Annotated in this window: 58 protein-coding genes, 1 tRNA gene and 1 pseudogene (1 of these 60 cut by a window edge); 28 read left to right on the top strand and 32 right to left on the bottom strand. The window is 49.9% G+C overall.

Annotation, left to right across the window (positions count from 1 at the left end; translation table 11 throughout):
- Positions 1-1,185, bottom strand: partial view of a bifunctional phosphopantothenoylcysteine decarboxylase/phosphopantothenate--cysteine ligase CoaBC gene (gene coaBC / locus B5D58_RS01970; RefSeq protein ID WP_011112031.1) — the 5' portion only. Its footprint begins 45 nt before the window's first position; only the first 1,185 of its 1,230 coding nucleotides appear in the window; its start codon is at positions 1,183-1,185; the stop codon falls past the left edge of the window.
- Between the two features lie 146 nt (positions 1,186-1,331).
- Between coaBC and radC the strand changes: the two genes are divergently transcribed.
- The 3 genes from radC (at position 1,332) to rpmG (ending at position 2,504) form a co-directional block, all read left to right on the top strand.
- A complete protein-coding gene (radC, locus tag B5D58_RS01965) occupies positions 1,332-2,006 on the top strand; it encodes a RadC family protein (protein ID WP_011112032.1) in 675 nt (224 codons plus the stop codon).
- A gap of 68 nt (positions 2,007-2,074) precedes the next feature.
- Positions 2,075-2,311, top strand: coding sequence for a 50S ribosomal protein L28 (rpmB, locus tag B5D58_RS01960; protein WP_011112033.1), 237 nt, complete (start codon positions 2,075-2,077; stop codon positions 2,309-2,311).
- 37 nt (positions 2,312-2,348) lie between these two features.
- Complete coding sequence (rpmG, locus tag B5D58_RS01955) at positions 2,349-2,504, top strand: 50S ribosomal protein L33 (protein WP_011112034.1); 156 nt, start codon at positions 2,349-2,351, stop codon at positions 2,502-2,504.
- A gap of 74 nt (positions 2,505-2,578) precedes the next feature.
- Here the strand turns inward: rpmG and B5D58_RS01950 are convergent, their stop codons facing one another.
- Both B5D58_RS01950 and polA read right to left on the bottom strand, forming a co-directional pair.
- Positions 2,579-3,775, bottom strand: coding sequence for a DesA family fatty acid desaturase (locus tag B5D58_RS01950; protein WP_011112035.1), 1,197 nt, complete (start codon positions 3,773-3,775; stop codon positions 2,579-2,581).
- Between the two features lie 143 nt (positions 3,776-3,918).
- The gene (polA, locus tag B5D58_RS01945) at positions 3,919-6,657 is read right to left on the bottom strand and encodes a DNA polymerase I (protein ID WP_011112036.1); all 2,739 of its coding nucleotides are present in this window, start codon (positions 6,655-6,657) and stop codon (positions 3,919-3,921) included.
- A gap of 15 nt (positions 6,658-6,672) precedes the next feature.
- Between polA and B5D58_RS01940 the strand changes: the two genes are divergently transcribed.
- The 4 genes from B5D58_RS01940 (at position 6,673) to B5D58_RS01925 (ending at position 9,782) form a co-directional block, all read left to right on the top strand.
- Positions 6,673-7,392 carry an LOG family protein gene (locus tag B5D58_RS01940; RefSeq protein ID WP_011112037.1) on the top strand — a complete coding sequence of 240 codons (720 nt, stop codon included), beginning with the start codon at positions 6,673-6,675 and terminating at the stop codon, positions 7,390-7,392.
- Between the two features lie 59 nt (positions 7,393-7,451).
- Entirely contained in the window at positions 7,452-7,835 is a 384-nt protein-coding gene (locus B5D58_RS01935) for a DUF2782 domain-containing protein (protein ID WP_011112038.1), read from the top strand.
- 83 nt (positions 7,836-7,918) lie between these two features.
- Positions 7,919-8,869, top strand: a complete 951-nt coding sequence (locus tag B5D58_RS01930) for a homoserine kinase (protein WP_011112039.1) — start codon at positions 7,919-7,921, stop codon at positions 8,867-8,869.
- 121 nt (positions 8,870-8,990) lie between these two features.
- Positions 8,991-9,782 (top strand): BPSS1780 family membrane protein, encoded by a 792-nt coding sequence (locus B5D58_RS01925; RefSeq protein WP_011112040.1) that lies wholly within the window; start codon positions 8,991-8,993, stop codon positions 9,780-9,782.
- An 87-nt stretch (positions 9,783-9,869) separates the two neighbouring features.
- On the opposite strand, the gene B5D58_RS01920 is transcribed toward B5D58_RS01925, so the two are convergent.
- From B5D58_RS01920 to hrcA, 5 genes are all read right to left on the bottom strand, one after another.
- A complete protein-coding gene (locus tag B5D58_RS01920) occupies positions 9,870-12,104 on the bottom strand; it encodes a UvrD-helicase domain-containing protein (RefSeq protein ID WP_011112041.1) in 2,235 nt (744 codons plus the stop codon).
- 60 nt (positions 12,105-12,164) lie between these two features.
- Positions 12,165-13,034, bottom strand: coding sequence for a phosphoribulokinase (locus B5D58_RS01915; RefSeq protein WP_011112042.1), 870 nt, complete (start codon positions 13,032-13,034; stop codon positions 12,165-12,167).
- Between the two features lie 116 nt (positions 13,035-13,150).
- Positions 13,151-13,945, bottom strand: a complete 795-nt coding sequence (locus B5D58_RS01910) for a M48 family metallopeptidase (protein WP_011112043.1) — start codon at positions 13,943-13,945, stop codon at positions 13,151-13,153.
- A 99-nt stretch (positions 13,946-14,044) separates the two neighbouring features.
- Positions 14,045-15,139, bottom strand: a complete 1,095-nt coding sequence (hemH, locus tag B5D58_RS01905; protein WP_011112044.1) for a ferrochelatase — start codon at positions 15,137-15,139, stop codon at positions 14,045-14,047.
- Positions 15,140-15,163: 24 nt separating this feature from the next.
- On the bottom strand, positions 15,164-16,180 hold the full coding sequence (hrcA, locus tag B5D58_RS01900) for a heat-inducible transcriptional repressor HrcA (RefSeq protein ID WP_011112045.1): 1,017 nt from the start codon (positions 16,178-16,180) through the stop codon (positions 15,164-15,166).
- A gap of 217 nt (positions 16,181-16,397) precedes the next feature.
- Here hrcA and B5D58_RS01895 point away from each other — a divergent pair, with 217 nt between their 5' ends.
- Both B5D58_RS01895 and recN read left to right on the top strand, forming a co-directional pair.
- On the top strand, positions 16,398-17,288 hold the full coding sequence (locus B5D58_RS01895) for an NAD kinase (RefSeq protein WP_011112046.1): 891 nt from the start codon (positions 16,398-16,400) through the stop codon (positions 17,286-17,288).
- 5 nt (positions 17,289-17,293) lie between these two features.
- The gene (gene recN / locus B5D58_RS01890; RefSeq protein WP_011112047.1) at positions 17,294-18,979 is read left to right on the top strand and encodes a DNA repair protein RecN; all 1,686 of its coding nucleotides are present in this window, start codon (positions 17,294-17,296) and stop codon (positions 18,977-18,979) included.
- A 29-nt stretch (positions 18,980-19,008) separates the two neighbouring features.
- On the opposite strand, the gene B5D58_RS01885 is transcribed toward recN, so the two are convergent.
- From B5D58_RS01885 to rplM, 5 genes are all read right to left on the bottom strand, one after another.
- On the bottom strand, positions 19,009-19,440 hold the full coding sequence (locus B5D58_RS01885; protein ID WP_011112048.1) for a bactofilin family protein: 432 nt from the start codon (positions 19,438-19,440) through the stop codon (positions 19,009-19,011).
- Positions 19,421-20,194: a DUF6776 family protein gene (locus B5D58_RS01880; protein ID WP_011112049.1), complete on the bottom strand. Its 774-nt coding sequence runs from the start codon at positions 20,192-20,194 to the stop codon at positions 19,421-19,423. Before B5D58_RS01880 ends, B5D58_RS01885 begins: the two co-directional genes overlap by 20 nt.
- 96 nt (positions 20,195-20,290) lie before the next feature.
- Positions 20,291-21,319 (bottom strand): N-acetyl-gamma-glutamyl-phosphate reductase, encoded by a 1,029-nt coding sequence (argC, locus tag B5D58_RS01875; RefSeq protein WP_011112050.1) that lies wholly within the window; start codon positions 21,317-21,319, stop codon positions 20,291-20,293.
- A gap of 141 nt (positions 21,320-21,460) precedes the next feature.
- Positions 21,461-21,853 carry a 30S ribosomal protein S9 gene (gene rpsI, locus B5D58_RS01870; RefSeq protein ID WP_011112051.1) on the bottom strand — a complete coding sequence of 131 codons (393 nt, stop codon included), beginning with the start codon at positions 21,851-21,853 and terminating at the stop codon, positions 21,461-21,463.
- A gap of 11 nt (positions 21,854-21,864) precedes the next feature.
- Positions 21,865-22,299 carry a 50S ribosomal protein L13 gene (rplM, locus tag B5D58_RS01865; protein ID WP_011112052.1) on the bottom strand — a complete coding sequence of 145 codons (435 nt, stop codon included), beginning with the start codon at positions 22,297-22,299 and terminating at the stop codon, positions 21,865-21,867.
- A 224-nt stretch (positions 22,300-22,523) separates the two neighbouring features.
- Here rplM and B5D58_RS01860 point away from each other — a divergent pair, with 224 nt between their 5' ends.
- The 5 genes from B5D58_RS01860 to lipA all read left to right on the top strand — a co-directional run bounded on the left by B5D58_RS01860 (position 22,524) and on the right by lipA (position 26,642).
- Complete coding sequence (locus B5D58_RS01860; protein ID WP_041357184.1) at positions 22,524-23,645, top strand: D-alanyl-D-alanine carboxypeptidase family protein; 1,122 nt, start codon at positions 22,524-22,526, stop codon at positions 23,643-23,645.
- A gap of 23 nt (positions 23,646-23,668) precedes the next feature.
- The gene (locus tag B5D58_RS01855) at positions 23,669-24,529 is read left to right on the top strand and encodes a D-amino acid aminotransferase (RefSeq protein WP_011112054.1); all 861 of its coding nucleotides are present in this window, start codon (positions 23,669-23,671) and stop codon (positions 24,527-24,529) included.
- Positions 24,530-24,538: 9 nt separating this feature from the next.
- Positions 24,539-24,802 carry an HP0495 family protein gene (locus tag B5D58_RS01850; protein WP_011112055.1) on the top strand — a complete coding sequence of 88 codons (264 nt, stop codon included), beginning with the start codon at positions 24,539-24,541 and terminating at the stop codon, positions 24,800-24,802.
- A gap of 261 nt (positions 24,803-25,063) precedes the next feature.
- Complete coding sequence (gene lipB / locus B5D58_RS01845; protein WP_011112056.1) at positions 25,064-25,678, top strand: lipoyl(octanoyl) transferase LipB; 615 nt, start codon at positions 25,064-25,066, stop codon at positions 25,676-25,678.
- A 19-nt stretch (positions 25,679-25,697) separates the two neighbouring features.
- Positions 25,698-26,642: a lipoyl synthase gene (lipA, locus tag B5D58_RS01840; protein WP_011112057.1), complete on the top strand. Its 945-nt coding sequence runs from the start codon at positions 25,698-25,700 to the stop codon at positions 26,640-26,642.
- A 33-nt stretch (positions 26,643-26,675) separates the two neighbouring features.
- Here the strand turns inward: lipA and ttcA are convergent, their stop codons facing one another.
- Complete coding sequence (gene ttcA, locus B5D58_RS01835) at positions 26,676-27,620, bottom strand: tRNA 2-thiocytidine(32) synthetase TtcA (protein WP_011112058.1); 945 nt, start codon at positions 27,618-27,620, stop codon at positions 26,676-26,678.
- Between the two features lie 150 nt (positions 27,621-27,770).
- Between ttcA and B5D58_RS01830 the strand changes: the two genes are divergently transcribed.
- From B5D58_RS01830 to B5D58_RS01805, 6 genes are all read left to right on the top strand, one after another.
- Positions 27,771-28,223, top strand: a complete 453-nt coding sequence (locus tag B5D58_RS01830; RefSeq protein ID WP_041356772.1) for a cupredoxin domain-containing protein — start codon at positions 27,771-27,773, stop codon at positions 28,221-28,223.
- A complete protein-coding gene (locus tag B5D58_RS01825; RefSeq protein WP_011112060.1) occupies positions 28,220-28,747 on the top strand; it encodes a DUF411 domain-containing protein in 528 nt (175 codons plus the stop codon). Before B5D58_RS01830 ends, B5D58_RS01825 begins: the two co-directional genes overlap by 4 nt.
- A 4-nt stretch (positions 28,748-28,751) precedes the next feature.
- Positions 28,752-29,240 (top strand): c-type cytochrome, encoded by a 489-nt coding sequence (locus tag B5D58_RS01820; protein ID WP_143023663.1) that lies wholly within the window; start codon positions 28,752-28,754, stop codon positions 29,238-29,240.
- A 479-nt stretch (positions 29,241-29,719) separates the two neighbouring features.
- Positions 29,720-31,237: a CHAD domain-containing protein gene (locus B5D58_RS01815; RefSeq protein WP_011112062.1), complete on the top strand. Its 1,518-nt coding sequence runs from the start codon at positions 29,720-29,722 to the stop codon at positions 31,235-31,237.
- Positions 31,237-31,986 carry a ParA family protein gene (locus B5D58_RS01810; RefSeq protein WP_011112063.1) on the top strand — a complete coding sequence of 250 codons (750 nt, stop codon included), beginning with the start codon at positions 31,237-31,239 and terminating at the stop codon, positions 31,984-31,986. The genes B5D58_RS01815 and B5D58_RS01810 overlap by 1 nt, the downstream gene beginning before the upstream one ends.
- A complete protein-coding gene (locus B5D58_RS01805; RefSeq protein WP_011112064.1) occupies positions 31,983-32,438 on the top strand; it encodes a CYTH domain-containing protein in 456 nt (151 codons plus the stop codon). The genes B5D58_RS01810 and B5D58_RS01805 overlap by 4 nt, the downstream gene beginning before the upstream one ends.
- Positions 32,439-32,553: 115 nt before the next feature.
- Here B5D58_RS01805 and B5D58_RS01800 read toward each other — a convergent pair.
- Positions 32,554-32,629, bottom strand: a tRNA-Arg gene (locus tag B5D58_RS01800).
- 302 nt (positions 32,630-32,931) lie between these two features.
- Complete coding sequence (locus tag B5D58_RS01795; RefSeq protein ID WP_011112065.1) at positions 32,932-33,147, bottom strand: DUF3460 family protein; 216 nt, start codon at positions 33,145-33,147, stop codon at positions 32,932-32,934.
- Positions 33,148-33,300: 153 nt separating this feature from the next.
- Here B5D58_RS01795 and B5D58_RS01790 point away from each other — a divergent pair, with 153 nt between their 5' ends.
- The gene (locus B5D58_RS01790) at positions 33,301-34,719 is read left to right on the top strand and encodes a homospermidine synthase (protein ID WP_011112066.1); all 1,419 of its coding nucleotides are present in this window, start codon (positions 33,301-33,303) and stop codon (positions 34,717-34,719) included.
- A gap of 97 nt (positions 34,720-34,816) precedes the next feature.
- Here B5D58_RS01790 and B5D58_RS01785 read toward each other — a convergent pair whose 3' ends face one another.
- The 5 genes from B5D58_RS01785 to B5D58_RS01765 form a co-directional block, all read right to left on the bottom strand.
- The gene (locus B5D58_RS01785; protein WP_011112067.1) at positions 34,817-35,200 is read right to left on the bottom strand and encodes a SirB2 family protein; all 384 of its coding nucleotides are present in this window, start codon (positions 35,198-35,200) and stop codon (positions 34,817-34,819) included.
- Between the two features lie 2 nt (positions 35,201-35,202).
- Complete coding sequence (locus tag B5D58_RS01780; protein ID WP_011112068.1) at positions 35,203-35,679, bottom strand: hypothetical protein; 477 nt, start codon at positions 35,677-35,679, stop codon at positions 35,203-35,205.
- Between the two features lie 47 nt (positions 35,680-35,726).
- A complete protein-coding gene (locus tag B5D58_RS01775) occupies positions 35,727-36,071 on the bottom strand; it encodes a SpoIIAA family protein (protein WP_011112069.1) in 345 nt (114 codons plus the stop codon).
- Between the two features lie 90 nt (positions 36,072-36,161).
- Positions 36,162-37,028: a DMT family transporter gene (locus B5D58_RS01770; RefSeq protein WP_041356773.1), complete on the bottom strand. Its 867-nt coding sequence runs from the start codon at positions 37,026-37,028 to the stop codon at positions 36,162-36,164.
- Between the two features lie 20 nt (positions 37,029-37,048).
- Positions 37,049-38,155: an aromatic ring-hydroxylating oxygenase subunit alpha gene (locus tag B5D58_RS01765; RefSeq protein WP_011112071.1), complete on the bottom strand. Its 1,107-nt coding sequence runs from the start codon at positions 38,153-38,155 to the stop codon at positions 37,049-37,051.
- A 386-nt stretch (positions 38,156-38,541) separates the two neighbouring features.
- On the opposite strand from B5D58_RS01765, the gene B5D58_RS01760 reads away from it, so the two are divergent.
- Both B5D58_RS01760 and B5D58_RS01755 read left to right on the top strand, forming a co-directional pair.
- On the top strand, positions 38,542-39,924 hold the full coding sequence (locus B5D58_RS01760; protein WP_011112072.1) for a hypothetical protein: 1,383 nt from the start codon (positions 38,542-38,544) through the stop codon (positions 39,922-39,924).
- 85 nt (positions 39,925-40,009) lie between these two features.
- Positions 40,010-42,202 carry a primosomal protein N' gene (locus B5D58_RS01755; RefSeq protein ID WP_011112073.1) on the top strand — a complete coding sequence of 731 codons (2,193 nt, stop codon included), beginning with the start codon at positions 40,010-40,012 and terminating at the stop codon, positions 42,200-42,202.
- A 32-nt stretch (positions 42,203-42,234) separates the two neighbouring features.
- On the opposite strand, the gene B5D58_RS01750 is transcribed toward B5D58_RS01755, so the two are convergent.
- From B5D58_RS01750 to B5D58_RS01740, 3 genes are read right to left on the bottom strand one after another with little or no spacing between them, the layout of a single operon-like run.
- Positions 42,235-42,681, bottom strand: coding sequence for a universal stress protein (locus tag B5D58_RS01750; protein WP_011112074.1), 447 nt, complete (start codon positions 42,679-42,681; stop codon positions 42,235-42,237).
- Between the two features lie 57 nt (positions 42,682-42,738).
- Entirely contained in the window at positions 42,739-44,391 is a 1,653-nt protein-coding gene (locus tag B5D58_RS01745) for an MFS transporter (RefSeq protein WP_011112075.1), read from the bottom strand.
- Positions 44,392-44,398: 7 nt separating this feature from the next.
- On the bottom strand, positions 44,399-45,532 hold the full coding sequence (locus B5D58_RS01740) for a Do family serine endopeptidase (protein WP_011112076.1): 1,134 nt from the start codon (positions 45,530-45,532) through the stop codon (positions 44,399-44,401).
- Positions 45,533-45,569: 37 nt separating this feature from the next.
- Here B5D58_RS01740 and B5D58_RS01735 point away from each other — a divergent pair, with 37 nt between their 5' ends.
- Positions 45,570-46,316, top strand: a complete 747-nt coding sequence (locus B5D58_RS01735) for a Nif3-like dinuclear metal center hexameric protein (protein ID WP_011112077.1) — start codon at positions 45,570-45,572, stop codon at positions 46,314-46,316.
- Positions 46,317-46,456: 140 nt separating this feature from the next.
- Complete coding sequence (gene mltA, locus B5D58_RS01730) at positions 46,457-47,779, top strand: murein transglycosylase A (protein ID WP_011112078.1); 1,323 nt, start codon at positions 46,457-46,459, stop codon at positions 47,777-47,779.
- A gap of 33 nt (positions 47,780-47,812) precedes the next feature.
- On the opposite strand, the gene B5D58_RS01725 is transcribed toward mltA, so the two are convergent.
- The 3 genes from B5D58_RS01725 to B5D58_RS01715 form a co-directional block, all read right to left on the bottom strand.
- Positions 47,813-48,526, bottom strand: a complete 714-nt coding sequence (locus B5D58_RS01725) for a DsbC family protein (protein ID WP_011112079.1) — start codon at positions 48,524-48,526, stop codon at positions 47,813-47,815.
- Between the two features lie 43 nt (positions 48,527-48,569).
- Positions 48,570-49,736, bottom strand: a complete 1,167-nt coding sequence (locus B5D58_RS01720) for a UbiH/UbiF family hydroxylase (protein ID WP_011112080.1) — start codon at positions 49,734-49,736, stop codon at positions 48,570-48,572.
- A 247-nt stretch (positions 49,737-49,983) separates the two neighbouring features.
- Positions 49,984-50,439: a protein YgfX gene (locus B5D58_RS01715; RefSeq protein WP_011112081.1), complete on the bottom strand. Its 456-nt coding sequence runs from the start codon at positions 50,437-50,439 to the stop codon at positions 49,984-49,986.
- Positions 50,440-50,485: 46 nt separating this feature from the next.
- On the opposite strand from B5D58_RS01715, the gene ygfZ reads away from it, so the two are divergent.
- Positions 50,486-51,532, top strand: a complete 1,047-nt coding sequence (gene ygfZ, locus B5D58_RS01710) for a CAF17-like 4Fe-4S cluster assembly/insertion protein YgfZ (protein ID WP_011112082.1) — start codon at positions 50,486-50,488, stop codon at positions 51,530-51,532.
- Positions 51,533-51,596: 64 nt separating this feature from the next.
- Here the strand turns inward: ygfZ and B5D58_RS01705 are convergent, their stop codons facing one another.
- The 3 genes from B5D58_RS01705 to queD all read right to left on the bottom strand — a co-directional run bounded on the left by B5D58_RS01705 (position 51,597) and on the right by queD (position 53,575).
- Positions 51,597-52,256: an ankyrin repeat domain-containing protein gene (locus B5D58_RS01705; protein ID WP_011112083.1), complete on the bottom strand. Its 660-nt coding sequence runs from the start codon at positions 52,254-52,256 to the stop codon at positions 51,597-51,599.
- A gap of 1 nt (position 52,257) precedes the next feature.
- A complete protein-coding gene (locus tag B5D58_RS01700; protein ID WP_011112084.1) occupies positions 52,258-53,022 on the bottom strand; it encodes a TatD family hydrolase in 765 nt (254 codons plus the stop codon).
- 70 nt (positions 53,023-53,092) lie between these two features.
- The gene (queD, locus tag B5D58_RS01695; protein ID WP_011112085.1) at positions 53,093-53,575 is read right to left on the bottom strand and encodes a 6-carboxytetrahydropterin synthase QueD; all 483 of its coding nucleotides are present in this window, start codon (positions 53,573-53,575) and stop codon (positions 53,093-53,095) included.
- A 16-nt stretch (positions 53,576-53,591) separates the two neighbouring features.
- Here queD and B5D58_RS01690 point away from each other — a divergent pair, with 16 nt between their 5' ends.
- Positions 53,592-54,452 carry a radical SAM protein gene (locus B5D58_RS01690; protein WP_041356775.1) on the top strand — a complete coding sequence of 287 codons (861 nt, stop codon included), beginning with the start codon at positions 53,592-53,594 and terminating at the stop codon, positions 54,450-54,452.
- A gap of 28 nt (positions 54,453-54,480) precedes the next feature.
- Here B5D58_RS01690 and B5D58_RS01685 read toward each other — a convergent pair whose 3' ends face one another.
- Both B5D58_RS01685 and B5D58_RS01675 read right to left on the bottom strand, forming a co-directional pair.
- On the bottom strand, positions 54,481-54,768 hold the full coding sequence (locus B5D58_RS01685; protein WP_011112087.1) for a helix-turn-helix domain-containing protein: 288 nt from the start codon (positions 54,766-54,768) through the stop codon (positions 54,481-54,483).
- Between the two features lie 513 nt (positions 54,769-55,281).
- Positions 55,282-55,797 carry a recombinase family protein gene (locus B5D58_RS01675; protein ID WP_050731260.1) on the bottom strand — a complete coding sequence of 172 codons (516 nt, stop codon included), beginning with the start codon at positions 55,795-55,797 and terminating at the stop codon, positions 55,282-55,284.
- Positions 55,798-55,842: 45 nt separating this feature from the next.
- On the opposite strand from B5D58_RS01675, the pseudogene B5D58_RS01670 reads away from it, so the two are divergent.
- A pseudogene (locus B5D58_RS01670) lies at positions 55,843-56,410 on the top strand (IS5 family transposase); the annotation flags it as partial.

The raw sequence follows: 56,410 nt of genomic DNA, 5'->3' as shown, positions 1-56,410 counted from the left end.
GAGATGGGCGATATGCGCCATGACCAACCGGGCTTGTATATTTTTGTTGGCCTTTGGCAGATAGTGCGTCCCTTCGTCATCCAGCAGAATCAGGGAGCTTTCGTTTGAACCAATAGTTTCAACAGCATTATTGGCAACGATCAGCGGCAATTTCTTCCTTTTCCTTTTTTCTGCTGCATATTGTTCGATCGCCTCCGTTTCCGCCGCAAACCCCACACAAAACGGAGGGTTAGGCAGATTGGCGACATACTGCAGAATGTCCGGGTTGGGTACCAAAGTCAGCGTAATATCTGCTACCGTTTTTTTGAGTTTGGAAGGGTGGCATTCAGCCGGACGATAATCGGCAACAGCTGCAACGCTGATAAAAATATCATGACCCTCCACTTCTGCTTTTACGGCAGAGAACATTTCACTGGCACTGACAATGTGGGTCAGCTTATCGACTGCCGGAAAGGGAGGACAAACCGGACCGCATACCAGGGTCACCTGTGCACCGGCCTCAAGTGCTGCCTGTGCAATTGCTATACCGGTTTTCCCGGAACTCAGGTTGGTAAGCCCCCTGACTGCATCCAATGCTTCGAAAGTCGGGCCCGCTGTAACCAGTACCCGCTTACCTGAAAGATATTTAGGCTGAAAAAAGCAGCGAACCTTATCCAGTAAATCTTCCGGTTCGAGCATGCGCCCCTCTCCGATTTCTCCACAGGCCTGGTAGCCACTGCCAGGTCCGAGCACCGTAACGCCATCCTGCCGTAAAGTAGCGAGATTGCGCCGGGTGGCAGCATTTTCCCACATCTGTACATTCATGGCAGGTGCTATCAGCAATGGACAATCTCGTGCCAGACAAAGCGCAGACAGCAAGTCATCTGCCAGACCATGCGCGATCTTGGCAATAAAGTCGGCACTTGCCGGTGCAATCAGAAGCGCATCCACCTCCCGGGAAAGATTGATATGCGCCATGCCGTTCAACATACCGGTATCCCAAAGTTCAGTAAATACCTGTCTGCCCGTAAGCCCCTGCAACGTAGCCGTACCGACGAACCGGCAGGCAGATTCAGTCATCACAACCTGTACTTCAACCCCTTCCTGCATCAGGAGCCGGACCAGCTCCGCTGCTTTGTAGGCAGCAATACCGCCCGTTATACCCAGCAACAGACGTTTTCCTGCAAGCGCATCAACCAGAATCATATTAAGCAATAGATATATTTATATTCAGATAGTTACATTATTTTTTCAGTAAAAGAATAAAACAGCCATTCATTTTTGGCTGGAATGACCGTTCCACTCACATCACTGGGGTCAAGCGTATTCACTTTTACAGGATTCATTCAAACATGGCAATTTCTGACTGGCCGGAGGCTGAGCGCCCGCGGGAGAAACTGATCGAGAAAGGTGCCGCCGCCCTTTCAGATGCGGAATTACTGGCTATTTTTCTGCGTACTGGCATTACCGGGGTCAGCGCTGTCGAGCTGGCTCGCAAGCTGCTGACTCATTTCGGCAGTCTGACAAAATTATGTGCTGCAAGCCTGCACGAATTCAGCGAGCTGCCTGGAATGGGACCGGCAAAATTTGCACAACTGCAAGCAGTCATGGAAATGGCAAAACGCGCATTAGCGGAAGAGCTCAAGAATGGTGACATCATGGATTCTCCGCAATCCGTACGCAACTATCTTTGTCTGAGCCTGAAAGGAAAACCATACGAAGTTTTTGTCGGTATTTTTCTGGATGCCAGACATCGAACGATCGTTACCGAAGAATTATTCAACGGTACATTGACACAAGCCAGTGTTTATCCGCGTGAAGTTGTCAAACGTGCCCTCTATCACAACGCAGCAGCTATGATTTTTGCACACAATCATCCTTCTGGAATCGCTGAACCCAGTACAGCAGATGAGATATTGACCCAATCCCTCAAACAGGCACTGGCACTGGTGGATGTGAAGGTACTCGATCATTTTGTCATCGGCAGCAGTGAAGTCGTGTCATTTGCGGAACGTGGCCTAATTTAAATTGAAAAACATATCCATACAAGCTATCATGTTGGGCTTCGGTATTTTAATCACAGGAGTTATGTAACATGGCGCGTGTATGTCAAGTCACGGGGAAGCGCCCCATGAGTGGTCATAATGTCTCTCATGCCAACAATAAAACCAAACGCCGCTTTCTGCCAAACCTTCAATCACGCCGCTTCTGGCTGGAAAGCGAAAATCGCTGGATACGTTTGCGCCTTACCAACGCTGCGTTACGTACCGTTGATAAAAACGGTATTGATTCAGTAGTTGCCGACATGCGCGCACGCGGAGAGCGTGTCTGATTAGCGCTCTGCAAAACAAACAGAGAAAGGTATATCTATGCGCGAGAAAATAAAATTGGAATCCTCAGCAGGAACAGGTCATTTTTATACTACGACCAAAAACAAACGTGCCAACCCGGAGAAACTGGAAATCAAAAAATTTGATCCGGTAGCTAGGAAGCATGTAACCTACAAAGAGACAAAACTTAAATAAAGTATTTCGTAAGTTAGTCCTAATAAACAAAAAACCCGCGGACGCGGGTTTTTTTGTTGTGACCTGACTCTAGTCTAGGCCATGGCATAGCATCGTAATCTGCGGGAGAATTTCTCCAGTAATTCAATACCACTTTCTTCCGCACGACGACACCAATCCTCCAGTTGCTTAAGCAACTCATCCTTGGTTGCTGCAGAACGTTCCCATATCAAAGACAGTTCTTCTCTCATGCGATAAAGCTTATCCAGCTTCTGAGCATGGCTTAATACCGTCTCCAGCTTAGTACGTTCCTCCTCTTTCAAGGTCTTGGCGTCAGCCAGCACCCAGTTTCTCAAAGTCAAACCATCCACACCATTTTCAATTGCAGCCTGCTGCAAATGCACCAGCTCATTCTTAAGTGCGATCTTCAATGATTTGGTGTATTTCGCCAGAATCTCATACCGGTGGGAAATAACCGCCTGTAATGTTTCCAGATCACATTCGGTTTTGGCTTTATTCAACTGCAACTTGGGAGCTATTTTCTTCACTCGTGCCAGTCCCATCATTTCCAGTATCCGGATATACATCCAGCCAATATCGAATTCATACCACTTGTTGGATAATCTGGCAGAAGTCGGATAGGCATGATGGTTGTTATGCAACTCTTCCCCACCGATCAGGATTCCCCACGGAACGATATTACGACTGGCATCCTCCGAGCGGAAATTGCGATAGCCCCAGTAGTGTCCGATACCATTTATGACACCCGCAGCCATCACTGGCGTCCACATCATTTGCACAGCCCAGATCGTCAACCCAAGCGGGCCAAATAAAATCACATTGATAATCAGCATAGACGCAATACCAGCCACACTATGTTTGGTATATACATTGCGCTCTATCCAGTCATCAGGAGTACCATGTCCATAACGGTCGAGTGTCTCCTGATTCTTGGTCTCAACTTTGTACAGCTCTGCACCCTCACCCAATACCTTTTTTATACCAAAGACCTGTGGGCTGTGAGGATCATCCACGGTTTCACATTTTGCATGATGTTTCCGGTGAACTGCTGCCCATTCCTTGGTTACCATGCCGGTTGTCAGCCACAGCCAGAAACGAAAGAAATGACTGGGTATAGGGTGTAACTCAAGTGACCGATGTGCCTGATAACGATGCAGAAAAATGGTGATACTGGCAATCGTTATGTGGGTAAATACCAGCGCCACAACAATATAGCCCCACCAGGGCAGATCAATGAGTCCATTCATCAATATTGATGCGATGTCGTCCATATTTGTAACTATCCTCCTCGCTATTTACAATTTTATACCACTTCAATCTAAAGAGATGTCTCTCATAAGTCAAGAAAATTAACAATATTTTCAAGTATAACCGGATAAAAATTTGTATTTCCCAATACGGATCAGAAACACAATCAATGCGCCTGATCCCAGTTTTTTCCGATACCTGTCTGAACTTTCAGCGGCACATCCAGTTTGAGAACATTTTCCATCAGTCGAGGCAGATTTTCCTTGATTACTGGTAATTCATCCACAAGCACCTCCAACACCAGCTCGTCATGAACCTGCATGATCAGTTTACTCTGGAGTTGTGCTTCGGCCAGCCATCGATGTACGGAGATCATGGCCAGTTTGATGATATCTGCGGCAGTCCCCTGCATCGGCGCATTGATTGCCGCCCGTTCAGCTCCCATCTGGCGATTACGCTGATTACTGCGGATATCGGATAATTGCAATCTTCTCCCCAGGACGGTTTCGACATACCCGTGCTGCTTTGCAAGTTCTCTCGTACGCTGCATATAATCCGCCACACCCGGGTAACGCGCAAAATAGCGGTCGATAAAAGTACGGGCAGCCGTACGCTCTATACCCAGTTGAGTGGCAAGCCCGAATTCAGACATGCCATAAATCAGACCAAAGTTGATAACTTTGGCGTAACGGCGCTGCTCTGGATTTACCTGCTCAACAGGAACACCAAACACCTCGGCAGCCGTGGCACGATGGATATCCTGTCCTTCAGAAAAAGCGTGTATCAGCCCTGCATCCCCGGAAATATGCGCCATGATGCGCAGCTCGATCTGCGAATAATCTGCTGACATAATAAGCCAGCCATCCGGCGCGATGAATGCCTCACGGATACGCCTACCTTCCGGTGTACGCACCGGAATATTCTGCAAATTCGGATCGTTACTTGCCAGACGGCCGGTAACGGCAACCGCCTGCGCATAATGGGTATGTACACGGCCGGTTTGCTTGTTCACCATCTGCGGCAATTTATCGATATAAGTCGATTTGAGCTTGGCAAGGCCCCGATAATCCAGCAAAACCTTAGGCAGCGGGTAATCCGACGCCAACCTTTGCAGCACTTCTTCATCAGTGGATGGCACCCCTTTGGGTGTTTTCTTGATGACCGGCAATTTGTGCTGACCGAACAATATTTCTTGTATCTGCTTAGTTGAATTCAGATTGAAAGCATGACCAGCGAGGGAATGCGCCTGCTGTTCAAGCGCAACCAACTGCTGCGTCAGCTCACCACTCTGCACCCGTAGTAAATCGGTATCAAGCAGTACGCCATTACGTTCGATCCGGAACAGGACTTCCAGTAACGGTATTTCGATCTGCTGATAAATATACTCAAGATGGGCATCCTGACTGATTACCGGGTATAAAACCCGATGCAGGCGCAAAGGGATATCCGCATCTTCAGCTGCATAGATCCCCGCCCGATGAATTTCCACCTGCTCGAACCCGATACGTTTCGCTCCCTTACCGGTTACTTCATCATAGCTGATGGTTTGTATGCCTAGATGCCGGCTGGCCAGACTGTCCAGATCATGCGACAAATGGGATTCCAGTACATACGATTGCAGCAGGGTATCGTGTACGATCCCGTTCAGCATTACTCCATGATTGGCAAACACATGCCTGTCGTATTTCAGATTTTGTCCGATCTTGAGTTTCTCGTCACTCTCCAGCCAGGGCTTCAGCCGTTGCAACACCTGTTCACGATTCAGTTGCGAAGGTACACCCGGGTAATGATGGGCAAGCGGTATATAAGCTGCTTGCCCCAGCTCCATACAAAACGAGAGCCCTACCAGCTTTGCTTCCATCGGATTCAGACTGGTCGTTTCGGTATCGATCGAAACCAGCTCGGCAGATTCACATTGCGCCAGCCAGTCACCCAGTTGCGCATCAGTCAGAATAATCTGATAGTCACGCCCATCATCATTTTCTCCCTCTGGTACCGATGGATCATCCACTATCGCAGCCATAACACTTGACTCGGCTTTCTCATTTTTCTCCGGACCAGGCTGTTTGAGTTCGCGCAACCAGCTCCGGAATTCGAGATGCTCGTAGAGTTCTGTCAGCCTGGCTGTATCGGGCGGAACGGCAACCAGATCCTGCCAGTCCATTGCAAGGGGGACATCACATTTGATCGTCAGCAGTTTTCTTGAAACCTTCAGCCAATCCAGCGCCTTGCGCAGATTTTCACCCACCACACCCTTTATCTCATCCGCGTGCGCAATCAGATCATCCAGCGTGCCATATTGATCGAGCCACTTCACCGCAGTTTTAGGGCCTACTTTCTCCACCCCGGGAATATTGTCCACGCTATCCCCCACCAGCGCCAGAAAGTCGATGATCTGTGCAGGTGTCACACCAAATTTTTGCAGAATACCTGATTCATCCAGTGATTCGTTATTCATGGTGTTCACCAGCCAGATGCCTGGCCTGACCAGTTGTGCAATATCCTTATCGCCCGTTGCGATCACACATTGCGCCTGCCTGGCGATTGCACGTTCCACCAGCGTTCCGATAACATCATCGGCCTCAACACCCTCCTCTATCAGCAGCGGCCAGCCCATCGCCCGGATACAGGCATACAAGGGACCGATCTGGCAGACCAGATCTTCCGGCATCGGCGGGCGGTGTGCTTTATATTGCGGGTAAATATCGTCCCGGAATGTTTTACCTTTTGCGTCAAACACACACGCGCTATAATCTGGCCGGTATTCCTTATGCAGGCGACGCAGCATATTCAGCACGCCATAGATTGCACCAGTAGGTTCATTAAGGCGGTTACGCAAATCGGGCAGGGCATGAAAAGCACGATACAGGTAGGAAGAACCGTCGACTAGCAGAAGTGTTTTCATCAAACAAGGACCTCTATGAGCTTGCAAGCAAAATTATCGGATGCCCTCACCTTGGAGAAACCCTGGTCAGCCCGGGAATCATGGCGGGTTTTCGGAATTGTGGCGGAATTTGTCGAAGGCACGGAACGACTCGAATGTATCCAGCCTGCCATCAGTATTTTTGGCAGCGCCAGAACCCCTCCTGACCATCCGCATTATAAATTAACCGAAGCGATCGCAAGGCAATTGTCGGATGCCGGATTTTCGGTCATCTCTGGTGGTGGGCCGGGTATCATGGAAGCAGCCAACAAAGGTGCTTTTTATGGCAAATCTCCCAGTGTGGGGTTGAACATTCAGCTTCCACACGAGCAGCACCGTAATGTTTATCAGGATATCAGCCAGACTTTCCGCCACTTCTTTGCCCGCAAGTATATGTTCATCAAGTTTGCAACCGCCTATGTCGTGATGCCGGGCGGATTCGGAACGCTGGATGAGCTGATGGAAGCATTGACACTCGTCCAGACCGGCAAAACCCGCAAGATGCCGATCATTCTGGTTTGTTCAGATTTCTGGACAGGAGTGATCGACTGGTTTCGACAGGTACTTGTCCAACATGACTTCATTTCATCAGAAGACATGGATCTCATTCAAATTGTGGATGAACCGTCCCAGGTCGTAGATGCAATCTTCCGTTATTATGAAACTTCAGGATTTGAGCCCTCTGCTGCTGAGCGCAACATACAGCTCAATCTTTAGCACCAGCAGATTCATATCACTAGAGAACATCAGAATATTCCAACTTTCCGGTAATCAGCATGAGGTCAACAACGCTTTTATTTTTCTGCAGCAACCTGGTCTGGATATCGCCCCTGACGTGGGCGCAAACCAGCCAGCAACCGGATAATCTGATTCCATTGCCGGAAATTCCCGAATCTCCTTCTGCCGGGGAAGAAAACGGCCTTCCTCCCGAACTGGGACTGGATCCATCTCTGGAGCCGGAAATAACGATTCACGAAGGAAAAGACAAAACGATGATTGAAGAGTATCGCGTCAATGGCGAGCTGTATGTCATCAAAATCACCCCCCGGATCGGCAAACCTTATTATCTGCTGAATCGGCGCAGTGCTGTCGGGATGCCTCACCGGGGAGATATGGAATCGGGTGTAAGTGTTCCGATGTGGCAGATTTACCGCTTCTGAGCAAGAGTCAGGGCCCAAGCATCTTTCATCAAACCTGCCTGTTTGTTGACCGCCTTCTCAAACCAACTTTCAACGCTTCATTCATGTCTGTTTTCACCCCGGTTACCAAAGAACAGCTTGCTGTCTGGCTGAAAAATTACTCACTTGGATCACTGATCGACTTGCAGGGTATTTCATCCGGTATTGAAAATACCAATTATTTGGTCACCACTACACAAGACAAATTCATTCTCACTCTGTTCGAGAAGCTGACCAGTACCGAGCTGCCCTTCTATCTCAACCTGATGGCGCATCTCTCCGAGCAAAGCATTCCCTGCCCCAGGCCCGTTGAATCACAAAACCACCGCCTGCTGGGGCAGTTGAACGGCAAACCAGCCTGTATCGTGACCTTCCTTCCCGGACGATCCATGGTACAAGTCGCAGAAAAACAATGTGCACAAGTCGGTGAAATGCTTGCCAGAATGCATCTGGCTGGCCGAAACTACTCCGGCTGGAATCAAAACCCGCGCGGATTGAATTGGTGGCAGACTACGGCCGAAACAGTCATGCCTTTCCTTTCCTCTTCCGAGCAGAATCTGCTCGATGAAGAATTGCAATTCCAAGCGGCACAGATGACTGCCAACCTCCCGCAGAGTGTCATACATGCTGATCTTTTCCGGGATAACGTCCTGTTCACATCCGACGGCATTGGCGGTGTCATCGATTTTTATTTTGCCTGTAACGACACGCTGCTCTACGATCTGGCGATTACAGCCAATGACTGGTGCACGCTTACAGATGGCATAATGGACAAAACACGGATGCACGCCCTCGTAACGGCCTACCATGCTGTACGGCCATTGACGGCTGATGAACATTCCGCCTGGCCAGCCATGCTGCGCGCAGGTGCACTGCGCTTCTGGCTATCGCGTCTGTATGACTACTATCTTCCCCGCCCCGGGGAACTGACACATAAAAAAGATCCGGGTCACTTCAAAAGAATTCTGGAACATCACCTGAGCAATCCGGGTGTATTACCCTCTTTTCAGGCCTGAGGCGGATAGATCAGAATTATCATTCAGTACACCCGGTCAGGTGACGACTGCCTTTCTCACCTGTATCCTGTAAACAATCAGGTTTTTGACAGACTTACTTCAAATTACTGGAGAACGACGGATGGAAGCGCGATACGTACGCGGCAGACAGGGCTTACAGTGGATTCTGAGTGGCTTTTACTTTTTTCGTATGGCGCCACTCAACTGGATACTCTTATGCTTCACCTATTTACTCATTGGTATCACACTGGGACTCATCCCGTTGCTGGGCAGTTTCATCGGTATATTGACCGTGCCCGTCTTCGTAGCCGGGATCATGGTCGGGTGTAGGAAACTGGATCTGAGCGGCAAGCTCGAACTGGAATACCTGTTTTACGGATTCAAAAAATACACGGTACCTCTCATCACAATCGGTGGAGTTTATCTGATCGGCGATATTCTGATTACCGGTATTTTCATGCTGCTTGGGGGAGATGCAGTCGTTGATATGTGGCTGCACGGCAAACGATTCAGCGAAAATGAATTACCCGGCGTCATGGATGATCTGCTGTTTGCCTCATTGCTTTGCCTGTTGCTCGCCATTCCGCTGATGATGTCGATCTGGTTTGCACCCATGCTGGTAGTCTTTGAGAACATGCCTCCGCTCATCGCCATACGCAAAAGTTTCTTTGCGTGCCTGAAAAATCTCTTTGCTTTCCAGATTTATATGGCCATCTTGTTTGTTCTTGGAATGTTGGCAGCGATGCTTTACGGGTTGGGTTTCATCATCTGGTTCCCGGTCGCATTTGCTTCCGTTTACGTCAGTTACAAAGACATCTTTCACTACGAACAGGATGAAGATACTCAGCCCAAATCAGATGAGCCAAGTACTGAAGAAAACAAAGAAGATTCCAGCCAAACCAATGAACACTGAGCCGAGCCCAGGATCCGGTTTACAAGGAAGATCCATCAGAAAAACTGGCAGCAGCCTGTTTTCAGATCGGTAGCTATACAACTGCCGTTACAGGGGCTCCAGTTTTGCATAAGCAAGCGAGAGCCATTTTGTACCTGCCTGGTGAAAATTCACCTGGATCCGCATATCCGTCCCGCTACCCTCATAATTCAGGATAATACCCGTGCCAAATTTGGCATGCGATACTTGCTGGCCGACGTGAAAACCTGCGCTATTCAGCCCTGATGATGTCATTCCGACTGCTGCTGCCATCGTACTCCTGCCTTTCTGACTGCTATTTATAGTGCTGGCAACGGTTTGTCCTGTTCCCGACACCCCCTGACGAAAACTTCTTCCGGAAAAATCGGAGCGCAGCCTCTTCAAAAGATCTTGTGGGATTTCATCAATAAAGCGGGAAGGTATGTTCACACGCACCTGACCATGCAACATGCGGCTCTCGGCGTAACTCAGATACAGGCGCTGCCGGGCACGTGTCATTGCCACATACATCAGACGCCTTTCTTCTTCCAGACCATCAGGCTCATTCCGGCTGTTTTCATGGGGAAACAGACCTTCCTCCAGACCGCTGATGAATACCGAATGAAATTCCAGTCCTTTTGCAGCATGTACTGTCATCAGCTGAACCGCATCCTGATAACCTTCCGCCTGATGCTCACCCCCTTCGAGCGAAGCATGTGCCAAAAAAGCAGTAAGACTGTCATCTTCGGACTCATGCACAAAACTGGTCGCGGCATTGATCAGCTCCTTGAGATTCTCCAGGCGCTCGCCACCTTCACGTTCAGCCTGATAATGTGCTGCCAGCCCGCTCTGATCGATCACACGCCGGATAATTTCCGGTAACGGCAAGCCCTCGCCATCCTGCTGCATGGATAAAACCAGGCTGACAAAACCTGCTATTCCTCTCCCGGGCTGGCTGTTCCTGGTGGCAACCGCTTTCCCTCCCTCATATACCTTGAATGCTGCCTGCCACAGACTGGTGCCGAGCATCGCAGCCTGATCCTGTAACTGTTCCAATGTACGTGCACCAATTCCTCTGGGAGGAAAATTAATGATCCGCAACAGGGCATTGTCATCATCCGGTAAAGCGATCAGTCGTAAATAGGCCAAAGCATGTTTTACTTCCTGACGATCGAAGAAACGCATACCGCCATAAACACGATAGGAAACAGATGCATTGAACAAACCATGCTCCAGCACCCGTGATTGCGCATTGGAACGATAGAGCAGGGCAATATCAGAAAGAGCCAGGCCATCGGCATGCAGTGCCTTGATTTCATCAATGATGAAACTGGTTTCATCCATATCTGTGGCGGCATGATATACCCGCACCGGTTCACCCTTCCCCGCCGCAGTCCACAAATTCTTACCCAAACGTCCCTTGTTATGTTCGATCAGCGCATTGGCAGCATCCAGAATATTGCCGTGCGAACGATAATTCTGCTCCAGCCTGATGATCTTCGGTACGCTGAAATCCTTTTCGAGATCCCGCATATTCCCGACATGCGCTCCCCGGAACGCGTAGATGCTCTGGTCATCATCCCCGACGGCAAAAATGGCTGCATGCTGCTGCGAACCCGGGCCCGCCAGCAATTTGATCCATTTATACTGCAGGCGATTGGTATCCTGAAATTCATCCACTAATATATGTTCGAAACGACTGCGATAATGATCACGCAGAATTTCATTGCGGCTCAATAATTCATAGCAGCGCAGCAGTAATTCGGCGAAATCGACCGTACCTTCCCGCATACTGACAATTTCGTATGCCTGGTAGCATTCGGCCAGAGTCTGATTGAAACCGCCATGCACATCGACCTGCGAGGCTCGTAATCCCTCTTCTTTGGCATTATTGATAAACCATTGCAGTTGTCTGGGCGGCAACATCTTTTCATCCAGTGATCGTTCCTTCAGCACACGCTTGATGACAGCCAGCTGATCAGCCATATCCAGTATCTGAAATGCCTGTGGCAACCCCGCATCTTCATGATGAGCACGCAGCACGCGGTGACACAAACCATGAAATGTGCCCACCCACATAGCACGAGTGTTGACAGGCAGCATTGCACCGATACGCGCGACCATCTCGCGTGCTGCCTTGTTGGTGAAGGTAACTGCCAGGATATTCTGTGGCCGGGTGCGGCCCGATTGCAACAGATAAGCAATTCGTGTAGTCAGCACCCGGGTTTTACCACTTCCGGCACCTGCCAGCACCAGTGCTGACTGGTGTGACCAGGTGACGGCTTCCAGCTGTTCCGGGTTGAGATCAGTAAGTAATGCAGTCATATAGAAGGGAACAGCCGAATTCCCCCGCCGGCTGTCAGAGTCGACGGGGTCTCAGAAAAACTATTTTTTGCTTTTTGCCACCAGATCCAGAATCAGCGGCGTCAGGATCAGCTCAATCGCCATACCCATTTTACCACCTGGAACAACGATGGTATTGGGACGAGACATGAACGACCCGCTTATCATATTGAGCAGATAAGGGAAATCTGCTCCACGGTGATCACGGAAGCGGATAACCACCATACTTTCGTCCAATGTGGGAATATCCCGTGCAATGAACGGGTTGGATGTATCAACCGTCGGCACACGCTGGAAATTGACATGTGTGCGTGAAAACTGAGGAGTAATGTAATGAACGTAATCATGCATACGGCGCAAAATGGTATGTGTCACCGCCTCGGCCGAATATCCTCTGGCAGCAGTATCACGGTAGATCTTTTGTATCCACTCCAGATTGACGATTGGAACCACACCCACCAGCAGATCGACATACTGACTGACATCAGCCGTATCACTCTTCACTCCGCCATGCAGACCTTCGTAAAACAACAGGTCAGTGCCCGGCTGAATGGACTTCCAGGGTGTGAAGGTACCGGGCTTCTGATTGTAAGGTTGAGCCTCCTGTTCATTATGCAGATAAAGACGAATCTCTCCGGATCCACTTTGGCCATACGACCGGAACAATTCTTCCAGTTTCTCGAATTCATTGGCTTCCGGGCCGAAATGGCTGATAGGACGCCCTCCCCCTTTTTCTGACTCTTCAACTGCCTGTTTCATGGATTCACGGTCATAACGGTGGAAGCTGTCTCCTTCCACCACAGCCACATTCAGCCGCTCGCGCTGAAAAATATGCTCAAAACTTGTCTTGACTGTAGAAGTTCCAGCTCCGGATGATCCGGTTACTGCAATGACAGGGTGCTTCTGCGACATTTGTTTTTATCTCCTCAAATATAAAAAAATAATTTCCCTAAAACCAGCAAACCGCCGTTCCGCAAGTGTATTGCGAACACCTCATTCATTGCTCATACAGCCGTCACCCAATGAGTCTATTTGGTACAGCGGGGATTCTTTCCTGCAGCATTTGCCTGCTGCTGTAATCGTTGCGCCCTTGGCAAATCTGCTTGCAGATTTTGTATACGGGAAGTATGCGAAGGATGTGTGGACAAAAATTCTACCGGTTCTGCTCCCTGGCTGGCCTGTGCCATTTTTTGCCACAATCTTATGCTTTCTGCCGGATTGAATCCGGCCTTGGCCATTAAATCCAGGCCAATCGTATCTGCCTCTGATTCATGCAACCTGCTAAACGGCATGATAACCCCGTATTGCGCACCAATCCCCAGCAGACCGACTGCTGTCTGCCCCAATGCAGATTGGGGTGCGGCAATCGCCTGGATGAGTGAAATTCCCAGATTGGTGCCCGCCTGCTGAGATAAGCGCTCGTTACTGTGGCGCGCCATTACATGTCCGACTTCGTGGCCAATGACTACTGCCAGCTGATCCTGGTTATCCACCAGATTGAGCAAGCCGGTGTGCACACCAATTTTTCCGCCGGGCAACGCAAACGCATTCAGTGATTCATCTTCAAACACGACGACTTCCCATTCTCCTCCCACTTCCCGTGTAATCGCACTGGCCACACAACTTACAAAACGGTTACTTGCCGTATCATGACTGATTTTGTTTTCACGCTTCAGCGTATCAAACGCCTGAAGGCCCATACTGTTCACTTCGGCATCCGGCATAAAAGCAACCTGTGTCCGACCAGTGGGAGAAGTCGCACAAGCGGCGAGAATACAAACAAGCAGGCAGGAAAACAATAACTTTATCTTTGAAATACTCATCACTATCCCTCCCTTAAATCTGGACATGCCCCGGGCATCTGACGTCTGCCAGGGGCAAAAACGCTGCACCGGTCATTGGTGAAATCACACATGAACACATCATTCCCTTGCACCCAGAGCAAGCGCCCGTTTGCGGGATCGTTCCGCAGCTTCTTCGGATAATCGCCGATCAGCCCAACCGGTCAAATGGGTTTGAATGATATTCCCGATCGCCTCGATCCAGAGTGGATGTTCATTGAGACTTGGTATGTAATGAAATTCACCCCCGCCCGCCTCGGTAAAAATCGCTTTTCCTTCCAGTGCAATTTCTTCGAGTGTTTCCAGGCAATCCGAGACGAAGCCAGGACAAACGACATCGACTCGCCCGGTTTTCTGTTTACCCAACTCTGCCAGAATTTCCGCAGTATAAGGTCCCAACCATTGCGCAAAACCAAAACGAGACTGAAAACATATCTGATAGCGATCATCCGCCAGTTCCAGTGCTTCAGCCAGCAATCGCCCGGTTTTCTGACACTCGCAATGATAGGGATCACCCATCTCCAATGTTTTACGCGGCACGCCATGAAAACTGATGATCAGTTTGTCAGGCTGGCCGTGTTTTTCCCAATAATCACGAACATTCTGTGCCAGTGCTGCAATATAACCCGGATCATCGTGGTAATGCCTGACAGTGCGAATATCAGGAATATTACGCATTTTCCTCAATTCGGAGAAAACACCGTCCAGCACACAACCGGTACTGCTGGCAGCGTATTGGGGAAATAGCGGTAATACCAGAATACGGTCACAGCCTTGTACTTTCATCTGCTGCAATTTTTCCGCAATGGACGGATTGCCAATAATCATCGCATATTCAACCACCAGCGAAGAATCAGCCTGCTGCTCCAGTAAAGCGGCTACCAGTGCCGTCTGGCGCGCAGTATGCACTCTCAGGGGAGAACCTTCGGATGTCCAGATCTGCTCATACTTTTTGGCAGACTTGGCCGGCCGGACATTGAGAATGATGCCATTCAGAATGAACCACCACAGCCAGCGTGGAAATTCGACGATACGCGGCTCGCTCAGAAACTGCTTCAGATAAGCTCTCAGTGCTTTGGCAGTCGGCGCATCCGGCGTACCCAGATTGATCATCAGAACACCGATCTTGCCGACCGAACCATGGCGATAAGCGGGTTCCGGTAACATTCGAGTCATAAGTAGAATGAAGTAAACAGGCTATTACGACAGATTGCTCGAAAGCAGCTTGGCGGTAATATCCACGATAGGAATGATACGTTCATAAGCCATGCGCCGCGGGCCGATCACGCCAACCGTGCCGACAATTTTTCCTTCCATTTCATAAGGTGCAGTAACGACACTGACCTCTTCCAGCATCGTTTCATCCGACTCTCCCCCGATGAAGATCTTCACCCCGTGTGCCTGACGGCTCAGCTCCATCAGTTGTAACAGTTTGGATTTTCGCTCAAACATTTCGAACAGACTTTTCAAGCTGGAAAGATTATCTGATAAATCGCGCACGTCAAACAGCCTGTGTTCTCCAGCAATTACCACTGCTTCGCTGCTTTCCTGCAAGGCATCATTGCCTATTTCAATTGCTGCATTCATGAGACCGGTCATATCCCGACGCAATTGTGTCAACTCGCGCTGGAGCCCTGAGCGAATTTCTTCCAGCGTACAACCGGCATAGTGCTGATTGAGAAAATTTCCGGCCTCGATCAGATCAGACTGACTGTAAGCGGTTTCCGTAAGAATGATACGATTCTGGACATCACCTTCCGGTGTCACCAGAATCAGAAGAATCCGTTTTTCAGTCAGTGCCACAAATTCTATATGGCGAAAAACTGCGCCTCCCATCCGTTTAGGTGTGACCACCACGCCTACAAATCGGGTCAGCTCTGAAAGCAGACGAGAAGTAACATTCATCAAATGGGTGGGGTTGTTCGGATGCAGCTGGTTCTCCAGCAAAGTAATCTGCTCATTATCCAGTGACTTGACCACCAGCAGGGTATCGACGAAAAAGCGATAACCCAGCGTGGTAGGCATGCGCCCGGCCGATGTATGCGGACTGGAGACATACCCCATTTCTTCGAGGTCAGTCATCACATTGCGGATCGTGGCCGGACTCAGGTCCAATCCGGAAAACTTGGCGAGTGAGCGTGAACCGACTGGCTGACCTTCATGAATATAACGTTCAACCAGGGTTTTTAGCAGAATTTTCTCGCGTTCGTTAAGCATTTATCTATTCTACACGAATCAGCTCTGCTACAAGTGGGGTTGGTCTGAAGCTGAAATCCCTTGGTTTCATGGATAGCGTAATACTACTTCTCGGCTGATTTCTACCTTTTTTGGCATGGGCTGCGGTAATATCCGATCCTTACGATCACCTAGAATCAGCCGGATCGCCTGAAACAGAAATCCAGGTATTTTTAACCGCTCCGACCTCTTATCACTAATGGACAGCGCCTTATTCAAAACGATTGCTCTGATCGGGAAACACAAAAATCCCGATATCGTGATTCCCCTGCTGAGTCTGGCAGAGTATCTGACCGACCGAGGTATCAGTGTGGTACTGGACTCTCTGACCGCCGCCCATATCAGTAACAGCAGGTACCCTATACTGACACTGGAAGAAATCGGTAAACAGGCAGACCTTGCAATCGTGCTGGGAGGTGACGGAACGATGCTCAACATTGCCCGTGCACTCGTTCCGTTCAGTGTTCCACTGATCGGCATCAACCAGGGAAGATTGGGGTTCTTGACTGATCTTACAGCCGATACCATGCACGAAACCCTGAATGACATGCTGGCAGGCCAGTTCGTCGTGGAAAACCGCATGCTGCTGACCGTCGAGGTTACACGCAATGGAGAAAGTGTCTTCAAAGAACTGGCTTTCAATGATGTGGTACTTCACCGGGGTATCAGCAGCGGTATGATCGAACTTGAAGTCCACATCAACGGTGAGTATGTTTATTCTTTACGATCGGACGGCCTGATCATTGCGACACCCACCGGATCGACAGCTTACGCGCTTTCCTCCGGCGGGCCGATCCTGCATCCCGGTCTCAACCTGATGACACTGGTGCCGATCTGCCCACATACCCTCAGCAACCGCCCCATCGTAATCGGCGCAGATGCAACCATCGAAATCAAAGTTCATTTCACGACCGAGATAAAAATCTACACAGACAGCCATTCCTGGTTCGATCTGAGTGAACATGACAGAGTATTCATTCAACGCTGTCCGGAAACCATCAAACTCCTGCACCCCGTCCACCACAGTTACTACCGTATGTTGCGAGAAAAACTCGGCTGGAGCGGTATTCTTCAAAAAAACAGCCGGTAGTCTCCATGCTGCAAAATCTGTCTATTCGCAATTTCATCATCGTTGACCATATTGATCTGCATTTCAAATCAGGTTTTACAGTTCTGACTGGCGAAACCGGCGCAGGAAAATCCATTCTGATCGATGCGCTGGAACTCGTACTGGGAAGACGGGCTGATACGAGTCAAATCAGATATGGCTGTAAACGTGCTGAAATTACTGCACAATTCTCCGTAAACACTATCCCTGCTTTACAGGAGTGGTTAGTGGAAAATGCACTGGAAGATGAAACCGGTATATGTCTGTTGCGCAAAATCATGGAATCGGGTGGACGTTCACGCAACTTCATCAACGGACACCCTGCCACCCTCCAGCAATTACGCACGGTTGGTGAATGGCTGGTCGATATTCACGGCCAACATGCCCATCAGTTGCTGATGCACGGCCACAAGCAATGTGAATTGCTCGATGCCTGGGCAGGTGAATCGAATCTTGCCCGGGAAGTAGCCTCCGCTTACCGGCACTGGCAGGATCTGTGCCAGCAAAGACTCGCATGGGAACAGCACAGCGAACAAAATTTGCAGGAGCACGAAACCCTGACGTGGCAACTCCAGGAACTGGCCGCCCTGAATTTCTCACTGGAAGAATGGGAAAATCTGCAAATCGAACATAATCGGCTGACACATACTGCAAGCCTGCTGGAAACCGCACAATTCAGCCTGGAATCATTATCGGAAAATGAAACGGCGGTACTGGCGCAACTCAGCACGGTGCTCACCCGCCTGAACAGCCTGATCGATATCGACAACACACTCGAACCCCTCTGCAACCAGTTGCAATCAGCTCAGATACAACTGCAGGAAATCGTATATGAATTGAAACGTTATCAGCAGCACCTTGATATCGACCCCCGCAGACTGCAGGAAACAGAAACACGCATTGCAGCCATTCATGGAACAGCCAGAAAATACCGTATCATGCCGGAAATACTGCCGGATTTACTGGAAACAACCAGACAACGCCTGGAATCATTGGAAAATGCAGCAAGCAGCGAAGCACTGATGAAAGCAGAGAAATCTGCCAGGAATAATTTTGAGAATCTCGCCGCCAGGTTGAGTCAAGCAAGGCAGCACGCCGCAGATCAATTGTCTGGCTTGGTCACGGAAACCATGCAAACTCTGGCAATGGCAGGAGGCCGCTTCAATGTGGCATTGATCCCGATACCCTCGGGTAATCTGCACGGCATGGAACAGATCGAGTTTCAGGTGTCGGCCCACCGGGATCTGCCCTTACGCCCGCTGAATAAAGTAGCCTCCGGCGGTGAACTCTCACGTATCAGCCTGGCAATCCAGGTCATTACCAGCAAAGCCGGCACTGTCCCCACTCTGATTTTCGATGAAGTCGATACCGGAATAGGCGGGCGCATTGCCGCAATAGTAGGCAAATTGCTCCAGCAACTGGGAAAAACGCGACAGGTAATGAGCATCACACATCTCCCACAAGTTGCAGCCAGAGGAGATCATCACTGGCGCGTATCCAAAACCTCCGAGACAGAAGATGAGCAACTGCCGGCAAGCCATATTTCAGAACTGGATGCAGCAGAAAGAACCGAAGAAATTGCTCGGATGCTGGGCGGTGAAAATCTGACTGCCGCCACGCGTCAGCACGCAGCAGAAATGCTGGGATACGATAAACAGAATCAATCGACTTGAGCAGGCGGAATCCGGCTCTGAAAATAAAACTACTCCGTACTCTCCTGTTGCCCTTTGGATTCCTCGGCGGAAGCAACGTATGTGATCAGCTCCGGTTGAGAAGTCTCGGTACAGACCATTTTCCCCTCAATAACCGCTCCCTGATGAATTTTGATGGTTTTATAGAAAATATCCCCGCTAATTTTCGCTGCGGGCTGCAGTTCGAGGCTTTCATCGCAATGAATCGGCCCTCTCACTGTGCCATTGATGACGATATACGGCACTTTGATTTTTCCTTCGACCATCCCCTGCTCACTGAGCACCAACAAGGAATGTTGTTTACCATTTGCCGACACGATGCTGCCACAAATACGACCATCCACACGCAGCCCGCCAGAAAAATGAATATCGCCAGTAATTACGGTGCCTTCCCCAATCAATGTATTGATATCACTGACTATTTTATGTTTTCTTCCGAACATGCTCCGATTCCTTTAAAGGTAACTGGATCGTCTTCGTTAATACTGCCTTACTCGAGCCGTTCTCATAAATAAAAACCTGCAGACTCTTCACTACCGTATCTGCCGGTATCTGGAAACTTTTCTCCAACCTGTGATAAAAGCGAAAATTGATAGGAAACTCTTTGGAAGCATTCTCATCCACGAGTGAGATGAACTTCTCCTCACCATTTTGAAGCAACCCAACCACAAATTCGAGCTTGCCACTGAATTCTTTTAAACGCTGGCCTCCCTGAGCAAGCAACAATGTATACAGATACTCACCTGGGAGTTGGCCCGCTTCCAATGAAAAACGGTGAATGATAAGTTCCACATTGGAGGATTCCTCATTTCCGGAAATCATCTGCTGGAACAAGGTTAAATCCTCCCTCAGCCGCTCATTTTCCTCATCCAGGGATTTGACCTGCTTTACCAGGTCCGCACGAGTAGCATTACCGATCTGCAACTGTCTGACAAGCTCCGCAAGCTGCGAACAAAGCGCAGTATCGTATTTTTCCAGGCAGCTGTTCGATTCAAGGATTTGCTCGAGCACGGGATCAGCCGTAACCGTAATGTTACCGGCCGGCTGAGCTGTACTTTGCCCGATGACATACATTCCATAGGCCAACAGGGCTATCAGCAACAACCCGACAAATGACATCAGCAAACGCCGGTACCAGGGAACATGAGGGCGCACAACCAGCTTAGGTGCGCTGATGCTTTGTCTGTTATGCAGCAATTTTCTCCCTCGGCTCCTGGAAATTTCTGAAAGGCTTACGCTTGCACTATTCGCAACACGATATTTCTTCAGCTACTTCACTTATCAGTACACTGACTAAGGCAGCAGCGGAACATGCCGGATACCGGTCGTTTCCGGTAATCCATACATAATATTCATGTTCTGAACGGCCTGGCCGGCAGCACCTTTAACCAAATTATCGGTAACCGAGAGTATCACTGCGGTATCACCATTCCCCGGACGATGAACTGCAATCCGGCAAAAATTTGAACCACGTACCGAGCGGGTTTCCGGATGGCTGCCGGCAGGAAGCACATCGACAAAGGGCTCATTGGCATAACGGTTTTCATACAGGGTTTGCAAATCGACATCTCTGGTCAGCCTTGCGTAGAGTGTGGCATGAATCCCCCGGATCATCGGAGTCAGGTGAGGCACGAAGGTCAATCCGATCGGCCCATTCGATCTCTCGGACAGTCCCTGCCTGATTTCGGGCAAATGGCGATGTCCTGGCACAGCATAAGATTTGAAGTTATCTGATGCTTCCGCATATAAGGTATGTATTTCGGCTTTGCGACCTGCTCCGGAAACACCTGATTTGGTATCTGCAATCAGATGATCCGCATCTACTGCCCCCGCTTCGATCAGCGGAATAAAACCCAACTGCACTGCGGTTGGATAGCAACCGGGGTTGGCAATCAATCGTGCATCCCGGATTTTTTCCCGGTTGACTTCAGGCAAACCGTAAACGGCTTCGGCTACCAGCTCAGGAGCGGCATGCGTCATGCCATACCATTTTTCCCACTCAGCAACATCCTTGATACGAAAATCAGCAGCCAGGTCAATCACTTTTATTCCTGAATCGAGTAAAGCTTTTGCCTGCTGCATGGCAATCCCATTGGGAGTTGCAAAAAAAACGACATCACACTTGCTGAAATCCACTTTCGCCGGATCACTGAACTTGAGCGCAATCTGCCCGCGTAAACTGGAAAAAAGTTCATCCACTCCCGTACCTGCTTCCTGTCGGGATGTAATGACTTTAAGTTTGACTTTCGGATGCTGTACGAGAATACGTAACAGCTCGACGCCTGTATAACCTGTTCCACCTACAATGCCAGCATTGATCATCTCTGAGAAATAACGACCAGAAAGTTAATTATCCACCAAGGAATAGCAGATACCCGTTACTGCGTGCCACATACAAAACCCGATACAAAAAAGCCGCCCATGAAATGGCGGCTTTCCAGCATATTCTGAAAATAATGGCGATCAACGTTTGGAAAACTGCTTGCGACGCCTCGCTTTACGTAAACCAACCTTTTTCCGCTCTACTTCACGCGCATCTCTTGTCACAAAACCAGCTTTGCTCAGAATCGGTTTCAGTGTCTCATCATAACCGATCAGCGCACGGGTGATACCATGTCTGACTGCTCCGGCCTGCCCTGACTCACCCCCCCCGTGAATATTGACCATGATATCCAGATTAGAGGTATTTCCAGTCAGTTCCAGAGGCTGGCGGATAATCATCCGCCCTGTTTCACGGGAAAAATATTCATCAGCAGGTTTATGATTTACTGTGATGACACCTGTGCCCGGTTTGATAAAAACCCGTGCAACTGCACTTTTTCTGCGACCGGTTCCGTAATTATATTGAATAGCCATGATTTATCAGATTAAGCGTTAATTTCCAGTGGTTGCGGTTGCTGAGCCGCATGAGGATGAGTATCTCCAGCATAGATTTTCAGTTTTTTTATCATGGCATAACCAAGCGGACCCTTGGGCAACATACCTTTTACAGCTTTTTCAAGCGGCCTGGTGGGAAAACGCTCATGCATTTTCTTGAAAGTGGTCTCGTAAATACCCCCAGGGTAGCCACTGTGGCGATAATATTTCTTATCTTCAGCCTTGTTACCGGTCACTCTGAGCTTGTCGGCGTTAATGACCACGATATAATCACCCGTGTCGACATGCGGTGTATAAATAGGCTTATGTTTACCTCGCAAGCGATGGGCAATTGCTGCAGCCAGTCTGCCCAGAACTTTGTCGGTTGCATCAACCACAAACCACTCATGCCTTACTTCATGTGGTTTGGCAGAAAAGGTCTTCACTGATTTTCCTTTGTTTTTGGGTACAAGATAACCTCGAATTATGAGTCACCCTGTAGATAAAGTCAAATTCAGGATAGAAGGGACCGGGAAACAACAACCGCTATGTTTCGCAGTTACAGCAACTCGACTCACCTTCTTTACACTGCCACCGGTAAACACAGGATAATACTGTTCGATTCAAGAAATCCATGACGCGAGTTATAATCAAACTTTTGCAGATTCTCATGAAACAGTTCATTTTCTCTCTGTTTTTATTGGCGACAATTTCTCCGGCATGGTCACAGCAGCCGGAACTGGCAGTTGCAGCCAAATCTTTCATTCTGATCGATTTTCATAGCAGCCAGACACTCGCCAGTTCCAACCCGCATGAACGATTGGATCCGGCTTCACTCACTAAGCTGATGACGGCTTATGTCGTCTTCTCCGCTTTGCAACAGGAACGGATCAAGATAGACCAGGTCGTTCCTGTTTCCAACCGATCGTGGCGCATGGTGGGTTCACGCATGTTTATCGAGCCCAATAAACAGGTCACTGTCGATGAATTGATCCATGGTGTTATCGTGCAGTCGGGAAATGATGCCTGCGTTGCACTGGCAGAACTAATTGCCGGTTCAGAAGATCTGTTTGTGCACATGATGAACGAGGAAGCAAAACGCCTGGGCATGCACAACACCCATTTCACGAACTCAACCGGTCTGACTCATTCTGATCATTACAGCACTGCACATGATCTGGCTCTACTGGCTGCAGCCATTATCAGAGATTTTCCAGAACGCTATCCGCTCTATTCCTTGCGTGAATATACTTACAATGGCATTACCCAGCAAAACCGCAATCGTCTCCTGTGGACGGATCCCAATGTCGATGGCATGAAAACGGGGTGGACGGAAGCTGCCGGGTACTGCCTGGTAACTTCAGCAAAACGTGATCAGCGGCGTCTCATCTCTGTGGTAATGGGCACCGCTTCTCCCAATGCCCGCAGTATCGAAAGCCAGCGCCTGCTGAATTACGGATTCCAGTTTTTCGATACCGCTCACCCCTATAAGAAAGATCAGCCCGTGGCCAATGTTCAAATCTGGAAAGGCGCACAGAATAAACTCAAGGTCGGATTTGACCGGGATATCTATTTCTCGCTCCCCAAAGGCAAAGTCGAGGGATTGAAGGCCCGGATGGAATACCGTCAGCCGCTCATTGCCCCGATCGATCGTGGCCGGGAAGTGGGAATGGTAAAGTTCATCCTGGATGGACAGGAAATAGCCACCTACCCACTGGTTGCACTGGAGACCGTCGATACTGCCAGTTTCCTCGGGCGTTCCTGGGATAACCTTAAAATGCTGTTCAACTAACCACGCAGACAATAAAAACAGACATGATTTACCTCAATGGCAAATTTCTGCCGATGGAACAGGCTACCGTTCCAGTGCTGGATAGAGGCTTCATCTTCGGTGATGGTGTCTATGAAGTCATACCGGTTTATTCACGTAAACCGTTCCGGCTGGGCGAACATCTTTCCCGGCTGCAGCACAGTCTGGATGGCATACGTCTCCAGAATCCGCACACTGAAGAACAATGGGCTGGTCTGATCGAACGCATCATCGAGCTGAATGAAGGTGATGATCAGTACCTTTACCTGCACATTACACGCGGGGTGGCAAAACGTGACCATGCCTTTCCTCGCGAAGTAACGCCCACTGTCTTCATCATGAGCAACCCGCTTCCGGCTCCACCTGCAAAATTGCTCGTTTCCGGAGTTTCAGCGATTACCGCCAGGGATAATCGCTGGGGGCGCTGTGATATCAAAGCCATTTCACTGTTGCCAAATATCTTATTGCGCCAGCTTGCCGTGGACGCACAAGCCATGGAAACGATCCTGTTACGCGATGGTCTGTTGACCGAAGGGGCCGCCAGCAATATTTTCATCGTAAAAGACGACCTGCTGCTGACCCCCCCCAAAGATCACCGTATATTGCCTGGCATTACTTATGATGTAGTACTGGAACTGGCTGAAACACATGGTGTTCCACATGCGACAAGAGAAATATCAGAGCTTGAGTTACGTACTGCACGGGAAATCATGCTGACTTCTTCCACCAAAGAAATTCTCCCGATCACACAGCTGGATGGACAACCGATCGGTAATGGCACCCCAGGGCCAGTATTTCAGCAACTGGATCGGCTCTATCAGGCATATAAGCTGGAAGTCATGCGCGGGCATGCTCCACGCCAGTAATACAATCCCATGACAGAAGAATCACTCATTGAATATCCTTGCGATTTTCCGATAAAAATCATGGGAAAGTCACAACAGGGATTCACTCAGTCTGTTCTGAGTATCGTCAAAACCTATGCACCTGATTTTGATGACACCACCCTTGAAGTTCGTTCCAGCAGAAATGGTGCTTATCTGAGCCTGACCTGCACAATTCAGGCAACTTCACGCACACAACTGGATTCTCTCTATCAGGCACTGCATGATCATCCAATGGTAACCATGCTGCTCTAAGGAACCTCTGAAAAACGTCGACGAGGTAGTCAGTTCAAGGCAAAATCGGCGAAAAAGCGGAGTTTATACGTATAAATGAGCATTTTAAGCCGATTTTTAACGCAGAAATAGCAACGCAGGCAGTTTTTCAGAGGTTCCTAAGCAATTCAATACCAATAATCTTCATGCTCATTGCTGCAATGAAATTGATCTGCAAGAAGATAAACGCTCAGCTCTGAATGATTTTTCACGGGCTGAATCATAAACCGGGCAACAGGCAATATGTTCACCGTTACCGTAAAAAATATGGGGACCACTGAGTACCTCACTGCCTGGCAGGCCATGAAAAATTTTACGGCCCAGCGCACCTGTGAAACCCCGGATGAGATCTGGCTGCTGGAACATCCGCCCGTTTACACCCAGGGAATTGCCGGAAAACCTGAACACCTGCTTTTCCCGAATCAGATCCCGGTCATCAAAACCGACCGGGGCGGACAAATCACTTATCACGGCCCGGGACAGATCATTCTCTACCTGTTACTGGACTTGCATCGCTGGCGACTGAACATCAGACAACTGGTCAGAAAAATGGAAGGTGCCGTGATAGACTTGCTGAGCGAATATGATGTCGTTGCACAAGGCGATGAAAATGCGCCGGGTGTTTACGTCGACGGTGCCAAAATTGCCTCTTTGGGGCTGAAAATCAGACGCGGAGCCTGCTATCACGGCATAGCCTTCAATGCCGATATGGATCTTACGCCCTTCACCGCGATCAACCCCTGCGGCTATCGTGGTTTGCGTGTTACGCAGGCAAAAGACCTTGGCATAGCAGATTGCAAAGAGATGCTCGCCACCAAACTGGCACAGAGTTTCATTAATCAACTAACCGATGTTTAACAAAGGATAACCATTACTCATGGCCGCTGACACCCATCAACGAGGTGCCGCCAAAACGGCACGCAACCCGGTCAAAATCGATCTGGAACAATCCGGACAGTTATTGCGCAAGCCTTCCTGGATTCGTGTACGTTCATCCAACAGTCAGAAATATCTGGAAGTAAAACGTCTGCTGCGTGAAAACAGATTACATACCGTTTGTGAGGAAGCCTCCTGCCCGAATATCGGGGAATGCTTCGGTCGTGGCACAGCAACATTCATGATACTCGGTGATCTGTGCACCAGACGCTGCCCGTTTTGTGATGTGGCACACGGCCGGCCTCATGCGCCCGATCCTGATGAGCCGATGCACCTGGCCAATTCCATTGCGGTACTGAAGCTCAATTATGTCGTCATTACCAGCGTGGACCGTGATGACCTCAGAGATGGCGGTGCGCAACACTTTGCAGACTGTATCCGCGCAATTCGTACCCAGTCTCCACAAACACGGATCGAGATTCTCGTCCCCGATTTTCGCGGCAGACTGGAAGTGGCGCTGGAAAAACTGTCTGCCTGCCCGCCTGACGTGATGAACCATAATCTGGAGACCGTACCACGCCTGTATAAGCAATGCCGGCCGGGCGCAGATTACATGCATTCATTACAGCTGCTCAAGGATTTCAAGGCAGCTTTCCCTCATATCCCGACCAAGTCCGGTCTGATGCTTGGACTGGGAGAAACCGATGAAGAAATCATCGAGGTCATGCGCGATTTACGCGCACATCAGGTTGATATGCTGACTGTTGGCCAATATCTGCAGCCCAGCAAAGGACACCACCCCGTCATGCGTTACGTTTCACCCGAAGATTTCAAAACCTTCGAGCGCATCGCTACAAATCTGGGATTCAGCCATGCTGCTTGCGGTCCGATGGTGCGTTCGAGTTACCATGCTGATCAGCAGGCGCACGAAGCTGGCATTGAATAAAAAACAATGTCGATCAGGAGCGATCGATAATTCTTATATCACCCCGCCTTGGACAGCCCCGCCATCATGCTCATTCTCCGGTTCGAATGTGGAATCATCGTCATGATCCATATCGACCGGAATAACGGAAAGGGGCTCTTCATCAAACGCTTTATCACCTTCTTCAATCGCAATACCGTGAGGTTTGAGTCCGACAAAATCATACCGGCTGGTATCCGCCAAATGTGAAAGTTGAATATTCTGTAAAGCAGTAAACATCGTTTCAAGCCGGCCGGGATATTTTTTATCCCATTGCTGCATCATTTCCTTGATCACCTGTCGCTGCAGGTTCGGCTGCGAACCACACAAATTACAGGGAATGATAGGAAATTGTGCATGCCAGGCATAAGCCGCCAAATCCTTTTCCTTACAATACGCCAGCGGCCGGATCACCACATGGCATCCATCATCGCTCACCAGTTTGGGAGGCATTGCTTTCAGCTTACCTCCGTAAAACATGTTCAGAAAAAAGGTCTCCAGAATATCGTCCCGATGGTGCCCCAGCGCAATCTTGGTGGCGCCCAGCTCGGTCGCCACCCGGTAAAGCACACCTCTGCGCAGACGAGAACACAAGCTACAGGTTGTTTTCCCTTCCGCAATCACCCGCTTTACAACGCTGTAAGTATCCTGTTCCACGATACGAAAGGGCATATTTATTTCTGACAGATAGCCCGGCAATACATGTTCAGGAAAACCTGGTTGCTTCTGATCCAGGTTGACAGCAATCAACTCAAAATCCAATGGTGCATGTGCCTGTAGATTGCGCAGAATATCCAGCAATGCGTAGCTGTCCTTACCACCGGACAGGCACACCATGACCCGATCACCTTTCTCGATCATGTTGAAATCGGCAATAGCAGTTCCAACGAGGCGCCGCAACCGCTTACGCAACTTGTTGGCGTTATAATCAGCCTTTCTGGAAAGTGTTTCTGTAACCATATGGATTCCGGGTATACCTAGCGGAGAATGCAAATGAAAAATAAATGGAAATGAACGGGATCAGAATGCAGAGAAATGTTCGTGTAGTATTAATGGTCAAATAAAACAACAACCAGTAATTCCGATCTTCTGCTCACAATGGAGGAACATATGAAAAAAACTTTGATCGTATTCCTCATGCTTTCTTGTCTGGGATCTGTTGGCGCTTATGCTACAGCAAACCACAGCCATGCAGCAATCGGTGAACCAGGTGTTCAGGAAAACGTCACACGTACAATCAGACTTGAAGCATACGAATACCGCTTCTCACCTTCTGAAATCAATATCAAACAAGGCGAAACCATCCGATTCATCGTCAAAAATACGGGAAAAAAGAAACATGAAATGATGATAGATACCATGCAACATCTCAGAGAGCATGAAAAAATGATGCGCCAGCACGACCATGGCGCACACACTGAACCTAATCAAATAATACTCGAGCCTGGCGAAGAAAAAGAGTTGATATGGCATTTCACTCAAGCAGGGACTATTGACTTCGCTTGTCCGGTCCCTGGTCATTTCAAAGGAATGCGAGGCAAAATTATTGTGGAGAGCAAATGAAAATACAATTTAACAGATTCCTTACCCGTTCCTTACTGACGGCTGCATTAACAGGAGCTGCCAGCATGGCAGCTGCAGCAACCATGGAAGTGTACAAAAGTCCGACTTGCGGCTGTTGCGCCAAATGGGTCGATCACATGCGCGACAACGGGTTTACCGTCAACATCCACGACATTGGTAACGATGAAGCCAGGGCAGAAGCCGGCATCCTCCCCGAGCTCGGATCATGCCACACCGCTTTGGTCAATGGCTACGCCATAGAAGGACATGTCCCTGCGGATGACATCAAGCAACTTCTGAAAGAACGCCCCCGTGCAGTCGGATTATCAGCGCCCGGCATGCCACATGGTTCTCCCGGTATGGAAACCGGACGTGTCGATTCCTATAACGTATTGCTGATCAGGAAACCTGGAGATAAGCGCAGTGCAACCGAAATTTATAACCGATATGGCCCGGGAAAATCCGGGGCAGCAGAGAAAACATCCGAAAACAGCACAACCGACTCAGTGTTAAGGCTCAAATAACGTGATGCCTGCAAGAGTTCTACTGCTCGTATCCCTGTTTCTCATTGTCGCCTGCTCGGAACAACGCGATACCGGGCAGACTGGTAATACACTGACACTCGATCAGATTCTGGGCAGAGACTTATCTCCGGAACAGGTCACGCGCAATTTTGACCCCGAACAGGTTGCACGCGGACAGGCTCTTTTCCGGAAAAATTGTGCAGCATGCCATGGGCAAAATGCGGAAGGTACTCCAGACTGGCGCAAGCCTCTGGAGAATGGCAGATACCCGCCCCCGCCATTGGATGGAACAGCACATGCCTGGCACCATTCCACGGAGGAGCTGAAAAACTTCATTCTGAACGGTGGTCCTCCGGGGGAAGGGCGTATGCCCGGCTGGGCAGGGATACTGGCAGATCAGGAAGTCGATGACATTCTGGTCTGGATCAAATCCCTGTGGCCAGATGAAGTCTATCAGGGCTGGTATACTAGAATCGAGAACAGGCCGAAATAATTTGCTGGAACCACTCTTCTTGGGTTCTGCTGCCAGATCTTCAAGATTGTGTAGTGTTGCTACGCTGGCATATTCGTTCCATTGAAAGTCAAAATCCTTCACGGAAAACCATCCGCCGGCAAATTATCTGCCAGATAGCTTGCCGGCATTCTCTTCTTTGCTACTGTAGAAAATTCAAATCATGAGTTCTCCCCCGGTACCTCCTCATCATGGAGGAGACCGGCATTTACGCCAATGATATTGATTTCAATTGGCAGCATCAAAAAAGCATCGAAAAATGAACCAGTTTGTATCGTCCACTCGTCATATATCTGTCACACACATATCATAATGTGACGTCATGGCGTCACAGGATCGGATGATTGGATCCCAGCCATGGTGGAGATCAGGATGATCGTGATCATAGAAGAAACAAGCATGCAAAAAATTATTGAAATACTCATCGAAAACGATTTGGATCGTTCAAGCGAGCCAAAGGAATGAATTCAAAGTCCGCGAATTACTATATGTCGGTCGAGCAACTGAGTAATTTGGCAGGTAGCGACATTCAGGGATTGGTGCCGATACTGGACTGGGACGAGAACGAATACAGTTTTGCGATCCTCGATTGCTTTGAGCAAAGCCTGCGAAAATCGCAAAGGCTGTTATTCGTGATTGATGAGCAGGTGGAACTGTTGACAACGGAAGGGATAATTCTGAGCCAGCACGCCAGACCGGATACCCGATTTGTCACGGGATTTCAGGAAGGGCCGGTAAAGGAAGCGCTGACGGGCCTGTCACCACTCCGGGCGCTGCTCACCGTAGCGTCGGGCACAATGAGAAATGGAAAACTCTCGCTGATCGACAATGAGGGCAAAACCCACACACGAGCCGGGCTGCGGGAACTCATGCCAATCAGTGGCAAAGCAGTCGTACTGATTACGCCACAGGGGCTACGTGGCTACGATCAAGCGCTGGACGATCTGACAGCGCACATACGCACCAGTGGCGGGACACCATTGACCGCGGGTAACCTTTATCGGATGATCGACCACGCTTGTGTCGATTACGTCGCCAAGCCGACAATCGAGATCCATCAAGAGGAAACTGCCTTCGATACGGCGACCAATCTGATCGACAGCTATCTCTCCATCGTCCGGATGAATGAATACGGCATCATCCATGATCTCGATACTGAGTTCCTGCATGACTACCGTATCGCCCTGCGCAAGATCCGCTCGATACTGAGCCTGTTCAAGGGCGTCTATGACATTGACCAGGCTCACCAACTCAAAATACGCTTTTCCGCACTAATGACTCCTACGGGGCCGCTTCGTGATCTTGATGTCTATCTGCTGGAGCAGGAATCTTTCTACTCTCTCGTGCCCCACACGATGCATAGCGGGCTGGATGCAATGTTTTCGCTAATGCGCAGCAGGCGTACGGACGAACAGGCCCGCCTGGCGATCCATCTCAAGATCGGTCGCTACAAAAAAGAGATAAAGGCGCTCACGAAACTGTTCTCGAAGAAGCGTAAACTGAAACCGGGACCTAATTCCAGTCGCACCTCCTACGATTTCGCCTGTGAACTGATCTGGAAACGCTATCGCAAGATCTGCCGCCTCGCCGCAACTATAAATGTCGCTACTCCAGACCAGGAAATCCATCAGTTGCGCATCGAATGCAAGAAACTACGCTATCCGATGGAATTCTTCAGTGCTGTTTTCCCACAAGAACCATTTGACAGCTTGCTGAAATCATTGAAACGACTTCAGGATTCACTGGGCCTGTTCAACGACTGCGTGGTTCAACAGATCAACCTTCAGGCATTTGTCGATGACCTCAATGACGAACAGCATCAGCTTGAAATCACTCAGAGCATTGGTTCGCTGATTACCATTCTGTACCAGCGTCAATCCGCCGAGCGTGAAAAAATCACGAATGCCTTTGTACGTTTCAGCAGCGACCGCATGCAGCGGTCTTTCCGCACACTGTTCCAAAGTAGAAAGGAGTTCTGATGCAGATCGTTGCCTGTTATTCCAACAAAGGCGGAGTCGGGAAAACTGCCACCGCTGTCAATCTTGCCTATGCCTTCGCAACATCTGGCCGGAGGACGCTGCTATGCGATCTTGATCCACAAGGTGCGTCAGGGTTTTACTTTCGCGTAAAACCATCGAAAAAATTGACAGAAGCACGTTTTTTCGAGGATGTCGAACATTTTACCAAGTCGATACGCGGCAGCGATTACGACAATCTCGATATTCTGCCCGCGAACATGAGCTTTCGCGATTTCGATGTCTTTCTGTCGAAGATGAAAGATGCACGTTCACGTCTGAAAAAGGCTCTGAAGGCGGTAAAAGGTGATTACGATATCGTGCTGCTCGACTGTCCTCCCAACATCTCTATTCTGTCGGAAAATATCTTCCGCGCGGCAGATGCGGTCGTGACACCAGTGATTCCCACGACACTTTCGCAACGTACTTTCGAACAGTTACTGGAATTCTTCCGCGAACACGATCTGCCGATGGAAAAGATTCATGCCTTTTTCTCGATGATCCAGGGAACCAAAACCTTGCATGGGGAGATGATCGTTGAACTGACACATAATTATCCCAAACGAATCATGGCCGCAAAGATCCCCTTCGCCTCCGAAATCGAGCGGATGGGAGTGGTACGGGCCCCTGTTCTCGCGACCGCACCGGACAGTCCGGCAGGTAAGGCGTATCAGGCACTGTTTGATGAACTTCTTGAGCGGATAGTACCGTGACCGAGATCGAACGCAAATTTCTCGTGGCAACTTTCCCTGACGGCGAATTGCACGCTGTTCCGCTCCGTCAGGGCTATCTGACCACCCCCACAGATTCAATCGAGCTGCGCTTGCGTCAGCAAGGCACAGAATATTTCATGACGCTGAAATCCGAGGGTGGATTATCCCGACAGGAGTATGAAATTCAGATCGATGTGACTCAGTTCGAAATGCTGTGGCCTGCCACAGAGGGGCGGCGTGTAGAGAAAACCCGGTACAGTGGAAAGCTGCCCGATGGACAGCTCTTCGAACTCGATGTCTTTGCCGGACATCTGTCACCCCTGATGCTGGTTGAGGTGGAGTTCCTTTCAGAAGATGCCGCACAGGCATTCATACCACCGCCGTGGTTCGGGGAAGAAGTAACCGAAGACAAGCGCTACAAGAATAAGGCACTCGCTCTTTCTATCCCTTGAACGGCGGGCAGAAAGGTTCAGGATATCTCATACTCGGATGCGGGTAAGGTTATGGGAGTCAGTTGCTTTTCTGTCCATTGAGGTGCACACCTCGACTGCCCTCAAACAGTTCAAGTGGCGCGCCCAACACGATTCGAACGTGTGACCCCTGCCTTCGGAGGGCAGTACTCTATCCACTGAGCTATGGGCGCCTGGGAGAACCTGCTGACGCTCTATTTCTCGTTCCATCAAAGAAGTTTAAGAAACGGCAGGGTAAATATGTAAGACTCTGGATATCTTGTTACTGATCTGAAACATTACCGTCAGATACAGTGAACCGGAGTGAGCGATCTCAAACCATCAGATAAAATCATGCTCCGGATCGATCAATACTCCGGCCCGATAAACAACAACGGACACTGTAATACCCGTAAGAAAACAGGCCGCCGCAATTATACTACCTTCCAACCGCCATTTGAACGTACTGCCGCGGAAAAACACAGGAAGCAGGCAACTATTTTTCTGTTTCTTGTTCTTGATCTGGCCACGAAAAATATACGTAGCTTCTCTGTGGCACTTCGGCTTCCTCGAAGCATTTCAAAGCTTCACGATCCACATCTTTATCCCACCAGATTGCACGCGCTTCTTTTTGTTTTTCGATAAGTTCGGGTCGTTTTGCAAACAATTCCCGCATAAATTTGGTGTGTTCCGATTCGTAGAAATAATCCATCCTGATTTGCCCCTGAAATCACTAATATATACAATCTGCTCCTTTCACCCTCTGGCAGCGGCTTTTTATCTCCACGCCCGCCTATCCTGAGCTTTTCAATCATTATAAATCAGTATCAGCAACAAAATCACCAGGGAGGAAAATATCTGATCGATGGACAGGTATGAAAAATTCGCAGCACCTGCAGGCAAATTCATTTTGATAGGTTTTGGAAGTGTCGGACAAGGTTTCCTCCCGTTATTACTCAGGCATTTTGACCTCCCGCGCGAACGCATTCTAATCATTACCGGTGACGATACAGGAAGAGCACAAGCGGAAAAGGAGCAGATTTCTTTCAAAGTCTGCCCGCTTACTCCCGGGAATTACAGAGAAATCCTGAACTCGATAGTAGAACATGGTGATTTTCTGCTCAATCTGTCCGTCAATGTCTCAAGCCTTGCGCTGATCGAATACTGCCATGAACGGGAAATACTCTATCTCGATGCCTGTATAGAGCCATGGCCGGGCGGTTATACCAATATTCATATTTCTCCTTCAGAACGCTCGAATTATGGTTTTCGGGAACAGGCACTGGCACTCCGCCAGAAACTCGGTGGCGGCACGACGGCAGTACTTTGCCATGGCGCCAACCCTGGTCTGATTTCTCATTGGGTCAAGCGGGCTTTGCTGAATATTGCGCACGACATTGAAGGCATTACCACCGTTCCCCGAACACAAGACGAGTGGGGTCAGCTTGCACAAAAACTGGATATAAAAATCATGCAATGCGCCGAAAGAGATACCCAGATCGCCAGACCGTTCAAGCACATCAACGAGTTTGTGAATACCTGGTCAATCGACGGTTTCATCGGAGAAGGACAGCAACCGGCCGAGCTGGGTTGGGGAAGCCACGAAAAATATGAACCGGCAGACGCCCGGCACCACCGTTTCGGCTGTGATGCCGCCATTTATCTGCAACGCCCCGGTATGCGCACACAGGTTCTTGGCTGGACACCATTGACCGGCACTTATCAGGGCTTTCTGATCACTCACTCGGAATCTATTTCGATCGCGAATTACTTTACCCTTAAAAATGGGAACGATGCTCACTATCGCCCTACCGTTTACTACGCCTACCACCCCACCGATGCCACCATGCTGTCGATCAATGAATTCAGCGGAAGCAATTTCAGGCTGCAGAATAATGTACGCCTGCTGATGCATGACATCGAACAGGGCACTGATGCACTCGGGGTAGCATTGATGGGACACGCCCGGGGAATCTACTGGTATGGTTCGATGCTATCGATCGAGCAAGCTCGTGATCTTGCCCCTTACAACAATGCCACCAGCCTGCAGGTAGCAGCAGGAATACTGGGTGGAACGGTCTGGGCAATCGAAAACCCGGCATCAGGAATCGTCGAACCGGATGAAATGTCATTTGAACGGGTACTGCAGGTTGCCACACCTTATCTGGGAGAAGTGACCGGTCGATATAGTGACTGGACACCTCTTCAGGGCAGGCAGGCGTTATTCGAGGAAGATCTGGATACTTCCGATCCCTGGCAATTCAAAAATTTCCGGATAAGCTGAAATCAGGCTGAAAAGACCTGATTGAATCCATGGCAGCAGCCCGGGGATTCACGAACACGCAACGATTGCAGTATTGTCAGTTACTGCCAGCCCGATATCAGAACAAAAGAGGATTTTTTGTCAGGGCAACCGATACGATATAGGCAAATACAATCTGTGCCAATATCCAAGCCATCACTTTTGCCCGGCGTATCTTACCCAGTCTGAAAGCAACGAGGCCAAGCATGATATAGAGCAGCAGACCGATGATTTTAGCGGCCAGCCAGGTTTCGACGAGCGGGTTTCTATGAGTCAAAACCGCCAGTGCAACAGCGCTTAGCAACAAAACCGTGTCATTGATATGCGGAGCAATCTTTACCCAGCGTTGCCGTAAACGGGAGGAAGCATTTAGCATCCATATTCCGCGTAGTACGAATAACGTGTAGCTGATGGCTACGCACGTCACGTGCAGATGTTTCAGTATCAGATAGTCGATCATCATTCTCAGAAAAATGACCAGCCGTGACTTCCCGCAACGGCACCAGCAGCGGTAATCAGGCTGAGACTCAGTAGCAGCCAGTGCATTCTCTGCATTCTGGCTAGCGTAGCTTCAGGATCCTGTTGCGCATTTTCGCTGACTTTTTTATGCATCACACGCGGTTCTAGCACGAACAAAAACAGAGTGAATATGCCCCACACCAGCACCATGGCGTGCATCCACCAGAAGCGAATCTCAGTAAAGCGATGCCAGGCATCGAGAACATGGATCATATAAAAGCCGGTCAACCCGACCAGCAGCGTGGTGAACCGTGCCTGACGTGCAAAACGTTTCTCAATACGGTGAAAAATATCCATCCGGTCAAAAACCGGCGGCATTCTTGCGATTACCGGCAACAGCGTACTTGTCACCATCGCGACACCGCCTATCCACAGCACGACTCCCAGTACATGCAGCACCCTTGCCAGCACAAAATCATCCATATCAACCACTCTCCACCTATCTAACCGAATACTACATCTCTATCCGATTAGATCCTGGCCCAGCCATATGCCTCATCATAATCAGAAAACACGACGACATCCGCATCGGTAAACAAATTGGAAACCCATGCACTCCACACCTGCCACTGGCTGTCAGTCACCACTGCCACTCGATTGATTTTACTGCCATGCTCACGCATGAACCTGATTTCCTTCCATGCGACATCCACCGAATAGGACACCATGTCACGCAAATCCAGCAGTAAATTGGCTTCCCCGTTGAAGTGAAACTGGTAGAGCACCTGATCTTCAAATTGTCTGAAATCATCCAGGGTAAATTCCCCGATAACAGCGACCACAATAAGATTGCCGGTTTCTTCAATATTGATCATCGATCATAAGCTCCAAGTGATGAATGTTAATCATAGACAAACAACAGTGCTGGCGTCACCCGATATTCCGGCACCCCATTTCACAGAATATCAGTCATCCAGCGTAACGATGCTCGAATTGCGCACCGGTATTCCCCGGATACTCAGCAATCCCCCCAGTATGATCAGTCCCATTCCCACCCAGGCAGAAACAGGCAGGCGTGCATCCCAGAAGAACAGATCCATCAATCCTGCGAACAGCACTGAACTATAGGAAAGTACTCCGACAATGAGAATATTGCTCCCCCGGTGCGCACGGGAAATAGCCAGCTGCGCCAGAGTTGCCGTGACTCCGATACCCAGCGCCAGTGTCAGACTTTGCAGACTGACCGCGCTGAACGCGGTAAATGTCAGCCATAAACCGGTGGCAACCGTACATACCAGTGTAAAGTAAAACACGGTGAGCCAGTCGGATTCACCCAGCTCACTCAACTGCCTGACATGGAAGTGCGCAATGCCTGCAAACAGGCCGGAGCCAATACCGATCAGCGCCAGATACCATTGACCTTCCGCCAGAGTGGGTCTGAGCAGGAAGATGACTCCAATGAAACCCACTACCAACGCCCCCGCCAGCAACCAGCTGAATTCCTCTTTCAGTAATATCATGGCCAGAAATGCCAGAAAAAGGGGCCAGGTGTTATTCAACGAAATCGCGGTCGCCAGTGGCAACTGCAAAATACAGTAAAAAAACAGCAACACTCCACCCAATCCGGATAATCCACGCCAGCAATGGCTCTTCCAGTGTTCCGTCACGAGGGGCATGCCATAAGCACGCATGACCAGAAAAGTTGTAATCACCCCCACCAGCGAACGGTAAAATACCAGTTCGGTATTGGAAAAGAATGCGGCAGCAAGTTTGACCAGCACTCCCATACAGGCGAACATAAAGCCTGCCACCAGCATCCATAATGAGGCCATTCTGGTTGCAAAACTCCGGCTCAGTACAGATGAGACTCGATTTCACGGCGGAGGAAGCGGTGGAAATGCTCCATTCCTGCTTCCATCGGTTGCTGATATGGACCTGTTTCGTTCACCCCCTGCTCATACAGCGCGCGCCGGCCTGCCGTAATTCGCCTGCAGATTTCATCATCTTCTCTGGCTGTCTCCCGGTAGGCAGCTTGCTCTCTTTCCACAAACTCGCGTTCAAACAGGGCGATTTCTTCCGGATAATAAAATTCGACGATATTCATGCACTGCTCTATTCCGGTTGGCAGCAGCGTGCTGACAACGAGTGTATTCGGATACCATTCAAGCATGACATTAGGATAATAAAGCAGCCAGATCGCACCATGACGGGGAATCTGCTGATTATTCTGTTGCAACACCTGTGCGTGCCATTTCTGGTAAACCTCGGAACCGGCGTGACTGAAATCAGGATTCACACCAACGGTCTGCACGCTGTACCAATCACCGAATTCCCATTCAAGCTGTCTGGTATTCACAAAATGGCCCAACCCCGGATGAAAGGGATCGACATGGTAATCTTCCAGATAAACCTCGATGAAGGTTTTCCAGTTGCACTGATAGTGGTCTATCTGAACACGATCCAGTACATACCCTGAGAAATCCAGCTCGTTACGTGAGCCCATCCCTGCAAGATCCCGGTTAATGTCACGCTTGCCGGCAAAAATCATCCCGTTCCAACGCTGCAAAATCGTTTTACCCAGATTCAGGCAAGGATTCTTACTGAAATGTGGTGCTCCCAGCAATTTGCCATCCATTGCATAAGTCCAGCGGTGAATCGGGCACACTATATTTCTGGAACTGCCCCGTCCCTCCAGAATGGTTGCCTGACGATGGCGACAAATATTCGACAGCAGTTCGATACCATTCTCGTTACGAACCAGGATTCTGGCATTGTTTTGTGTGGCCGGCACATAGTAATCACCCATCTCCGGCACCATCAATTCGTGCCCGACATACCCGGGCCCCTGGTCAAACAACAGCTGTTTTTCCAGCTCGAAGATCCGCGGATCTAAGTACCAGTCAACAGAAAGTTGCGGTTGTGCAACAGCAGTATCAGGAGTTTGTACAAAGCTGGACATATATTTTCAGTACCACCTCTCAGTCAGGAATAAATATCAGAACCAACCGGGAAAGAATTAAATTTTGTCGCGACAGAATACCTTAGCAGTGAATATGATCTTTTTCCACAAAATCAAACCGCAATGGCAAAAGAACATCCCTCGCCCGTAGATGCCCCTGCCGCGGGTATGATGATGCCAAACGGACTGCGAACCTGCCACTTCAAGATTTAAACCACACTACTTTACTCATCGACTATAATCAGGCGCTGATATCAGGTTCACAATCTGCAAAAACCGTTAAAGTGGCGCATTATCCTCTTCTATTACAGGATTACAATTGTAATATGCCACCAACGAGCGGATTGTCATGTCACAAATGATCTAACTCGCACCACTTCAATGAAATGAAAACAGATAACAAGCAAACAACCATTCAACTGCTCATCACAAGCCTGTTCGCATTAACTCTGACAGCTTGTGACAGCCAGCAGGAAGCCACATCGAATAAAAAACCGGTTGCACAGGCACAAGGGCCCGCTACCGGGATACTGGCCGATTCGGCAGTAGAGGGGGTGTCCTACTCTGCCTCATCAGGTGCATCAGGTGTGACTGATGTAACCGGACTTTACAAGTTCAATCATGGTGACAGTATCGAATTTCATATCGGCAAACTGAATCTCGGCAAGATTCCCGGAACAGGGCTCACCACGCCGATCGAACTGGCTGCGGGTGACCGGAATAAACTGCTCAATCTGCTGGTTCTGTTCCAATCACTCGATGCTGACAACAACCTCGCAAACGGTATTTCCATACCCAAAACTGCGGCTGATGCCCTGGATGCTTCACTTGATCTGAAAGCAGATCCCGGCACCTTTCCCTCTTCTCCTGCACTCGCTACTGCACGGGAAGCCGCTGGCATAGCTGGCAGCATTAAAACAGCGGATGAGGCCAATGCACATTTTCTGTCGCAGGCAGTCAACCTGCTGGGCGGCCATCTCTGGGTGAACCAGGATGACACCAGTTTAAACTTTTTCCGCTTTTCAACCGATGGCAGCGGAGAATATCTGCATGGGATTGCCACACCGGACGATTCATGTGACGCAAACCGTGCGTGCGGCAGCAAACTGGTATTTACCGCCGGTGTCGAGTACGGAACAGCCAAAGCGACCGAATACGATGAACGAGGCTTCAAACTCGTCAGCACACCCGAAGTTGATACCGATCTTCAGTCAGGACTGTCTCATCCTCGCCCCAACTGGCGTGTTTATACCAACGGAAATGAGCTGATCATCTCCGATATCGTCATTGTGCAACGCGAAAGAGAACAGGCAAGTCTGTTCGGTGAATTGTTCCATATCTCGAAACCGATTGAGCTCAGTTCTGATGATGAAGTAGCCGAAACTACGGTGCAGGAAATTCGTTACCATAAAATGGATAACTCCCAGAGTATCGTTGGTGCCTGGACAATGGACAAGGATTCGATCAAATCGCCTGTCTTCCTGTTTTTCCCCGATAACCGCTACATGCTGGTTGACCCGGTCGGCAGTGCTACACAATCCACGCCGGCTGCGTGCGCAAAACCCGGAGTCGAGCTGGCCACTTATGCATTTGATGCAGCCAGCGGCACACTCAAATTATCCAGCTTTACCTACAATACGGCCGGCTGCGCGGGCTTGTCGGAGTACAGTGGAAAACCGATCACCTTCAAAATTGATACTGGCGCACAAAACGCAACACTCTCTGGAGAAAGATTGGCGCCCATCACATTACAACGCCTCTCCAACTGACAGTATTTCTGAGAAACATCAATTTACCGGAAGAATATTCTGATCACGATGTTCTTCCGGTAAATTAAGCCCGGGCATCTCCGGTATGGTAATCATCCGTGTTGCGCTCGATGTTCCGATTGACCGGCTGTTCGATTATCTCGCCCCGGATGCAGACACAGCAGATATCGGCCGGTGCGTACGTGTTCCTTTCAGTAGCCGGCAAATTTCCGGGATTATCATCTCTGTCTGCGAGACCTCGTCCGTCCCGGAAGGCAAACTGAAATACGCCGGTCAGATCGACCGTCAAACCCCTCCCCTGCCTCAACCATTGCTCGGGTTATTCGAGTTCTGCAGTCGTTATTACCATCACCCGATCGGACAGGTCGTCATGAATGGCTTACCCGTATTACTGCGGAAGTTCAAACATACCGGGAAAGAGCAGCCCCCGAGCTGGAGATTGACCGATACGGGCAAATCCATCACCCTTGCCGATCTCCCGATTCGGGCAAAGGCAAAACGCCAGTTGATCTCCTTACTGTCCGAACATGGAATCATTACTGCTGAAATCTGTAAGGCCATGTCATCGCATTCCCGCAAGCTGTTGCATGAATTCAAGGATCTGGGCTGGGTAGAACAATTCACTGCCTTGCCGGAAAAAGCTGTATTCAGTACGGCATCTTCCCCTGCTCCAACCGCTGAACAAGCGCAGGCCATATCCGAAATCCTTGACAGAACCGGAACGTTTACACCCTGGTTACTCAACGGCATTACTGGTAGTGGCAAAACGGAAGTCTACCTGCAGGTGACTGCTTCATTACTGGCACAACAAAAGCAGGTTCTGATTCTGGTTCCCGAAATCAATCTCACCCCGCAACTGGAAGCAGTTTTCAGGAAACGCTTCCCGGGAACAACACTGGTCAGCCTGCATAGTGGATTGAATAACAGTGAACGCTTGCAAGGCTGGCTGCAGGCACAACGGGGAAAAGCCGGAATCGTTCTGGGCACACGCCTGGCAATCTTTACCCCGATGCCTGAATTGAGCCTGATTATCGTCGATGAAGAACAGGATCATTCTTTCAAACAGCAGGATGGATTGCGTTACTCTGCACGTGATCTGGCAATTTACCGGGCCAGGCAGGCCAATATACCCGTCATTCTTGGCTCAGCCACTCCTTCTCTGGAAAGCTATCACCAGGCTCGCACCGGCCGCTACAGGTTGCTGCAACTGCACTCACGGGCAATCAGCCAGGCTGCACTGCCAACCATTCGCTGCATCGATTTACGTGTCATTCCAGCTCAGGAAGGATTGTCGGAACCAGTACTCGATGCACTGCGCCACTGCCTTGCCAGAAAACAGCAAAGCCTGGTGTTCATCAACCGGCGTGGCTATTCTCCGGTATTGCTCTGTAAATCCTGCCGCTGGATTGCAACCTGCAAACGCTGCTCCAGCCGTCTGGTCGTCCATTTGCGTGACCGGCAACTGCGCTGCCACTATTGCGGTGACCAGCAACCCGTCTCACCGGCATGCCCGCAATGTGGAGATCCTGATGTCCTGCCGTTTGGTCACGGAACACAACGGGTCGAGGCAGCCCTAATCAGACATTTCCCGGAAGCACGCATCTTGCGTGTCGATCGCGACAGTATTCGCCACAAAGGCGCCTGGCAGCAGATGCTCGATCGCATTCACCGGGGAGAAGCGGATATTCTGGTCGGCACCCAGTTACTCGCAAAAGGACATGATTTTCCGAATCTCGCGCTGGTATGCGCGCTCAATGCCGATGCATCACTTTACAGTACCGACTTTCGTGCCGAAGAACACCTTTTTGCACAGTTGATACAGGTGGCAGGGCGTGCCGGCCGGGCAAATGTGCCCGGCAGCGTTCTGATTCAGACTGAATTTCCACAACATCCGCTCTATCAAGCATTGATACGGCAAGATTACGCAGCGTACGCACAGGCTCATCTGAAAGAACGTAGATCCGCCGGTTTCCCCCCGTTTGTTTACCTGGCGGTATTGCGCGCAGAAGCACCAGTATTAACAGATGCTCTGGAATTTTTACGACAGGCAGCTGCACTCGCAGCCGTTACGGAGAATTACCCTCATATCCAGCTTTTCGACCCGGTTCCCGCTCACATGACACGGCTCAAGGGGCTGGAACGTGCTCAACTGCTGATTCAGGCCCGCTCACGCAGGCATTTGCAAACATTTCTAGGTGACTGGCATCAGCGTATCACTGCATTACCAGTCCACAGCAGAATACGCTGGCACCTGGATGTCGATCCGCTGACACTCTGAGATCGAGTCAGGATAATCTGCGAAAATTTTCCTCAATCCCTGGCGCCGCGAATCAATAACACGGGAATCGATGCCATCCGTACCACTCCCTCAGCCACACTACCAAGCAGCAACCGGCTGAAGCCCGAATGGCCGTGTGTACCGATTACAATCAGTTCTGCCTGCCAGCGTTCCGCTTCTTTCACCAGAAGACTGGCGATCCGCTCATTGTTCGATTGAACCAATCTGGTTTCGACTGGAATACCGGATGCGCTGACCACTGCGGCAGCTTCGGCAAGTATTTTCTCGCTGCTGCTGTGGATCGTTTTTTGCAGTTCCTCGTAATTGAAGTAGTTCTCATCGACCAGATAGATTGCATCCTCGTAAACATATACGAGTTCAAGACAAGCATCTAACCGCTTCGCCAGTTTGACTGCCTCCTGCAAAGCAGAATTGGAAGTAATGCTGCCATCAACCGGAACCAGAATTTTCTGATACATCAACACCTCCTACAAGAAATGCCTGAATCAATAATTGGTACCCATCTATCATCCATCTCAGGCACTGCGCAAACGGGTGTACCTGATCATTATCACAATCAGCATGGGCAGTACGAAGCCTAAAACCGACACGGTAATCAGCAAAGTACCCAACTCACTGTAATCAGCAGAAACCAGTATTTCACCGGTTTTCGTATCTTTGACCTCACGAGTGACCGTAAACACCTGATTGATATATTTGGTTGCCAACTGTGAAGCAGATAAAGCCAGATTGGTAAAAGATGCCATGACGGCAAAAAAAGTCGCCTTGAGTTTTTCAGGTGCAGAATTGGCAATCCAGGCCAGCATCGGAATCATCGATATCTGCCCCAGTGGCGATTCGAGAGCAGTATCGATCACCGCGATAAAGCGGGCATCGACGACTCCACCCGTATGCGCCGAAGTCCATTCGTGTAAACCGAAATACATGGAAATAACCGGCAGTGACAAAACGGTACCGGCAATAGTCAGTGTACCAATGACATAAGCCATCGATCGTTCAGCCATGAAACGCCTGAAGATAAACATACCTGCAAGCGTCAATACTGAACCGATCAAGGAAAGTGTCGCCATAAACTGCTGATCGAAACCCAGCTCATCGATCATCCACCAGGTCGAACCTGCACCTGGTGCGGGCATGGCACGGAACACAAATACCAGCAAAGCAGTTCCTACCAGAACGTTACGCGCATCGTTTTCCAGCTCGGCAGTCAGCTGCCGGATCAGAAACAGCACAATCGCCATCGACAGGCAGAATATGATTTCCTCGGCATAGGAAACCTGCACGAGCCCGACTCCCAGGGAAACAACGGTAAAAGCCAGCCCACCACCGAGTATCCACCAGTTGGCAGGAGGCGCATCGTTATGCACCCCCAGCAGAATATCGATTTCATTGCGATCCAGCCCCCGGGCAGCATGCCGTTTCAGCTCACGCCATTTCAGCCACCCTGCCAGCCAGATTCCACAGACGGATACAAATGGAATCACGAGCGCAAGCTGATAAACAGTCAGATAGGCTGCAGTCTTGTCCGCATCCGAGAAGGAAGCAACGTCTTTCATGAGAACGACATTTGCGACTGCAACCAAGACGCCGCCACCAATAATGGCAACACGACCCAGCGTCTGCATCGTGATATGCATCTGCTTACGTTCTTCCAGACCGATCAGCCGACCATCCGGCTCAACTCGTGGTACGGCTTCCACGGTCATGGCGTCGGCCACCACATCCTGCAGCACATAACCGAGAGGTGCCAGCAGGGACGCCAGTACATACCATTGCGCCAGTGGCGCAAATTCACGCATGGCCTCATCATGCCCGAGCAACCCGATCATGATGAGCAGACTGGTCGCGATCAATCCTGCTCCCAGATAGACCAGCAGACTCTTCCAGCGCCACATCAGATCCACCAGATGACCCAGCGGCATTTTCAGCGCCCAGGGCAATGCCATCCAGAAGCCGAGTGCTGCCAGAAATTCTGCTGACAACCCCAGCCTTTCCTTGACGTAGAAAGTACCAACGATCCCGGTCAGGCTGGAAATACCGGCTGCCAGATAAACCATCAGGGGTGGCAGATAAGAGAACCGCATCTCCCTGCCCAAAGCTAGCAAATTGACATCAATCCACCGCACCACCGTGACAGGCAGCCTTGTCACGGCAAACCAGATATCCATCTATAAATCAGCTGGGACGTTTACCGATACGTACCTGGATATCCTGCTGGCCTCCATGGCGCAGGATGGTGAGGGTAGCCGATTTGCCAGGCGCAAGTGATGCCACCATATTCAGCATTTCAGACGAGTTAAAGATGGGTTTGCCATTTACCGCCACCAGAACATCCCCGGGTTTGATCCCGGCATCATCGGCCGGCCCGTTTTTGAGCACACCGGCAATCAGTGCACCTCCTGCTTTCTTCAAGCCGAACGATTCAGCCAGCTCCGGAGTAAGATCCTGCATGCTCACCCCCAGCCAGCCGCGTACCACACCACCCGTTTCGATGATCTGCTGCATGATCTGTTTGGCAGCATCCACCGGAATGGCGAATCCGATCCCGAGCGAACCGCCGGAACGTGAATAAATCGCTGTATTGATCCCGATCAGATTGCCGGAAGTATCAGTCAGCGCTCCTCCCGAATTACCGGGATTGATTGCCGCATCGGTCTGAATAAAGTTCTCGAATGTATTGATGCCCACCTGAGAGCGCCCCAGCGCACCGATAATCCCCATGGTCATCGTTTGCCCCACTCCAAATGGATTACCGATTGCCAGTACGATATCCCCCACCCTGGCCTTTTCGGATTCACCGAAAGTAATACTGGGCAGTTCACCCAAATCAATTTTCAGCACAGCCAGATCGCTTTCAGGATCTGATCCGATGATGCGCGCCTCAGCGTTTCTTCCATCCATCAGTGCGACCTGAATCTCGCTGGCCGCTTCCACCACATGATGGTTCGTGAGAATATAGCCTTCAGGACTGACGATAACTCCTGATCCGAGGCTGCGCTCGGTTCTCGGGCCAAAACGGTCACCAAAGAACCGTTGGAAGAAAGGGTCATCCATGAATGGATGGGAAGGCGCTCTGACTTCCTTGCTGGTAAAAATATTCACCACGGAAGGCATTGCCACTTCCGCCGCTGTATGGAATCCGCCAGCACTCAGCGCTTGTTCGACATTTGCCCTGGTTGCTTCACGGATGGTCGCGAGCTTCCCGCGTGGAGTCCACGGCAGCAACTCGGGACGCAAAGTCGAAACAACGAAAAAAACGGCAAGGAGGACAGTTACAGTTTGTGTAAAAATCAGCCAGAGTCTTTGCATGGAAAATCCTGCATCCCAAATAAACAGAAAAGGTATTATGCATCAAAATATGCTGGAGAATTATCTGAATGACTTGCTCGGCATTCAGCAGTTTCGTGACTATTGTCCCAATGGTTTGCAGGTGGAAGGGCGTACTTCGATACAAACGCTCGTCAGTGGCGTAACCGCCTCACAAGCCTTGATACAGGCAGCAGTGGGTTTGCGTGCAGATGCAATCATCGTGCACCACGGTTACTTCTGGCGCGGGGAAGATGCCTGTCTGCGCGGCATGAAGCGTCATCGTATCGCCACATTGATCAAACATGACATCAACCTTTATGCCTACCATTTGCCGCTGGATGCGCATACTGAACTGGGCAACAATACACAGCTTGGAAAAAAACTTGGAATAGTGGAGGCAGGTCGCTTCGGCGAACAGAATATCGCCGCTTACGGGCATTTTCCGGAATCAGTCAGCCTCGATGAGCTAAGCAACCTGCTAAACTCGGTGCTCGGCCGTAAACCGCTGATCATTGGCGATCCACTCAAACCCGTCCGGCGTGTCGCCTGGTGTACCGGAGCAGCACAAAGCTATTTCGAGGAAGCGATCAGACTGGGCGTGGATATATTCATCACTGGTGAGATTTCCGAGCAGAATGTACATACCGCCAGAGAATCCGGCACGGCCTTTATTTCAGCAGGACATCACGCCACCGAGCGTTACGGGATACAGGCGCTGGGTGAGCATCTCTCGCAGAAATTCAGTATTGCACATCATTTCATCGAAGTGGAGAATCCGGTATGACTGTATACCGGCATGTATCAGGCACAGAAATCATGAACAAAAATGGCCTACCGTTCTCAAACGATACAGAAAGTACGACCTACCGGTTTTCATCCTTATCATCCAACTTCTTGCTTTTTTTACGGGGAAGCGTCCACCAGATGAGAAAAATAAACAATCCCAGCGCCAATGCTCCTTCAAGTGCCAAAACCCACATATTCTTTCCGGATAAAATGTTTTTACAAAGCAGCTACTTTAACCGATATCTGCTGAAAACCCAATTTACCGCCCTGCTGGTCTCGATTTCATTCGGCCTGACAAGCTGCAAAACTGAAACGAGCATTACCACCCGGCCTGCTACCCCCCCGGCAAAGGTAGCTGCCATTCCCACTGATCCACAACCGGCACAACCTGCTCTGGATATGGGAAACAAAGTAGAAAAGAAGTCACTCAAGGCTGCCAGCTGGTCGATGCTGCCGGGTTGGCAACACGAAAACCTGATTCCGGCATGGAATACTTTCATACAAAGCTGCAAATCGCTCGAACGGCGCCCATCCTGGCAGGAAGTATGCGCACAAGCCACTACCCTCCGGCCTACCAGTGAACGAGCCATCAGGAACTTTGTTGAAAACCACTTTGCCCCCTATCAGGTGACCAACCCGGACGGCACTACTACCGGGTTAGCAACAGGCTATTACGAGCCACTGCTCAAAGGCAGCCGCAAATACTCCAGCCGTTTCCGTTACCCGATTTATTCTGCACCGGACAATCTGCTGACGATCGAACTGAAAGACACACAATCCGGAGCGGGTCAGACCTCGTTACGCGGTCGCCTGCAGGGACGAAAAATCATCCCCTACTACACCCGTGCCGAAATCGAGAACAACCGCAACCTGCTGAAAGGAAAGGAGCTGTTATGGGTTGAAGATGAAGTGGAACTGTTCTTTCTCCAGATACAGGGGTCCGGCCGTGTCGTGCTGGAAGATGGCAAGACTGTAAAAATCGGCTTTGCCGATCATAATGGATACCCCTACCGCTCCATCGGAAAAATATTGATCGATCGGGGCGAGCTGCCTGCCTGGAAGGTATCCATGCAAGCCATCAAGCAATGGGGTCGGCAAAATCCTGCCAAACTGAAACCGCTGCTCCAGCAGAATGCACGTTACATTTTCTTTCGTGAACTGCCGCCTGATCTCACCGGGCCGGTTGGCGCGCTGGGAGTACCTTTGACTGCCGGCAGAAGCTTGGCCATTGATCCGGAAAGCGTCCCGCTGGGCGCACCGGTTTACCTTTCCACCACCTGGCCCAATACAGCACAGCCGCTCAATCGGCTGATGATCGCCCAGGACACCGGTAGCGCCATCAAAGGCGGAGTACGTGCCGATTTTTTCTGGGGGCACAGCCCGGAAGCCCAGGTTCAGGCCGGGAAGATGAAACAGCAGGCTCAGATGTGGGTTTTGCTCCCAAAACAATACCGGGAATAACGGCAGAAAACAGTAAGCGGGTCGGATACCAGGTTATTTACTTGCCGCCTGATCCAGCCGTTTTTCGATTTCCTGCTGCGGAATAAACCCGGGTACCACCGAACCATCAGCAAAAATTAGGGTAGGTGTTCCTGTAACCCTGTTTTCCCGGCCTGATTCCAGCAATTTTTGCAGAGGTGTTTGACAGTCCTTGCCGGCTGGAGCAACTGATCGCAGCATGAAATCATCCCACGCCTTGACCCGATCTTCAGAACACCAGATTGCTTCAGCCGTTGTCATGGAGCCGTTGAGAATGGGATAAAGCAGGGTATGGATGGTGACATCCGTCACATTGACCAGCTCTTTTTCCAGCCTTTTACAGTAAGGGCAGTTCGGATCGGAATATACGATCAGCATGCGTTTCCCGTTTCCCTTGACTGTTTTCATCGCATGCTCCAGCGGCAGGGTATCGATTGCGATCCGCCGCGCATCGCGGATCTGCTGCATACGCTCGCTGGTCAGACTAACCCGTCGTTTGGCATCGACCACATGCCCCATAAAGAAATAATCTGCCTTCTTATCTGTATAAAACACTTCTCCGTCGATCACGACCTCATATAACCCCAGATAAGGGGTCTGGGTCACACTCTCAATTTTGCTTTCCGGAAAATGGGCCTGAATGGTCTCTTTCAGATCAGCACTATCTGCCAGGACGATTCCGGCAAAAAACAGGCCCGGCAGAATCAATGAACGTAAAAACAAATGCATACCATTTCTCCAGTATAAAATCCAATATCCATAAAAAGATTCATCAGCTCAGCGCATGGCGCATCAACCTGTTTTTCAGAAGTGGCAGACGGTTGGTAATCCCGAGCCCCACATTCCTGATGCGCATGATTGCTGCATCCTCACTGCCAAATAGTTTCTGCAGTCCATCCGTCACCCATCCCATGGCGAGAATATCCTCCTTGCGATTGCGCTCATAACAACGCAGCAAAGAAAATTCACCACAGTCCCCTATTCCACCAAACTGCCGCTGCAGGCGAGCCAGTTCACGAACATCGCGCAATCCGAGATTCACTCCCTGGCCGGCAAGCGGGTGAATGCCATGCGCCGCATCACCGATCAAGGCCAGTCTTGGTTTAATGAGTGATCTGGCATGTACGAAGTTCAACGGAAACCCGAGTGGCGCGGTAACGAGCCGCATGCTCCCCAGCTCATACTCCGCTGCCCGGGCAACCCGGTCGCATAACGCCTCGGCGGACAGATTGAGCAGTTCATCTGCAAGTGCCGTATTCGCCGACCAGACCATGGAAACTCGTTTCCCCGGCAATGGCAGAAGTGCGAGAATGCCATCACGGCGAAACCACTGATACGCAATGTGATGATGCACCCGCTCCGTCTCGAAATTGGCAACCACGCCCGTCTGATAATAACTATGACGGTCAACCCCGATTCCTGCCTGCTCACGCACCCGGGAATTGATACCATCTGCACCGATCAGCAAAGCTGTCTGCAAAACCGTGCCATCTGCCAAAGTCAGTTCGACATGAGAATCTTGCCAGGCAAGTGAGTCACACTGTGCGGGACAAAAAATCTGTACATTTTCCGCACCAGCCAATTCTTCCCAAACGGCATGCTGCAACTGCCGATTCTCGATGATACAGGCCAGTTCCGGCACACCACTTTCATAAGCGCTGAAATCGATTCTGGCCGCATTATCGTCTCCATGCACCCGCATTTCATGGACAGGCGTAATACGCGCTGCATTCATTCGTTGCCAGATACCGGAGGACTGCAAGAACTCCACACTGCCTGGGCTGATCGCATACACCCGTGCATCCCAGCTATCATCGTCGGGCAATGGCGCAGGCGGCCGTGACTCGATCAGCGCCAGTCTGAGCCCGCTACCTTTGAGAGCAGCCAGCAGACTGGCTCCTGCCAGCCCACCTCCGATCACTACAATATCGAATTTCATCACCGGATCATCCTGAAAACCGTGTTGAGTATACTGCCCGGCTTGCTGCGCACTCGCCAAATATGTACATGAAAAACAATGAGATAATGGTTTATTTTCAGCAGGTTACGAATCCTGCCTGACAGATGGCCGGGACTCTCAGGATTATACTAAGGAACTTTCACTCGGATCACTGTTTTCAACAGCATTCAGAAAATAAGCTCAGCCGGCAGATTACAGATTGGCAGCTTTATTTACCATAGCTCAATCACCCCCGTTTTCTTCCATCAGAAGAGCTATCCTGCCATTTCCATCGCAGCCAGACACGCAGTCGTCTGAAGCTGTTTGCATCGATGCTGTCCGGCAGGATAACCACCGTATAATAGCGCCTGGTTCGTTCCTTCTGCAGGTAGAGCACAGTCATGTAAGAGGCAACAAAAGTACTGGTATCGACAACGGTATCAATGTATTCATCTGCATGAGTTTTCATTCTGCAGCTGTTTCTGCCCGTCAAATGCAGTGCGACGATGGATCGTGGTGATGTGAGCCATGCATAGCGCCGCAAGTAATAATAGAGGCTGCCTGCCAACAACAGGGTAATGATAAGCTTCACTACCACAGGCAGTGCCAATGGCCAGAATACGCCGGCTGCCGTACAATGCGCGAGACTCAGCAGCACGGCCAGTCGGCTGGAAGGTTGCAACTGGATTGAAAGTTCATTCATCGACTGGTTACCGGATCACCCAATGTAATGCTTTTTCCGCTTATCCATGAATTCCGACTGGTTTACATTTCTGACCCACCGTAATGCCCATATCGAACAAAATCGGGTATTACATTTTGGACAACCTGCTGCCGAACTGGCACAAGCGGCATCAGGCCCGGTATTGATCGATCTCTCTCACTTTGGCCTGATCCGTTTTTCTGGTGAGGATGCACAAAATTTTCTGCAGGGGCAGTTGAGTTGTGATGTCCGCTCGGTTGATTCCACACAAGCCAGTCACGGCGGCTATTGCACGCCCAAAGGCCGTTTGCTGGGCAGTTTCCTGTTATGGCAGGATTCCGATAACAGTTATCTGATGCAGCTCCCGGCAGAGCGAGTGGAAACGATTACCAGACGCCTGAAAATGTTTGTGTTACGGGCAAAAGTATCGATTCAGGACAACACCGATGATCTCATTCGTATTGGTATTGCTGGTAAGAATGCGCTGCTATCGTTGCAAAACATGCTGCCAGATACGACCATTTCACCTGCGCCATTGGCTGTAACCTCCATTCCGGACGGGCAGATCATTTGTCACAGTGAAAACCGGTTTGAAATCATGACAACTTCAATCCAGGCACCTTCATTGTGGGAACAGCTGAACAAACAAGCACATTGTGCAGGTGCGGCAATCTGGGACTGGCTGGAAATCCGTGAAGGAATCCCCGCTATCTTCAATGCTACTCAGGAGCAGTTCATCCCGCAAATGATCAATCTGGATATCATTGGCGGAGTCAGTTTCAAGAAAGGATGCTACCCCGGCCAGGAGATCGTCGCTCGCACCGAATATCTCGGCAAAGTAAAGCGCCGTATGTACCTGGCTCACCTGGATGCAGATTCTTGCCAGAATATTGCAGCCGGCGATAGTTTATTTGGTACGGATACTGGTGATCAGGCATGCGGGATGATTGCTAACGCCGCACCTGTACCTGCGGGAGGAGTTGATGTTCTGGCCGTCATTCAGACCAGCAGCATGGAAGCCGGCTCCATCCACTGGAAAACACCGAATGGCCCGCAGTTGACGATACTGCCTCTCCCCTATGCGATCACCTGATACTCTCGACGGAACAGTGCTGCAGTACTGACTTGCGACCAAACCACCTTACCTCAGTAAACACTCAATCTGCTGTCCCGTTACGCGTCAGCAACTGCACGATGCTGGTATGGCCCTGTTTTCTGGCCCAGCCCAGGGCTGTACCATCAGCTTCATTTCGGATCAGCGCATTTGCACCGTGTTTCAGCAGCAGCTCGACGGTATCGTAATGATTGCCACGTACAGCCATCATCAGTGCCGTCGTGCCGTTATCGGTCGCAGCATCGATCCTCACTCCGTAATTCAGCAGAAACTCAACGATTTCCTTATAACCCTTACTGGCAGCGTAGATCAGCGGATTCCATCCATCGTGGTCAATTTTGGCACCTTTTGCGTATAGCCGCTTGACCAGATCCAACTGCCCGTAATAGCACGCCAGCATGGTAGCCGTCTCACCATATTTGTTGCGAAGATCTGGATTTGCACCAGCCTCCAGCAGCAATCCACCCATTTCCGGATTTTTATTTCTGGCCGCCAGCATCAGGGCCGTTTCACTTTGCAAATCGCGCGCATCCGGGCTGGCTCCTTTCGTCAGCAAATCCCTGACACGGTGAGTCTTATTGTCTTCGACCGCTCGAACCAAGTCCTCATCAACCCCGGCATGGGCAGGTGAATAGAGACAAAAGGCACAAAACAGAACGATGACTGATGCAATACTCCATTGTGTCCACAGGGATCTGTTCATCTCAAACCACCTTGAATAAGTTGAAGAAGTTATTTGTCGTTACCGCAGCAATTTCGGCAAGCGTCGTTTCACGCAAACGGGCAATTTCCTCGGCAACATGCCGGACGAACGCCGGCTGATTGGTTTCACCCCGGTGAGGAACAGGGGCAAGATAGGGTGAATCCGTTTCGATCAACATCCTGTCAGCGGGCACTTTTTTCGCCACCTCTTTGATGATTGCCGCATTCTTGAACGTCACGATCCCGGAAAACGAAATGTAAAAATTCAAATCAAGCGCACGTCTGGCGATTTCCCAGGACTCGGTAAAGCAATGCATGACGCCCCCGACGCTGGCTGCTCCCTCTTCTTCCATGATGCGCAGTGTATCTTCTGCAGCAGCACGGGTATGAATGATCAGGGGTTTACCGCACCGCCTGGCAGCACGGATATGTCGCCGGAATCGCTCACGCTGCCATTCGAGATCGCCCTTCAGCCGGAAATAATCCAGACCGGTTTCCCCCAGCGCAACGACCTTTGCATGATCCGCCAGCTTCAGCAGCTGCTCCACCGCTGGCTCTGCTGTATCTTCATAATCGGGATGCACACCCACCGAAGCAAAGAGATTCGAGTGTGATTCAGCCAGAGCGAGCACACGCGGAAAATTTTCCAGATTGACGCCAACGCATAGCGCATGAGTGACCTGGCTGATTTGCATGTTCACCAGCAACTCATCCAGGCTGCTGGCGAGATCAGGAAAATCAAGGTGACAATGAGAATCGACAAACATAGGATTTAAAAACTAACGCTATCTGGTTTTATAATTAAAAATAGTATCAGGAAAATATAAACGCTTCCGTCTATGATTCCGCGATCCTGTCGACTGTTGCAGATTTGAAAACAGCTTTATCCACATCCGCCCAGCAGTTGGGGGTCTCGAACAGACGCACATGTTCCAGCTCCAGCCTGCCAGCGTATCTGTTCCGGAATGTGTGGCGCAATATATCGAAAGCAATCAGGGCGAGATTCTCCGCCGTGGGCTGCACTTCCAAAACAACCGTTTTATGATTTTCCAGCGATTGCAGAAATTCCAGCACGCGAGTATCACCAGCATAAACCAGAAAGGCATGATCCCACCGATCCACCAAAGCTTCTCTGATAACGCGTTTGACATCGGAGAAATCCATAACCATGCCTTGCTCCGGCACCCCGGCATCAGCGATAATACCCCCTGCAATCGTAACTTCCAGTACATAACGGTGCCCGTGCAGATTGCGGCATTGGCTCAGATGCGTGGATATACGATGGCCCGCATCGAATTCGAATTTTCGTGTAATCAACATCCCGGAAATTATAGCATTGTCACCTTCTGCCGGACGATTGAGCCAGGATGATCACAGCCGTGACAGCGCCGGACTGACCTACGTTTATCCGGTCGTTTCCCGCCGTGCAGGTGGCGTATCCATCGGCATCAATCTCAACCCCAACAACGCATGCAACTGGCGCTGCATTTACTGCCAGGTACCCGATCTCAAACGCGGCACTGCGCCAGTCATCGATCTGGTCAGACTGGAGCAGGAGCTGCGTGATTTTCTGCACGAACTGGTTTATGGAAACTTCATGCAGGAGAAAGTCCCACCTGAAACCAGAGTCATCAAAGACATCGCCTTATCTGGAAATGGTGAACCGACCAGCGCACGGGAATTTGAACAGATCATCGAAATCATCGGCAGAGTAAAAGCTGATTTCCCTCTACCGGAAGAACTCAAACTGGTGCTCATCACCAATGGAAGTCTGATCAACCGCATGTATGTACAAAAGGGGTTGCATCTGATGGCAGGGCTCAATGGTGAAGTCTGGTTCAAGCTGGACAGCGTTACGCAAACCGGCCGCCTGCGCATCAACAACACCCGAGCAAGTCTGCAACGTATGCGCGACAATCTGCAAACAGCTGCATCACTTTGCCCGACATGGCTGCAGACCTGCGTATTCAAACTGAAAGGTGTACACCCGGATACCCATGAAACCGATGCCTATATCGGCTTTATCCGCACTCTTTTGCAGGAAGGAACCCAAATTCGGGGAGTGTTACTGTACACCCTGGCACGCCCGGCTTTACAACCCGAAGCACCCGACCTATCGAAAGCCGATCCGGACTGGATAAAAACCTTCGCCGACAAAATCCGGGCACTTGGGATACCTGTAAGAACTGCCTTTTAACAACAGCAGTTGTTTGAAAATATCAGATTCATTTCAATTGTTTGGCTGATTTCTTGAGATTTTTATACAAATCGGGATACTGAGCCTTCAGCATTGCCGCAACGATCAGATCATCCCGTTTTATTTTAGTCAGATCGATATGTTCGATATGGACCAGCCTCAATAACTCTCTCACTGCTTTCGGCATTTCCCGTCCGCTTTCATAGCGCGAACCGCCGCTCTGGGTGACGCCCACCTTGCTCCAGAACTCATGCTGATTCAATCCCAGTTTCTGACGAATTTCTTTCGGGTTAGGTATGCTCTTAAAAAGTTTCATTTTTTATTGAATATCAAAAATATAAGATGGTTATTCAGTGCAACATCATATTTTTGTTATCGTCATAAAATGGTTTAGCTTAAGCTCATCTATTCATTCATCAAGGATATTTTTACCCGCTTCTTTATCCTTTTAGCATGATCCTTGATCAGAACAATTATTCCCCAGGAATACTGCCGGCAGTAAGTCAACGCCTTCCAATCAAACAGCCTGAGAACGATACAGGATTCAACGACGCAATATCGATTGATAAACAGGTTGCAAAAGAACTTGATTCAGATAACAGACTGACACAAACACCATTTACTATGAGATTGGAATATCGGAGAGAAGTTCGCCAAGTGCAATAACCCAGTAAAATCTGCTCAGGTGATAAAGCCCTTTCTACCTTGCGTAGAAAGATCCTTTCTCATTCAGCCATTTGAGGATAGAAAAAAACAACATATTTTGCGATGATTCTTCTGTAGGCGAAACCGATAGCACTGGCAGAGGACTACACTATGAGTAAAGCTGCTAAAAATCCCGATACTCTCTTTCCCGTTTCATCGCCCGCCAAAGTGTCGTTCTCCCGACATTCAGCCGGGCAGCGATTTCAGCAGTACTCAATATACCAGTTGCAGATAATTGTTGTGCCAGTCTGATCTGCGCCTCCTTGATCGCGAGTGGGCGACCAAGACGTTTACCACACCGCCGGGCTGCCTGAAGATCGACTTTGGTCCGTTCAGAAATCTGAACACATTCATATTCCGCAATCACACCAATCACATGAAATAGTAACCATCCAGTCGCCGTTTCCGTATCTATGCCATCGGTAATCGACCTAAAACCGATCTTGCGCGTTTCCGGTACCTGAAGAATATTGATCAAATCCTTGAGGGATCGCCCCAAGCGATCCAGCTTCCAGACCACCAGCATATCCCCCGGCCTGAGAAGTTTCAGTGCCTTATCCAAAGCAGGCCTGGCATTGTTTCTTCCTGTCAGTTTTTCTGTAAGGATTTTGCTGTATCCATCTTTAGATAGTGTAGTCATGAGATAAGAAATATGAGATTCTTTTAAGAAATTAAAGGGGCTCGCATGACACATTCACATCGCAGGCATGATATTTCAGATAGGATATGGTCGCTACTTGAGGGGCATTTACCAGGCCGAGAAGGGGCATGGGGAGGGGTAGCCACAGATAATCGTCAGTTTATCAATGCTGTTTTCTGGATTATACGGACAGGAGCCCCATGGAGGAACTTACCGCCGGACTACGGGGGTTGGAGTAATACTCATCGCCGTTTCATTCGCTGGCGTGACAAAGGTATCTGGGAAAAATTGCTGGAAATCCTGATTGATGATCCAGATTATGAATGGCTGATAATGGATGCCAGTCACTGTAAAGTTCATCCACACGCCAGTGGAGCCAGAGGAGGTAATCAGGATATGAATCGGACAAAAGGGGGCTCAACACCAAGATACATCTGGCCGTGGATGCGCATGGTATGCCGGTCAGAATCCTTGTTACACAAGGTACCACTGCTGATTGCACGCAGGCTGGCCGCCTGATCGAAGGGATTGATGCAGATCATCTGCTGGCAGATCGTGGCTATGACAGTAATGCCATTGTTGAACAGGCGGAAAAACAGGGAATGGAAGCTGT

This window comes from Nitrosomonas europaea (genome assembly GCF_900167395.1).
In the GTDB taxonomy this organism is placed as follows: Bacteria; Pseudomonadota; Gammaproteobacteria; order Burkholderiales; family Nitrosomonadaceae; genus Nitrosomonas; species Nitrosomonas europaea.
This window is presented reverse-complemented; position numbering and strand designations above follow the sequence as displayed.

What these genes read in the sequence shown, in the direction of transcription:
- B5D58_RS01720 (WP_011112080.1), bottom strand. Translation starts at nt 49,736, where the DNA reads ATGAAATTCGATATTGTAGTGATCGGAGGTGGGCTGGCAGGAGCCAGT.
- B5D58_RS01920 (WP_011112041.1), bottom strand. Translation starts at nt 12,104, where the DNA reads ATGACTGCATTACTTACTGATCTCAACCCGGAACAGCTGGAAGCCGTC.
- B5D58_RS01685 (WP_011112087.1), bottom strand. Translation starts at nt 54,768, where the DNA reads ATGAAACTTTTTAAGAGCATACCTAACCCGAAAGAAATTCGTCAGAAA.
- B5D58_RS01745 (WP_011112075.1), bottom strand. Translation starts at nt 44,391, where the DNA reads ATGGATATCTGGTTTGCCGTGACAAGGCTGCCTGTCACGGTGGTGCGG.
- B5D58_RS01765 (WP_011112071.1), bottom strand. Translation starts at nt 38,155, where the DNA reads ATGTCCAGCTTTGTACAAACTCCTGATACTGCTGTTGCACAACCGCAA.
- B5D58_RS01850 (WP_011112055.1), top strand. Translation starts at nt 24,539, where the DNA reads ATGACAGAAGAATCACTCATTGAATATCCTTGCGATTTTCCGATAAAA.
- B5D58_RS01820 (WP_143023663.1), top strand. Translation starts at nt 28,752, where the DNA reads ATGCCTGCAAGAGTTCTACTGCTCGTATCCCTGTTTCTCATTGTCGCC.
- B5D58_RS01830 (WP_041356772.1), top strand. Translation starts at nt 27,771, where the DNA reads ATGAAAAAAACTTTGATCGTATTCCTCATGCTTTCTTGTCTGGGATCT.
- B5D58_RS01760 (WP_011112072.1), top strand. Translation starts at nt 38,542, where the DNA reads ATGAAAACAGATAACAAGCAAACAACCATTCAACTGCTCATCACAAGC.
- argC (WP_011112050.1), bottom strand. Translation starts at nt 21,319, where the DNA reads ATGATCAATGCTGGCATTGTAGGTGGAACAGGTTATACAGGCGTCGAG.
- ygfZ (WP_011112082.1), top strand. Translation starts at nt 50,486, where the DNA reads ATGAATTCCGACTGGTTTACATTTCTGACCCACCGTAATGCCCATATC.
- ttcA (WP_011112058.1), bottom strand. Translation starts at nt 27,620, where the DNA reads ATGGTTACAGAAACACTTTCCAGAAAGGCTGATTATAACGCCAACAAG.
- B5D58_RS01940 (WP_011112037.1), top strand. Translation starts at nt 6,673, where the DNA reads ATGAGCTTGCAAGCAAAATTATCGGATGCCCTCACCTTGGAGAAACCC.
- B5D58_RS01755 (WP_011112073.1), top strand. Translation starts at nt 40,010, where the DNA reads ATGGTAATCATCCGTGTTGCGCTCGATGTTCCGATTGACCGGCTGTTC.
- mltA (WP_011112078.1), top strand. Translation starts at nt 46,457, where the DNA reads ATGAGAAAAATAAACAATCCCAGCGCCAATGCTCCTTCAAGTGCCAAA.
- B5D58_RS01780 (WP_011112068.1), bottom strand. Translation starts at nt 35,679, where the DNA reads ATGGATGATTTTGTGCTGGCAAGGGTGCTGCATGTACTGGGAGTCGTG.
- B5D58_RS01910 (WP_011112043.1), bottom strand. Translation starts at nt 13,945, where the DNA reads ATGAGTATTTCAAAGATAAAGTTATTGTTTTCCTGCCTGCTTGTTTGT.
- queD (WP_011112085.1), bottom strand. Translation starts at nt 53,575, where the DNA reads ATGTTGATTACACGAAAATTCGAATTCGATGCGGGCCATCGTATATCC.
- B5D58_RS01930 (WP_011112039.1), top strand. Translation starts at nt 7,919, where the DNA reads ATGTCTGTTTTCACCCCGGTTACCAAAGAACAGCTTGCTGTCTGGCTG.
- B5D58_RS01705 (WP_011112083.1), bottom strand. Translation starts at nt 52,256, where the DNA reads ATGAACAGATCCCTGTGGACACAATGGAGTATTGCATCAGTCATCGTT.
- hrcA (WP_011112045.1), bottom strand. Translation starts at nt 16,180, where the DNA reads ATGCTTAACGAACGCGAGAAAATTCTGCTAAAAACCCTGGTTGAACGT.
- B5D58_RS01735 (WP_011112077.1), top strand. Translation starts at nt 45,570, where the DNA reads ATGCATCAAAATATGCTGGAGAATTATCTGAATGACTTGCTCGGCATT.
- B5D58_RS01675 (WP_050731260.1), bottom strand. Translation starts at nt 55,797, where the DNA reads ATGACTACACTATCTAAAGATGGATACAGCAAAATCCTTACAGAAAAA.
- B5D58_RS01825 (WP_011112060.1), top strand. Translation starts at nt 28,220, where the DNA reads ATGAAAATACAATTTAACAGATTCCTTACCCGTTCCTTACTGACGGCT.
- B5D58_RS01790 (WP_011112066.1), top strand. Translation starts at nt 33,301, where the DNA reads ATGGACAGGTATGAAAAATTCGCAGCACCTGCAGGCAAATTCATTTTG.
- B5D58_RS01915 (WP_011112042.1), bottom strand. Translation starts at nt 13,034, where the DNA reads ATGTCGCAGAAGCACCCTGTCATTGCAGTAACCGGATCATCCGGAGCT.
- B5D58_RS01725 (WP_011112079.1), bottom strand. Translation starts at nt 48,526, where the DNA reads ATGCATTTGTTTTTACGTTCATTGATTCTGCCGGGCCTGTTTTTTGCC.
- B5D58_RS01885 (WP_011112048.1), bottom strand. Translation starts at nt 19,440, where the DNA reads ATGTTCGGAAGAAAACATAAAATAGTCAGTGATATCAATACATTGATT.
- B5D58_RS01785 (WP_011112067.1), bottom strand. Translation starts at nt 35,200, where the DNA reads ATGATGATCGACTATCTGATACTGAAACATCTGCACGTGACGTGCGTA.
- B5D58_RS01700 (WP_011112084.1), bottom strand. Translation starts at nt 53,022, where the DNA reads ATGTTTGTCGATTCTCATTGTCACCTTGATTTTCCTGATCTCGCCAGC.
- recN (WP_011112047.1), top strand. Translation starts at nt 17,294, where the DNA reads ATGCTGCAAAATCTGTCTATTCGCAATTTCATCATCGTTGACCATATT.
- B5D58_RS01895 (WP_011112046.1), top strand. Translation starts at nt 16,398, where the DNA reads ATGGACAGCGCCTTATTCAAAACGATTGCTCTGATCGGGAAACACAAA.
- B5D58_RS01775 (WP_011112069.1), bottom strand. Translation starts at nt 36,071, where the DNA reads ATGATCAATATTGAAGAAACCGGCAATCTTATTGTGGTCGCTGTTATC.
- rpsI (WP_011112051.1), bottom strand. Translation starts at nt 21,853, where the DNA reads ATGGCTATTCAATATAATTACGGAACCGGTCGCAGAAAAAGTGCAGTT.
- lipB (WP_011112056.1), top strand. Translation starts at nt 25,064, where the DNA reads ATGTTCACCGTTACCGTAAAAAATATGGGGACCACTGAGTACCTCACT.
- B5D58_RS01795 (WP_011112065.1), bottom strand. Translation starts at nt 33,147, where the DNA reads ATGGATTATTTCTACGAATCGGAACACACCAAATTTATGCGGGAATTG.
- hemH (WP_011112044.1), bottom strand. Translation starts at nt 15,139, where the DNA reads ATGACTCGAATGTTACCGGAACCCGCTTATCGCCATGGTTCGGTCGGC.
- B5D58_RS01950 (WP_011112035.1), bottom strand. Translation starts at nt 3,775, where the DNA reads ATGGACGACATCGCATCAATATTGATGAATGGACTCATTGATCTGCCC.
- lipA (WP_011112057.1), top strand. Translation starts at nt 25,698, where the DNA reads ATGGCCGCTGACACCCATCAACGAGGTGCCGCCAAAACGGCACGCAAC.
- polA (WP_011112036.1), bottom strand. Translation starts at nt 6,657, where the DNA reads ATGAAAACACTTCTGCTAGTCGACGGTTCTTCCTACCTGTATCGTGCT.
- B5D58_RS01810 (WP_011112063.1), top strand. Translation starts at nt 31,237, where the DNA reads ATGCAGATCGTTGCCTGTTATTCCAACAAAGGCGGAGTCGGGAAAACT.
- radC (WP_011112032.1), top strand. Translation starts at nt 1,332, where the DNA reads ATGGCAATTTCTGACTGGCCGGAGGCTGAGCGCCCGCGGGAGAAACTG.
- B5D58_RS01740 (WP_011112076.1), bottom strand. Translation starts at nt 45,532, where the DNA reads ATGCAAAGACTCTGGCTGATTTTTACACAAACTGTAACTGTCCTCCTT.
- B5D58_RS01750 (WP_011112074.1), bottom strand. Translation starts at nt 42,681, where the DNA reads ATGTATCAGAAAATTCTGGTTCCGGTTGATGGCAGCATTACTTCCAAT.
- B5D58_RS01770 (WP_041356773.1), bottom strand. Translation starts at nt 37,028, where the DNA reads ATGGCCTCATTATGGATGCTGGTGGCAGGCTTTATGTTCGCCTGTATG.
- B5D58_RS01860 (WP_041357184.1), top strand. Translation starts at nt 22,524, where the DNA reads ATGAAACAGTTCATTTTCTCTCTGTTTTTATTGGCGACAATTTCTCCG.
- B5D58_RS01715 (WP_011112081.1), bottom strand. Translation starts at nt 50,439, where the DNA reads ATGAATGAACTTTCAATCCAGTTGCAACCTTCCAGCCGACTGGCCGTG.
- rpmB (WP_011112033.1), top strand. Translation starts at nt 2,075, where the DNA reads ATGGCGCGTGTATGTCAAGTCACGGGGAAGCGCCCCATGAGTGGTCAT.
- rpmG (WP_011112034.1), top strand. Translation starts at nt 2,349, where the DNA reads ATGCGCGAGAAAATAAAATTGGAATCCTCAGCAGGAACAGGTCATTTT.
- B5D58_RS01935 (WP_011112038.1), top strand. Translation starts at nt 7,452, where the DNA reads ATGAGGTCAACAACGCTTTTATTTTTCTGCAGCAACCTGGTCTGGATA.
- B5D58_RS01925 (WP_011112040.1), top strand. Translation starts at nt 8,991, where the DNA reads ATGGAAGCGCGATACGTACGCGGCAGACAGGGCTTACAGTGGATTCTG.
- B5D58_RS01855 (WP_011112054.1), top strand. Translation starts at nt 23,669, where the DNA reads ATGATTTACCTCAATGGCAAATTTCTGCCGATGGAACAGGCTACCGTT.
- B5D58_RS01815 (WP_011112062.1), top strand. Translation starts at nt 29,720, where the DNA reads ATGAATTCAAAGTCCGCGAATTACTATATGTCGGTCGAGCAACTGAGT.